Annotated in this window: 35 protein-coding genes and 2 pseudogenes; 32 read left to right on the forward strand and 5 right to left on the reverse strand. The window is 31.9% G+C overall.

The features are described from left to right. Window positions 1-11: 11 nt before the first annotated feature. On the reverse strand, window positions 12-368 hold the full coding sequence (locus tag EWM59_RS20530; protein WP_130023127.1) for an ISAon1 family transposase N-terminal region protein: 357 nt from the start codon (window positions 366-368) through the stop codon (window positions 12-14). A 349-nt stretch (window positions 369-717) separates the two neighbouring features. Here EWM59_RS20530 and EWM59_RS20535 point away from each other — a divergent pair, with 349 nt between their 5' ends. The 4 genes from EWM59_RS20535 (at window position 718) to EWM59_RS20550 (ending at window position 9,312) form a co-directional block, all read left to right on the forward strand. Beyond that, complete coding sequence (locus EWM59_RS20535; RefSeq protein ID WP_130023128.1) at window positions 718-2,070, forward strand: site-specific integrase; 1,353 nt, start codon at window positions 718-720, stop codon at window positions 2,068-2,070. Between the two features lie 2,270 nt (window positions 2,071-4,340). Then, window positions 4,341-5,948, forward strand: a complete 1,608-nt coding sequence (locus EWM59_RS20540) for a tail fiber domain-containing protein (RefSeq protein ID WP_130023129.1) — start codon at window positions 4,341-4,343, stop codon at window positions 5,946-5,948. A 63-nt stretch (window positions 5,949-6,011) separates the two neighbouring features. Further along, window positions 6,012-7,010 carry a hypothetical protein gene (locus tag EWM59_RS20545; protein ID WP_130023130.1) on the forward strand — a complete coding sequence of 333 codons (999 nt, stop codon included), beginning with the start codon at window positions 6,012-6,014 and terminating at the stop codon, window positions 7,008-7,010. A gap of 1 nt (window position 7,011) precedes the next feature. Beyond that, a complete protein-coding gene (locus EWM59_RS20550) occupies window positions 7,012-9,312 on the forward strand; it encodes a YfhO family protein (RefSeq protein ID WP_130023131.1) in 2,301 nt (766 codons plus the stop codon). Window positions 9,313-9,734: 422 nt separating this feature from the next. Here EWM59_RS20550 and EWM59_RS20555 read toward each other — a convergent pair whose 3' ends face one another. Continuing rightward, entirely contained in the window at window positions 9,735-10,004 is a 270-nt protein-coding gene (locus EWM59_RS20555) for a hypothetical protein (protein WP_130023132.1), read from the reverse strand. Between the two features lie 731 nt (window positions 10,005-10,735). Between EWM59_RS20555 and EWM59_RS20560 the strand changes: the two genes are divergently transcribed. Beyond that, complete coding sequence (locus tag EWM59_RS20560; RefSeq protein ID WP_130023133.1) at window positions 10,736-11,245, forward strand: cupin domain-containing protein; 510 nt, start codon at window positions 10,736-10,738, stop codon at window positions 11,243-11,245. An 84-nt stretch (window positions 11,246-11,329) separates the two neighbouring features. Here the strand turns inward: EWM59_RS20560 and EWM59_RS20565 are convergent, their stop codons facing one another. Then, window positions 11,330-11,884, reverse strand: a complete 555-nt coding sequence (locus tag EWM59_RS20565) for a hypothetical protein (protein WP_207220040.1) — start codon at window positions 11,882-11,884, stop codon at window positions 11,330-11,332. Window positions 11,885-12,248: 364 nt separating this feature from the next. Here EWM59_RS20565 and EWM59_RS20570 point away from each other — a divergent pair, with 364 nt between their 5' ends. The 26 genes and pseudogenes from EWM59_RS20570 to EWM59_RS20690 all read left to right on the forward strand — a co-directional run bounded on the left by EWM59_RS20570 (window position 12,249) and on the right by EWM59_RS20690 (window position 41,248). Further along, window positions 12,249-13,316: a mannose-1-phosphate guanylyltransferase gene (locus EWM59_RS20570; RefSeq protein WP_130023135.1), complete on the forward strand. Its 1,068-nt coding sequence runs from the start codon at window positions 12,249-12,251 to the stop codon at window positions 13,314-13,316. A 1,158-nt stretch (window positions 13,317-14,474) separates the two neighbouring features. Beyond that, a complete protein-coding gene (locus tag EWM59_RS20575) occupies window positions 14,475-16,838 on the forward strand; it encodes a GumC family protein (RefSeq protein WP_130023136.1) in 2,364 nt (787 codons plus the stop codon). A gap of 75 nt (window positions 16,839-16,913) precedes the next feature. After that, window positions 16,914-18,449, forward strand: coding sequence for an MATE family efflux transporter (locus EWM59_RS20580; protein WP_130023137.1), 1,536 nt, complete (start codon window positions 16,914-16,916; stop codon window positions 18,447-18,449). Beyond that, window positions 18,446-19,429, forward strand: coding sequence for an O-fucosyltransferase family protein (locus EWM59_RS20585; protein WP_130023138.1), 984 nt, complete (start codon window positions 18,446-18,448; stop codon window positions 19,427-19,429). The genes EWM59_RS20580 and EWM59_RS20585 overlap by 4 nt, the downstream gene beginning before the upstream one ends. 68 nt (window positions 19,430-19,497) lie before the next feature. Continuing rightward, window positions 19,498-20,466 carry a hypothetical protein gene (locus EWM59_RS20590; RefSeq protein WP_130023139.1) on the forward strand — a complete coding sequence of 323 codons (969 nt, stop codon included), beginning with the start codon at window positions 19,498-19,500 and terminating at the stop codon, window positions 20,464-20,466. A gap of 10 nt (window positions 20,467-20,476) precedes the next feature. Next, window positions 20,477-21,685 carry a glycosyltransferase family 4 protein gene (locus tag EWM59_RS20595; protein WP_130023140.1) on the forward strand — a complete coding sequence of 403 codons (1,209 nt, stop codon included), beginning with the start codon at window positions 20,477-20,479 and terminating at the stop codon, window positions 21,683-21,685. Continuing rightward, window positions 21,676-22,305: an acyltransferase gene (locus EWM59_RS20600; protein ID WP_130023141.1), complete on the forward strand. Its 630-nt coding sequence runs from the start codon at window positions 21,676-21,678 to the stop codon at window positions 22,303-22,305. The genes EWM59_RS20595 and EWM59_RS20600 overlap by 10 nt, the downstream gene beginning before the upstream one ends. Further along, window positions 22,302-23,600 (forward strand): hypothetical protein, encoded by a 1,299-nt coding sequence (locus EWM59_RS20605; RefSeq protein WP_130023142.1) that lies wholly within the window; start codon window positions 22,302-22,304, stop codon window positions 23,598-23,600. The genes EWM59_RS20600 and EWM59_RS20605 overlap by 4 nt, the downstream gene beginning before the upstream one ends. Before the next feature lie 10 nt (window positions 23,601-23,610). After that, a complete protein-coding gene (locus EWM59_RS20610; RefSeq protein WP_130023143.1) occupies window positions 23,611-24,429 on the forward strand; it encodes a glycosyltransferase family 2 protein in 819 nt (272 codons plus the stop codon). Beyond that, a complete protein-coding gene (locus EWM59_RS20615; RefSeq protein ID WP_130023144.1) occupies window positions 24,420-25,325 on the forward strand; it encodes a hypothetical protein in 906 nt (301 codons plus the stop codon). The genes EWM59_RS20610 and EWM59_RS20615 overlap by 10 nt, the downstream gene beginning before the upstream one ends. Beyond that, window positions 25,309-26,184 (forward strand): hypothetical protein, encoded by an 876-nt coding sequence (locus tag EWM59_RS20620; protein ID WP_130023145.1) that lies wholly within the window; start codon window positions 25,309-25,311, stop codon window positions 26,182-26,184. The genes EWM59_RS20615 and EWM59_RS20620 overlap by 17 nt, the downstream gene beginning before the upstream one ends. A gap of 96 nt (window positions 26,185-26,280) precedes the next feature. Continuing rightward, window positions 26,281-27,207, forward strand: a complete 927-nt coding sequence (locus EWM59_RS20625) for a glycosyltransferase (RefSeq protein ID WP_130023146.1) — start codon at window positions 26,281-26,283, stop codon at window positions 27,205-27,207. Window positions 27,208-27,226: 19 nt separating this feature from the next. After that, window positions 27,227-27,517, forward strand: a pseudogene (locus tag EWM59_RS28810) (hypothetical protein); the annotation flags it as partial. Window positions 27,518-27,652: 135 nt separating this feature from the next. Then, window positions 27,653-27,808 (forward strand): annotated as a pseudogene (locus EWM59_RS28815) (acyltransferase); the annotation flags it as partial. A gap of 9 nt (window positions 27,809-27,817) precedes the next feature. Continuing rightward, entirely contained in the window at window positions 27,818-28,372 is a 555-nt protein-coding gene (locus tag EWM59_RS28695; RefSeq protein WP_130023148.1) for an acyltransferase, read from the forward strand. A gap of 55 nt (window positions 28,373-28,427) precedes the next feature. Beyond that, complete coding sequence (locus tag EWM59_RS20640; RefSeq protein WP_130023149.1) at window positions 28,428-29,348, forward strand: NAD-dependent epimerase/dehydratase family protein; 921 nt, start codon at window positions 28,428-28,430, stop codon at window positions 29,346-29,348. Then, a complete protein-coding gene (locus EWM59_RS20645; protein ID WP_165372246.1) occupies window positions 29,345-30,508 on the forward strand; it encodes a glycosyltransferase family 4 protein in 1,164 nt (387 codons plus the stop codon). The genes EWM59_RS20640 and EWM59_RS20645 overlap by 4 nt, the downstream gene beginning before the upstream one ends. A 118-nt stretch (window positions 30,509-30,626) precedes the next feature. Then, window positions 30,627-31,379: a WecB/TagA/CpsF family glycosyltransferase gene (locus tag EWM59_RS20650; protein ID WP_130023151.1), complete on the forward strand. Its 753-nt coding sequence runs from the start codon at window positions 30,627-30,629 to the stop codon at window positions 31,377-31,379. 17 nt (window positions 31,380-31,396) lie between these two features. Further along, window positions 31,397-32,341 (forward strand): GDP-L-fucose synthase, encoded by a 945-nt coding sequence (gene fcl / locus EWM59_RS20655; RefSeq protein ID WP_130023152.1) that lies wholly within the window; start codon window positions 31,397-31,399, stop codon window positions 32,339-32,341. A 108-nt stretch (window positions 32,342-32,449) separates the two neighbouring features. Next, on the forward strand, window positions 32,450-33,514 hold the full coding sequence (gene gmd, locus EWM59_RS20660) for a GDP-mannose 4,6-dehydratase (RefSeq protein WP_130023153.1): 1,065 nt from the start codon (window positions 32,450-32,452) through the stop codon (window positions 33,512-33,514). A 530-nt stretch (window positions 33,515-34,044) separates the two neighbouring features. Beyond that, on the forward strand, window positions 34,045-35,103 hold the full coding sequence (locus EWM59_RS20665; protein ID WP_165372247.1) for a hypothetical protein: 1,059 nt from the start codon (window positions 34,045-34,047) through the stop codon (window positions 35,101-35,103). Then, on the forward strand, window positions 35,084-36,040 hold the full coding sequence (locus tag EWM59_RS20670; protein WP_130023155.1) for a YjbH domain-containing protein: 957 nt from the start codon (window positions 35,084-35,086) through the stop codon (window positions 36,038-36,040). The genes EWM59_RS20665 and EWM59_RS20670 overlap by 20 nt, the downstream gene beginning before the upstream one ends. Before the next feature lie 19 nt (window positions 36,041-36,059). Next, on the forward strand, window positions 36,060-37,142 hold the full coding sequence (locus EWM59_RS20675) for a YjbH domain-containing protein (protein WP_165372248.1): 1,083 nt from the start codon (window positions 36,060-36,062) through the stop codon (window positions 37,140-37,142). A 182-nt stretch (window positions 37,143-37,324) separates the two neighbouring features. After that, complete coding sequence (locus EWM59_RS20680) at window positions 37,325-38,029, forward strand: hypothetical protein (protein WP_130023157.1); 705 nt, start codon at window positions 37,325-37,327, stop codon at window positions 38,027-38,029. A 34-nt stretch (window positions 38,030-38,063) separates the two neighbouring features. Beyond that, a complete protein-coding gene (locus EWM59_RS20685; protein WP_130023158.1) occupies window positions 38,064-39,755 on the forward strand; it encodes a hypothetical protein in 1,692 nt (563 codons plus the stop codon). A gap of 104 nt (window positions 39,756-39,859) precedes the next feature. Continuing rightward, window positions 39,860-41,248, forward strand: a complete 1,389-nt coding sequence (locus tag EWM59_RS20690; protein WP_130023159.1) for an undecaprenyl-phosphate glucose phosphotransferase — start codon at window positions 39,860-39,862, stop codon at window positions 41,246-41,248. 8 nt (window positions 41,249-41,256) lie between these two features. Here the strand turns inward: EWM59_RS20690 and EWM59_RS20695 are convergent, their stop codons facing one another. Both EWM59_RS20695 and EWM59_RS20700 read right to left on the reverse strand, forming a co-directional pair. Next, window positions 41,257-41,994 carry a tyrosine-protein phosphatase gene (locus EWM59_RS20695; RefSeq protein ID WP_130023160.1) on the reverse strand — a complete coding sequence of 246 codons (738 nt, stop codon included), beginning with the start codon at window positions 41,992-41,994 and terminating at the stop codon, window positions 41,257-41,259. 297 nt (window positions 41,995-42,291) lie between these two features. Beyond that, window positions 42,292-43,119, reverse strand: coding sequence for a polysaccharide biosynthesis/export family protein (locus EWM59_RS20700; protein ID WP_130023162.1), 828 nt, complete (start codon window positions 43,117-43,119; stop codon window positions 42,292-42,294). A 716-nt stretch (window positions 43,120-43,835) separates the two neighbouring features. Between EWM59_RS20700 and EWM59_RS20705 the strand changes: the two genes are divergently transcribed. Then, window positions 43,836-44,520: transposase (locus tag EWM59_RS20705; protein WP_130023161.1), on the forward strand; the 685-nt coding region annotated here is incomplete at its 3' end.

Here is a 44,520-nt window from a genome sequence, read left to right on the forward strand (position 1 = left end):
TAGCATCTGCATTAGAATCGATTGATAGCTTTTAAAAAAGCGGCAAACTCTTGTGTCATTCGAGTGCCGTCCGCTACTAATTCCCAGTTCCGATATACTACTTTGCCAAGCGTATGACTAAACCACCTACGGCGCTTAATGTGTAGAAAAACTTTATGCCCTCTGATTGGAAAATCCTGAACTGTAATCTCATCAAAGAAACCTTTGGATTCCAACTTCTGAGATTCAAATTCTTTGGGTATATGATTAAATTCCTGTAGATATAAATGCTTCACCTCCTCTGTAGTCTTATTAGAAGTAAGTTCAAAATTTTCAATAATGATAGCTGGTAGCAATAACTTTAATAATTCTTCGTAATTTCCTTGCATCTGTTCTTTTAGTAAAATGCAAAGGTCGAAATTATTTTACCTCCCCACAACTTTTGGGACTGATCCACTTTTGATTTAAAGTTGAAAAATGGGAATAAAAAAAGCCTCATAACTTGCTTGTTATAAGGCTTTTAATCCTGTCGGGGTGGCCAGATTCGAACTGACGACCTTCTGCTCCCAAAGCAGAAGAGTTGAATTTTTACTACTTGTCGTAGTTTATTTTTCACACTAATTTGGTGCTTTTTTACTTGTTTTTGATGATTTATTTAGTGTTTTTTGTTGCTGTTTATAATTGATAATATATCTTTGTATTGCAAATGTATTGCAATTTTGTTTTTAACTTAAATCTATGGCAACAACAATTAATTTATTCTTAGATACTCGCTCTCGCCAAGACTCACTTGGAACTATAAAACTTCTTGTCACTCATCAACGTAAGCAAAGATTATATACAACTGGTATAAAAATCTCTAATGCTGACTGGACAAAACTGAAACGAAATGTTGACGGTTGGAATTTATCTTCAAAATTACGAGATCCTAAATTCGTAAAGTTGCATGAGGAATTATATGGCGAAGACAGTCTATTAAAAAAGGGATTACTTATAATCGAAAAATTAGGTGATAAATTTACTTTCGATGATTTTAAATTTTTGCTCAATGAAGATTCTATTCAAAAAGATATTCTGACTAAAAATACTAATAAAGATATATTGGTAGCTCTTACAAAAAAAGCGGATTTTTTGAGAAAAAGTGGAAGTATCAAAAATAGCAAATTATATGATTGTGTATATGCTTCATTAAAACGCTTTTTAAGCGATAGTAGTAAAGAGTTTCTAAGTTCTGTTGGTTTATCTATTAAAAGTGTGAATGAGTTAAAGTATGAAAACATAACGCCATTTTTCTTAGAGAAATATGAAGCATGGATGTTAACCTACGGTAAGGTTGCTCAGAAGAAAGGAGAAAAACCAAGCCCAGCAAGTTATACTACCATTAGTATTTATTTACGAATAGTAAGAGCTATGTTCAATAGTGCTATAGCAGATGAGCTAATTTCAATTAAAATATATCCTTTTGGAAAAAAAGGTTACCAGATTCCTTCTATAAGAGGTAAAAAAAGAGCATTGCCAAAATCGGATGTTTTAAGATTAATGTCTTATGAGGCAGAGCCTTATAGTTTTGAAGAAAGAAGTCGTGACTTATGGATTTTTTCATACCTCTGTAACGGGATGAATTTTTCAGACATTTGTCGATTAAGGTGGATTGATGTAGACGGGGATAAAATTTCTTTTATAAGGAAAAAAACAGCTAAGACAAAAAAAGCCAAACTTGAAAAAATAGATATTCTATTAGTTGATCAATCAAAAGCGATCATTGATAAATGGGGGAATTCTACTCGAAAAGGTTATTTATTTCCGTTTTTAGATGAGACAATGGATGAAGAAAAGAAAATTTCAGTTATAAGTCAAGTAATACATATTACAAACGATTATCTGAAAAAGATTGCTAAGAAATTGGACATTGATGAAAATATTACTACCTACTATGCGCGTCACTCATTTGCTACCATATTGCTCCTTAGTGGCGCTCCTATGCCTTTTATAGGTAATTCTATGGGGCATGGTTCAGTTAAATCTACCGAAAATTATTTTGGGAGTTTTCCTGAAGAACTGATGAAGAAGTATTTAAGTGCTTTGATATAAACATCCTATTTCGATATAATCCGAGAACTTAAAAACAAAGATGCCCCTAAACTTAGGGGCTTTTTTGCCGTGCTTACAATATGTTACTAAGACCAATTAGTACACTATACGTAAGATAAATATCATGCCAAATATATACTTTCTTTTACTTTTATTTTGCAATCAACAGACGAATGAGGAGTTTTTAAACAGCAAAAAGGCTATTTGTTCTGCAGCTAAAATAGAGGGAAAATAAAAAGCTTTTTTAGCAGTTAAGGCCTAAGATTTCAGACAGCAAGAAAAGTAATTAATGAGAAGTTTTTATAAAGGAATAAACCATAGTTGGCTATTATTGAGACAGTTCTTCGTACTGATTAATTTTTACAATCAATAGTAGGTTTGACGTAACCGTAGAATCACTGAGTAGGGTTAATTTATTAGCTTATTTAAGCAAAAAACCCGATTTTGTCGGGCTTGTTTGCAAAAATTATAGTCTAAAAACATAAACTACAATTCCTCTTATAAATTCAATGTAATATATTTTTCGGTTCAGTGCTCAATTTGAAATCCATATCGACCCTTTTTATAGTTATTGGTTTCTGCCTGAAACTCATGATTGTAGGTTCAAGGAATTTTATAACCTTACTAATAATTAAAGGCAAAAGGATTGGAGAAATAATGATTAGCGTGAGCGCTAATAGAATATAAAAAATAGTTCCAAGTATTAGACGAGCAATTCTCTCTAGTTTCATAAGTCGTGGAAAGAACTTTAAAATTGTAGTTAATAATGTAAGAAGGCAAGTATAAGTACTCATTTTTAAAGAGATAATTATACCCTGAATAGATGTATAAATATAGTTACTTCATTGTATTTATTTTTACTATTATTATTGAAAACTTTTCTAACGGTAGCATTAGGCCGTTTCATAAATGTTTTCTGAAATTTATCAAAAGGGAGTGTCAAAGTTTACTTTACAGTCTTCTTTTTTCATGACTGTCATGACTTCTTAGAAATAATTTGCTTTTAATAATAATCGTTTATTTTTTTGTAATTCGATTATTATTAGTTATACTTTGAAAGATAGAATTATCTAACACGTTACTATAAAATTAGCATATCAAGATAATCTTGTTAAATATTTATTTGAATGGAATTAATTTTTGCAACTATTTATTTCTCAATTGGGTTACTTTTATCTCTTGTTTTTACGGGAATTTATCTGCTTGACCCACCTAATATGGTGAATTATACAATTCAGAGAAGCGTTTTCCTTACTGTTTTTTTGATGGTAATAGGGTTATTGTTTTTCTGGCCTATCCTCTTTCCAATCGTTTATAAAGGGAAAGCCAAATTTTGAAGGAGTTTAGGTAAATTATGAGAAATCCGCTTAAATAATAGTGTTTATATCGAATAATGTTTTAAGAGATAGCTGTTAAAAAGGTACTTCATAAATTGTTATTCGATATAAATTCTAATAGATTCAAAGAAACTAGCAATATTGTAACTGATAATCAAGGTGCAAAACTTGTATTTTCTAACTGTTCAATTGACTGATGAGGGTAAGCAACTTATGTAAGTAAAAAATGGAATTAATTTCTGCTGATATAATATCAAAACGATCGCAACTGCTTAAGGCTATCATTCACAGAGCATATTAAAAGTCTTTAATACGTAACATTCACATAATTATCTTTATTATCCAATTGCTCCTAATTGAAAAAAATTAGAATAGTCAGAACTGATTATTTAATATATGTAATAGTCAGAAATATATAAATGTCTGGTATCTTCTCACTTTATAGCGTTTAAAAAGTATCTAAAGAGTTGCCTATTACTTCAATATCAATACTATTTTATTACAAAAGACAAAAGTAATCTATCAGCTTGCCAAGAAAGTTCATTTTTAAAGATTGGAGGCTTTCTATTGCCTGCTATGAGATTTAATCCAATTCATCATACTTATTAAAAAATGATTTTATAGTTATTGGATAGTCGAAAAATTTAAAAATATGATTAATAGAAAATTTGCGTTGAAATAAGCTATTTAGATACATAAAATGAAATGAATCCAATTTTTCTCTTAGAAATTCAGAGGCAATATTTCATAGAAAATAGACAATAACGCTAAATATTTTTTTATTGTGGTCAAGGATGCCGGGTAATAAAATTTATTTGGTTTTAGAGTAAATCCTAATTAATTTGTGGCTAACCTTTTCTTATTCGTACTATGCTAAACAAAACTTAGCCCCAATAGTCTCGAGAGGATGCTAACCCTTTAATTGATTCTTATATGAAAAAACCATTCCTTTTCTTTTTTTTTCTTGTTAATTATGAAGTACAGGCTCAACTATCAGTTGAAAATAACAATGACGGAGGCATTGTTATCTCTCCAAAAGGTATTATTGGTAAAACTAATACTAGTGGGAACCCTTTAAATATTTCTTATGGAGCGGGTACACTGGCAAGTAATACCTCAGGTATTAATAATACAGCTATTGGCTATTGGGCTCTGCGGTTAAATTCTACTGGAAGTCATAATACAGCAGTAGGTTTGTCAGCTCTTAGCAGTAATACTACTGGAAATGGGAACATTGCACTCGGGGTAAATGCTTTATTCTCTAATGAAAACGGGGAAAATAATACTGCTGTAGGTTCACAAGCATTGTATACAAATCTGGCCTCTTCAAATACTGCTATAGGTAGTCTTTCACTTAATAGAAATCTGCATGGTTCACATAACGTAGCCATAGGTGCTTCTGCTTTAGAAAATAATATAAGTGGTTATGAAAATACAGCTATTGGTTTTTATTCACTTTATTTGAGTACAGAGAGCAGTGCTACTACAGCCGTAGGGGCATATTCGCTTTATTCCAATACAACCGGTTCTGGAAATACTGCTAATGGTTATTATTCACTTCGTTCCAATACTACTGGTTATGATAATACAGCAGTTGGTTATTATTCTCTTCCTATAAATATAGAGGGTTATGAAAATACCGCACTCGGCGCAAATGCGCTTTATTCTAATAGTAGTGGCAATGGGAATATAGCTATTGGTAAAGGAGCTTTATATTTTAATGAAACGGGTTATGATAATACAGCTATTGGTACACAAGCAATGTATGGGAACTCAAGTGGTAATGTGAATACAGCTATTGGGAGGTATGCATTAGGGGCAAATGAATACGGATGGATGAATACAGCCGTTGGAACATCGGCACTTAGCAGTACCAAAAATGATCATAACACTGGTATAGGTTATACTGCTTTAGCTAATAACATAATTGGTCAGGGAAACACTGCCATTGGCAAGAGCGCTGGACATGGAATTACTTCTGGAGATAACAATACGTTTCTGGGGCGTGAGGCTGATGCAAATGGTAACTATACTAACGCAACTGCTATTGGCTATAAAGCTTCTGTAACAGCCAGTAATAAAGTAAGAATTGGTAATAGTGCGGTTACAGTTATTGAAGGCCAGGTTGCTTACAGTTACCCATCAGATCGCCGCTTAAAAGAAAATATTATTTATAATAAAAAATTAGGATTAGATTTTATTACCAGGCTTCAACCGGTATCATATAATTACATTTCAGACCAAACCAAGATAAGACACGATGGTTTTATTGCGCAAGATGTTGAAAAGGTCATGAACGAGTTAGGAATACCTTTTAGTGGATTAAAAAAGTCGGCAGATGGTACCTATTCACTGGCCTATTCTGATTTTGTCATGCCTTTAGTCAATGCCGTGAAAGAGCAACAAATACTCATAGCTACACAGCAATCAGAAATTGATAACCTTAAAAACCAGAATCAGTTGCTCTCATCAAGTGTAGAAGAGATAAAAGCTGAACTACTTAAATTAAAGAATGGAGCTACCCCAGTTAGCAGTAAATAATTAGGATTTTAAGTCAATATCCCTGAATTCTTACATTACCAAATCTCAAAAAAAATACTTTTTATGAAACAATTATTTTTACTGAGTGTATTAGTTTTTATGGCTCAGTTAAGCTTCAGCCAGAAAGACCTTGATGCCCAGCCAGGCAAAATCAAAATATATAATGCCTTAGGAAGTTCTGAGGTCCCTTCCTATCCGGCTGTAGAATATAATAATATAGAAACACTCATTTCTTGTTTCCCTATGTACTATTCATACAGTGTGTTAAAAGGCGCAAAAATCACTGCAACATCCAATTTTTTAGCCTCTATTGGTATACATGGTATCGCTACGTCAAACAATAGCTATAATTTTATGACCTATGACCTTGCCGGAGCTACAGGTATTTATGGAGAGGCCACTTCCACGAGTTATGCATACGGAATTAAAGGGAAAGCGCAAGGCGTAAATACATACGGGCGGTATTATGGAGTTTATGGTATTGCGGCAGGTAGTGATACAAATGCCTATAATTATGGAATATATGGTACTACTCCTAATATTGGTTCAAACTCTTATGCAGGGTATTTTTACGGAAAAGTCCATGTCAATGGAACGCTTTCAAAATCAAGCGGGTCTTTCAAAATAGATCATCCATTGGATCCCCAGAATAAATATCTTTCACACAGCTTTGTAGAAAGCCCGGATATGATGAACGTCTACAACGGAAATACTAAGACTGACCAGCACGGTAGAGCTACGGTACAATTGCCCCAATATTTTGAAGCTTTAAACGTAGATTTCAGGTATCAACTAACAGTAATTGGCAGTTTTGCGCAAGCTATTGTGCTGGAAGAAATTCAAAATAATCAATTTGTCATTGCTACCGACAAGCCCCATATTAAAGTCAGCTGGCAAGTGACAGGTATAAGAAATGATGCCTATGCCAAAAAGAACAGAATAATACCTGAAGAAGATAAACAGGGAAAGGAAAAAGGGAAATTCCTGAATGCCGAAGCTTTTGGCTTACCTGCAACAGCATCTATTCACATGATACAAGAGCGAGAATCTGAGAAAAAATAGGATGGTAAACCAACCAATTAGCCAAAGCACATATTTAAAGTATACGGGAGCATATGTAGTACTTTCTTTTATATGTTTGTTATGCCTGTTCTGGAAATTTTTATTTTCAGACAGTTACTTGCTTTTTAAAGATATTGGAAACGATTCCTATTATCAAGCATATGCCTATTTGAAAGCCATTAACGCTCTGCCGCTGAAAAATAAATTTCTCAGTTGGTCTTTTTCTTTTGGTACAGGACAGTTGGTTTCGGGTATTTATACTGGCAATATTTTTAACTGGCCTCTGTTTTTTATAGATAGCGCCTCTATTGCTAAAGGTATGTTATTTATGGAATGTCTGAAGTTATTCCTGACGGGTTTTATTTATTTCAGGTATCTGATAAACAAAGCATACCATCCGCTGATAAGTGTTTTCGGGGGCTGTCTGGTCATGCTGTCTTCCTTTATGGTAATCAATGCTGGATGGTTCACCTATTTTAGCTATTTTGGCTTTTTGTGGGTACTCTGGTTATTCTCTTTGGAACAGCTGTTAAAAGGCAGGTTATACTGGTTGATAGTAGCTGTTTTACTAACCGCTATAGACCAGAGTTACAATTTATATATATTCGGATTATTCAGTTTAGCCTATTTTTTACTTCATAATTATAGTTTTAAAACCTGGAAACAAATATTATTAAGACTAAGCATTACTTATTTATATGGTATTGGTATAGGAGCAGTTTTATTGGGGGCTAACTTATTTATCATCAGTCATAGTCCCCGATTCGACCCACAATACAGTTACTTTAAGGAGTTGATACAAGTCCCTATGTTTGAACTGATTTCTTTAGAAGAATTAAAGACTGCTTTTTTTAGATTATTTAGTAATAACATTGAAGGTATCGGGGATAATTTTACTGGTTGGAACAATTATATAGAAGCACCTTTATTTTTTATAAGTAGTTTGGGGTTACTTTTGCTAACTCAGTATTTACATAAAAGAGGGACAAAACTATATGTGAAGCATATCCTGATCTGCGTTGCCATTCTTTTTCTACTATTGTTCCCATTTTTTAGAGCTTCTATATGGCTATTTTCAGCGAATTATTATAGAATTCTCTCTTTTTGTATAGGCCTATTGCTATTTGAAGCGGGTTTAAATATTCTTGACTATACATTTTTTCAAAAATTTCAGCTTCATACAAAACTTCTGTTCTACAACTTCTCGGCTATTTTGGTTCTGTTTTTTTTCTTTACAGCATTAGAAAGTCTTTTTTACTATAAAGCCCTTTTGTTGATCATCTTATTCTTCATTTTGCTCTTGTATTCGACCAGAAAACAGAACAAAACTTTTCTCCTAAGTATGTTTGGATTGGCATTGGTGGACAGTATTGTTGAATCCTATGCCTCAATTAATTTAAGGCCTATCGTGACTACGGCTGATCTGAAAGGAAAAAAAGGATTCAATGATTTTTCGCAAGATGCTGTCAACTGGATTCATTCCATTGATAGAGGATTTTACCGGATGGAAAAAGACTTTTCTTCTGGAGATGCCAAAGTATTTAGTACCAATGATGCTATGATTCAGGGATTCAAAGGTACTAAAGTATATACCTCTTTTAATCACCTGTCTTATATCAATTATCTGAAGGGTATGGAGGAAATTAAATTTGAGTCGGAATATACTACCAGATGGCTTACAGGTAACCTAGATAAGTTTGAAATGCTTGATAACTTGGCTGTAAAATACATGATAAGCAATGGGATTTTTGACTGGACGCAAGTAGGCTACCAGCTAGTTAAAACATTCAACAAGGTCAAGGTATACCGAAATCCCGGGTATAAGCCTATGGGAACGGTATTCAATAATATCATTTCAGAAGCAGATTATGGCAACTTGCCTCTGGAAAAAAAACGCACTTTGATCAAAGAATATGTGGTAATACCTGATAAAATGGTTGACAAAATAGCGGAAGTTGCTTCTAATACTCCAACGCTTACATCTGTAGATAGAACTGATGCACACTTAGATATTCTCACTTATGATCATAATCATATTTTAGGAAAAGTGCGTAACAAAGACTTAGCAGTAGTATACTTTTCTATCCCTTTTGACGAGGGATGGCATATTGAAATAGATGGAAAAGAAACGGAGAAATTTATAGCCAATTATGGAATGACAGGAATACTCTTGGCGCCAGGTAAACATAGCATACAATTATACTATAAATTGCCTTATTTAGAGATTTTGATAGTTATAAGTGTGTCATCAGTCGTTAGTTTGTTTTTTTTAAGAAAGCACTTATTTTCAGTTTTAGTCTAATACAAAATAGAATAGAAGTGCACCACAGACATCTATTGGACGAAGCATATAAGGAGACTGTAAATGAAACTGTGTCAATTAAATCAATAGTTTCTCCTGTTATAGGTTTAATTCAATATTAGCTTCTTATAGAAAGAAATATACCGTTTAATAATTTATTTTGGCAGTTCAAGGTATCATCCCTATTTTTGCTTTTAAATTTAAATACACATTAGGTTGGAAAGTCGCAGGATATTATTTTGTGACTTTTTTATTTTAGTTATTAGTTAGAAGAGAAATTTCATAATATGATTGCTTTAGTAGGATAAAGTTAAATAGCAGGGTAGCAATATTTCCCTGCTTATTTTGTATAAAGGCTTGGACTACTTTTACTGCCTTTACCATTCTATCAAAAATCTTTAGGAGTTAATCAGAGAACTAAATTAATTTAATGGGAGGCAAGGCAAGGTCTTGAGATTTGTATTGTGCGCTATTATTCGCCCTTTTAAATAACAGAACTGGTTCTTTAAGGCTTCATATCCTTTTATATCTTTTCCTTCCTGTCTATGTAAAGTAATCTGCTCATTAATCATCTCTAATCCAGCACTGATGGTCTGTAGATGTTCTGACAAATTAATGCCGTTTTCAATATCTTCAATTGTTTCCCGGTAGATATAATATATAGTTTGAACGATTGTAAGGGAGAGGGGCATACAAAATCCTGAATCGATTGATTAATTGCTAAATAAAATCTTTATTTTTTAATAGCAAGAATGATGCTATTTCTTCATAAAAAAGTTAATTAGCAATAATGGAATTCATCGTTTCTAAGAAGGCGATATTGCTTGCCGAGAGCAAGAATAAAAATATAAAAAGAAATAAATTAACTATTTAAAGAACTATTCAAAATGAATAGCCGTATAATAAATTTTTTAGTTTATATGATGGATTTGTTATATTTTTAGTGAGGGAATTTAATAATTTTTTCTTTTAGTTACTATTAAAATATTCCTGAATTTCTATTTTGGAAGTAAGGTAGTATTATGTTCAGTAAATGAAATTTTTAGAAACTTTCATGAATCAGATAAACAGGACAGCTTATCGTCCTGTTTATTTTTTGAGCCGAATAATAAAATTTTGTTTTAATTTTCAAAGATTCTTTACAGTTTTATGCTCATGCTTAAACCGGGTTAGTTTAACGCAGTTAATGAGTAATAAAAACGCAGAATCATGTCCTGCGTTTTTTATTTTTAGGCTCATAGATACTATTTTATTCATTCATACCTATTCAACTATTAAGGCCTTTTTTAGTTATAGCAAAAGTTGTTCCCTAATAGGAGCTACTCTTTGGGTAGCTCATTATTTTTAAATATAAAGTATTAGTACTTGAGTTAAATCCATTTAAAAGTCAGAATTATAAATTACTCTAACATATAAACACTCTATGCTCAATTTAAAAGAAACCGATAAAGCGGAAGTTTTTAGCCAGGTAAGATTATTTATCCAAAATAAAGGATTTATCATCGTTAATGAAGATGCTTCTCGTCCTTGGGGAGGATTTCTCGTGATAGATGAAACTCAGGCTTCTCAATTTATTGAAACTTTCTTCCCACAATTTTCAGTAAATGATTTTGCAGGATTCGGGAAATTAAGTCCTAAAATTTTATTGGTTGCCCCACAATCACGCCTTTCCTGGCAATACCACTTTCGTCGCTCTGAAATCTGGACAGTAATAGGTGGAAATGCAGCTATTGTAAGAAGTGATACGGATGCACAAACACCGCAAGAAAGTCTGCCTTTAGGTAGTACAGTAAACCTGAAGCAGGGAGAGCGACATCGATTAATTGGAGTAGATGAATGGGGTATCATTGCCGAAATATGGCAACACACTGATGCTCATAATCCTTCAGATGAAGAGGATATTGTAAGGGTGCAAGATGATTTTGGCCGCTAACTAAGAAAAGGCGTTTTGCTTATTTGTCAGGATAAAAGTACTGACTTAGGTAATTTCAGATATTCAGATAATAGTTTAATAGTGCTACTTACTTGGGAAACGCAATTTTCTTATTGCCTGATATAGGATAACTTTTGTCTGAAGGCTATGATAAGCAAATATGGACCATTTAAAATGACTGATTAAAAAATATATATCTTTACTTTTTATGGAAATAAGTTTATTGTTCAATATATTTATGTTTTCAGTACTTTCTTCGAAGAGCCGAATTTGTTCTTTTAAGTTTTTAATTGTATTTAGTACTTGGTCAGTTTCTGAGATTTTCCTTTCTGATAAGGACTCTTCTAAAAAATATAAAGCCTGGTCATGACTTAATCCTATTTCGCCAGCTATATTTTTTATCGTATCCCAGGTTCTTGATTTTTTTGATTCAAAATGAGCATTGAGTTCTTTAAAGTATTTTTTTGAGAGAAATACTCTTTCTCCTCTATTCAATAGGAGCGCTATTCTATTCCATAATTCATTGGCTTCAATAACAACAATGGTGCCTTCCTGCTTTGCAGAAAAGATAAGTTTTTTTGTTCTTTTTGTATAGTTTTGACTTAAATGATCTTGGTCAATAATCATAAAAAAGTCCATCTGAGGAATAGTCAATGCCAATAATTTGGGTAGTCTGAGGTAGGTCTCGAAATCAATAAACCAGTTTTTATTTTTGGTTTCAAGCGATCTTATTTTGGACATCCAATTGATTTTAATAAATGTAATAAATTGAAAATTTTGTTAAAGCTTCGAGTGTATACGTTTTGCATGGAACTATGCTATTAATATGCTTATTCAGCTTATTTTATCCTGATTAAAATACTACCTGACAAAAATTATTGTCCCTATCTCATAAATATAAACAAGGCTAATATATTTAGCGAGATTTTATAGAATAAATTTTAAATCAAAATTGATTTTTGCTAATCTACCCAAAAATTATTTTAACATTCCAAAGATTATTATGAAGAACAATTATGTAGTTATTATGGCAGGAGGTGTCGGAACCCGGTTCTGGCCTTTTAGCCGCAGTACCAATCCCAAGCAATTCCATGATGTTTTAGGAGTAGGCAGAACCATGATTCAACAAACTGTTGAGCGTTTTGAAGGAATCTGCCTACAAGAAAATATCTATATTGTTACCAGCGAAGAGTATTATGACTTATGCAAGCAACAATTACCCTACCTATCAGATGACCAGATATTATTAGAGCCAAGTCGTAGAAATACAGCTCCTTGCATTGGCTATGCTTGTTATAAAATTGCTTCTAAAAATCCTGATGCCAATATAGTAGTAGCACCAGCCGATCATATTATTTTGAAAGAAGAAGATTTCCGGAAGCGAATCAGCATGGCGCTTCAGTATTCTGAAACAAACGAGGTATTAATTACCTTAGGTATTCAACCTACTCGTCCGGATACTGGCTATGGCTATATTCAGTTCACAGAATCAGGAGAGGATATTAAGCGAGTAAAGACTTTTACAGAGAAGCCCAATTTAGAATGGGCTATTAAGTTTGTGAAAAGTGGTGAGTTTGTCTGGAATGCCGGAATTTTCATCTGGAATGTACAGACCATTAAGAAAGCCTTTGAACTGTTTTTGCCCGAAATGGCTGAAGCCTTTGATGGAATCAACGATGAGTTTTATTCAGGCAAAGAAGCTGATGCTTTGAAAAAGGCATATCCACAATGCAAAAATATCTCAATTGATAATGGCGTAATGGAAAAAGCCGAGAATGTATTTGTAGTACTTTCAGATATTGGCTGGTCTGATTTGGGTACCTGGAAGTCGCTTTATGATATTTCAGCCAAAGATGAAGATCAGAATGTCATAGATGGCCGGGCCTTATTATATGATACAAAGAATTGTATTATCAAAACGCCTCATGAGCGATTAGTAATAATCAATGGCTTAGATGGATATATTGTAGCCGAATACGACAATGCATTAATGATTTGCAAAAAAGAAGATGAACAGAAAGTAAAAGAATTTGTAGCAGTAGCCGGTACAAAGGGAAAGGAATTTGTATAGGATTGAAATAAGTCCAACATGGATATTTTCTATCAATAAATGATGAAAAGAGAAAAAGAAACCTTAATGCTTTTTTAAGGTTTCTTTTTAGGGTTAACCAGCTATGGGCAGGTTTCAGGTATAGGATATATTCAACGCCTCTTGTGCCTAAGACACGACCTGAATGATAAACTTTTTATCATTTTTCAAGAAGGTAAGCCATTACTGAATATTGTTAGCATTATTGGCTAAGTCGCATATGCCTAACTCTCACAATAAAGTCAAATAGCAACTCCCGATTTCTGTAAATAAAAAGATGGCGTCTTTTATACTATTATTAGACTTACTTAAAAGAAACTTAAACCTTCTAAGAAGGTAAATAGAGAAAAAATGCTCAAACTTTATACTCCAAATTGAGTAAGAACGAATATAAATTAGTTAAAAATATCTAAGTACTTAAATTGAATTATTTTGTGAAAAAACATCCATATATATAGGCTTGAAATGCGTTCTGTTTTAGTAAGATTCTAAGATGATTTTTAAATATATAGAATATTGAATTTATGAATACTATACATATATATTTTGGGAGATAATTTTGAATAATAGTTTAAAAAGACAAACATCAAATAGGCATTAATATATTTAGTTTTAAATAATTTTGATTTTAACTGATTTTAAAATATAAAAATATTCTATAAATCATAGTGTGTACATTATACCAAAAGAAGTAATGATTGTACAATTCAAAGAAAATCGACCAAATAATAAATTTATCTTGATTTTGTGTTTTTTTATTCTTTATATTTGACTTAAAGATAGATGTGGCTATAATAAAGCAGTAAATGTGGCTAAGAAAGAGGTCTTCGGAAATTATATTAATTTACTCACTATATGTAAATTAAACCCTACTCAACTTTCTTAATAAATAATATTATTCGATTAAATATAGTATGACTTAAAGCTTCTCATATTTGGGGATGCTTGATGCTATATTATAGTATTATTATATAAGAATAAAATGCATTAAAATAATTTTTTATTTAAAATTTATAAAACTATGCTGATTGATATAGCTGTCTTGATTTTTATATTAATCGCAGTATTATTTATTAATGCTGAGCGTCGTAATAAATCGGTTGAAGATTAATCTTATAAACAACAAAACCTTTGAAGTGAATGAATAATGAATTAAACCTTTGGGAAGAAAAAGAAGATAACTTTGATATAAGGGTATTTTTTATGAAATATCTACGTTATTGGTATTGGTTTGTTATTTCATTGGGCATTACAGGTATAGTCGCATTTTTATATCTTCGCTATACAACACCGATATATCAAGTAAGCACTTTGTTATTAATAAAAGATGAGAAAAAAGGAGGAATGGGAGGTAACGATGTTTTGAAGGATCTGGAACTTTTTTCTGGTAATAAAATTGTTGAAAATGAAGTAGAAGTATTAAAATCCCGTACACTAATTGAAAAAGTTGTAAATGAGTTGAATCTGACAGTATCTTATTTTCAGGAGGGAGCCATTAGAGACTATGATGAAATTGCTTATGGTATTTCACCTATCTGGGTGCAGCACGGAAATTTAAATAGTATTGCTTATGAAGAACCACTTTTTGTAAAAGTTTTAAATAAGCAAAAATATGAATTATTAAACGAATATGGACAATCCAAAGGTGTCTTTGCATATAGCCAGAATATTAAAAGTGAGTTTGGACTGTTTCGTATATTCCTTCATGATTCTTTGTATCGTACAGATAATGATCTGATTAAAGTGACGTTTGCGCCTAAAGAAGGAGTAATTCAACAGTATCAAGGGAGGCTAAATGTAGAATTATTAAATCAGAAAAGCTCAGTATTAAAATTATCCTTAGAGACTTCTGTGCCTTCTAAAGGGAAAACATTTCTCTCTAATTTATTAGAAGCGTATACCTTCTCAGCATTAAGTGATAAAAACAGAGAAGCATCAAATACTATACAATTTATAGATGAAAGATTGAAATTGATTACTAATGAATTGGGTGATGTAGAAAAAGATGTAGAGGTCTACAAAAGTAGTCAAGGAATTACAGATTTAAGTGCAGAGGCTAATTTGTTTTTGGAAAAGGTTAAAGAGAATGATTCAAAAATGAATGAAGTAGACATTCAGTTAAAAGTTTTAGACGGTGTAGAAGCGTACTTGAAAAGTAGCCAAACAGGAGTTGCACCTGCAACGCTGATGGTTAGTGACCCCGTTTTGACAGGTTTATTAGGAAAATTAAATGATTTAGATATTCAAAAAGAAAAGTACGCGAGAACTACACAGGCAGGTAACCCATTATTAGAAACCGTTAACACACAAATTGCTAACGTTAAGGGTGCTATTAGAGAAAATATCGCTAATCAAAAACAAGGTTTAGTTGTTACACGCACAAGTTTGAAAAATTTAAATAATAGATTTGAATCTTCTATTAGAACTATTCCAAAGAAGGAAAGAGAATTTGTAAATATTAAACGTCAACAGGGGATAAAAGAGAGTTTGTATTTATTGTTGTTGCAAAAACGTGAAGAAACGGCCATTTCTTATGCCTCTACTGTGACAGATAGCCGTGTAGTAGACGATCCTTATAGTACTCCAGGTCCTATAAAACCTAGCAAGAATACTATTTATCTTATTGCCTTATTATTAGGGATAGCTTTGCCAGTAAGTATTATTAATGGGAAAGACATGCTATATAATAAAGTTCAATCCCGCAAAGAAATTGAAGAAATAAGTGGTATCAGTATTTTTGGAGAAATCAGCAAAAAACCAAAGGATTTACAGGATAATCTATTAGACCTAAAAAGTAAAAGCTTTATAGCTGAACAATTTAGAATTTTACGTACGAATCTACAGTATATTGGCTCTGCTGTTGAAAGAAGCAAAACAATTTTATTAACATCTTCAATCAGTGGAGAGGGGAAAAGTTTTGTAAGTATTAATTTAGCTGCCAGTATTGCTCTTTTAGATAAGAAAGTAGTTATTATTGAATTAGACTTACGTAAACCTAAAATCTCTAAATATTTAGGTATTCCTGAAGATAGAGGTGTTTCCAATTATATGATTGGCCAAGTAAACGAAGTAGATATTATTAAACCTACTAAGGTAAATGAAAATCTTTTTGTTATTCCTTGTGGACCTATACCTCCTAATCCTGCCGAATTGCTCTCTAATGGAAAAGTTGAGGAGCTGATTAAAGTACTCAGACATACATTTGACTATATCATTCTGGATACACCTCCGGTTGGGTTGGTAACGGATGCTACAATTTTAAGCTCCTACGCCGATGTTTGCTTTTATCTGGTAAGGCATGAATATACCCCTAAGAACTATCTTAATATGTTAGCAGATCTTAAAAGATCGAATAAATTTAAATCTTTAAACATAATATTCAATGGGGTAGATTATAGTAATAGTGGATATGGGTATGGATATGGATATGGATATGGGTATGGGTATGGATACGCTTATGGAGAAGAAAAAAAGAAAAGTTGGTTTAATTTTAAAAAGGCCTGATTCACCTTTAAATGTTAGACAAATTTTTCTTGAGATCAAAAAGTGATTCTAAATCACTTTTACAATTAGAATAGAATGAGCACGGCTAAACGAGTTATTAAAAATACAGGTTTTTTGTATGCCAAAATGGGGATAACGATGTTTATATCGTTATATACCACTCGCTTGGTATTAAACGCTCTTGGTGCCGCTGACTTTGGTATTTTTAACATTGTAGGTGGAGCTATTGCCATGTTAGGTTTTTTAAATGCAGCTATGGCTAGTGCTACGCAGCGGTTCATGAGCTACTCTGAAGGTGAGGGCAATAAGGAAAAGCAGAAAAAGATATTCAATATAAGCATAGTGCTACATTTTTTTATTGCAATTATACTTGGTGTGGTATTGCTGATAGCAGGGTATTTCTTTTTTAATGGCGTGTTGAATATTGAGATTGGTCGTGTAGATGCAGCCAAAGTAGTGTATGGGAGCCTTATTATCAGCACTATGTTTATAGTAATGACCGTTCCCTATGATGCAGTGTTGAATGCTCGTGAAAATATGCGGTATTATGCCATAATTGGCCTTATAGAATCTCTATTGAAATTGGGAGCTGCCTTGGTTGTGGTGTATATAGGAGAAGATAAATTGATTATTTATGGTATTTTAATGGCGTGTATACCATTGGTTACTCTTTCAATCATGAGGGTTTATTGCCATAAGAAATACGACGAATGTGTAATTAATCCCCGAAAATACCATGATAGAAGTTTGGCGAAAGAAATGACAAAATTTGCAGGATGGAATTTGATGGGAGCTTCAAGCGGAATGGTTTCCCAATATGGTTTGGGTATTATACTCAATATTTTTTTTGGAACTATTTTAAACGCCGCTCAGGGGATAGCTAATCAAATATCAGGTCAATTGATGGTTTTTTCTAATACTATGATGAAGGCTGTCAATCCTGTGATTGCTAAAAGTGAGGGAAGTGGCAACCGAAACTTAATGTTGAGAGCATCATTATCAGGTTCTAGGTTTTCTTTTTTACTACTGGCATTGTTTTCGATTCCTTTTTTAATAGAAACACCTTTGATTCTTAAAATATGGCTTAAAAATACTCCGGCCTGGACATTAGTATTTGTCAGGTTGCAATTATGTAGGTCTTTAATCGAACAGTTTACAGTTATGTTAGGAAGTGCTATATCTGCACAGGGTGATATTAAATCATACACTGCTATTAAAAGTTTCCTAAACATTTCTCCAATATTTTTTACTTTTTTGTTTTTCTACTTTGGATTTCCTCCCTATTATTTGTACGTCATATGGATTATCGTCGGAGGAATTTTAAGTGGAGGTGTATCTTTATATTTTGCAAATAGGAACTGTGGCTTGGATTATAAAGATTTTTTTAAGATAGTTTTCGTGCCTTCTTTTGGAGTGTCTTTTTTGATGCTCGTATTAGGATTTATCCCTCATTTGTTTATAAGTAGTACGTTGTTGAGATTAGTGATAGTAATTATTATTACAACACTCTCTTTCTTTTTTTCATTTTATTATATTTTTTCTTCACAGCAAGAGAGAGCACTGTTTTCAGGGATATTCAATACACTAAAAAATAAATTGAGGTTCGCATGAAATATACTGTAGAAAAGATCCGGAGAAGATTATGGAATGAAATTGTTTCCAGAACGCGAAAATCAAGTTTTTATCCATTTATATACAAATCTTACTGGCATAGTCTACTTTTTCCTCAGAAGGAAGAAGGGAATAATATTATCTCCTATCTATCAGCCATCCCTAATCCTGGAGCAGGGATAGGACATCAAATAGCTAATTGGATTGCTGGATATTGGTTTGCGAAAAAGTTTCAATTGCGATTTGCTCATATTCCTTTTTCAAATCTGGAGTGGGAGGATTTTTTAGGATTTAAAGATAAAGAAGTTACGGTTAAAGATTTAGTTCAAAAACAAGATTACAAAAAAGTATTATTGCCTTTGTTTGATGAAAGTAGTATTAATGAAGTTGAGTTAATAAAGAAGATCATTGGCTCATATCGGACAAAAAAAGTTGTATTTATTGCTGAACAAGATCAATTTTATAAAGACCAATTTCGAGTAATAGATAATTTAAAGCAAAAATTTTATCAAACAAAAACTAGAGAAAATAATAATTTAATTTATTCAAATGATTTTTTTAATATAGCTATTCACATAAGAAGAGGGGATATAGTTGCTGGACAAAAAAATAAAGATTCTAATTTATTATCGCGTTGGCAAGATAATAATTATTTTGAAAAAGTACTTTCAAATGCATTGGGGTATATAAAACCTATTAAACCAGTAGCTATTTATCTTTTTTCACAAGGTGATTCTAGGGATTTTAAGGAATTTCATAAATTCAATAATTTACATCTTTGTTTAGATATGAATACCCAAAGTTCCTTTCTACATATGGTATATTCTGATTTGTTAATTACTAGTAAGAGCTCTTTTTCATATAAGCCTGCATTACTAAACAACGGGATAAAAATATGTCCGAAAGATTTCTGGCATGGTTATCCAAAATCAAAGGATTGGATATTAGTAGATGAAATAGGGAATTTGTTAATTAATTAAATTTCTTTTTAAATTATCATAGAGAATATCAAAACTATTACTTAAGATTTGATAAGTATTTAAGAAAGATGAATAATGTATCAATTAAAATTCTAAAAGCCACAAAAAGAATATATTTACAATACTTGGCTAAGTCATCAACTATGCCAATTATTTCAAGAGAAGAAAATCCTGATATAGCCTCTGAGTATATTTATAGAGCACTTATGGATGATCAACCAAGAATGATTGCAAGATTTGGTTCTACAGAGATGCTTTGCGTTTTGAATTATTTAGGAGTGAAAAATCCAAAAAAGGATATAATTGCTTTTATAAAAGGCAAAGCCAGACCTTGGTGGTGGGAAGATAAAACGATTAATCAAATGTATCAATGGAGTGGTTTTTTTCCACCTACAATTGATAAAATTGAACAATTTTGCGAGTTGATGCTTCGTGAAATTTCTAATGTAGATATTTTAGGTTCATGGCTAACAGATGAAAACTCTTTCGAGCAGGAGCTGCGAAATAGTTATAAAGTTAACTTGGAATTGTTAAATCCATATTTTTCCAAGATTCCATGGACAAAAGCGCTTGAGGGAAAAAATGTTCTAGTTGTACATCCTTTTGCTGAAACAATTGAAACGCAATATCAATTAAGAGAAAAATTATTTGATTCAAACTTATTGCCAGCTTTTAACTTAAAAACAATAAAAGCGGTTCAGAGTATTGCTGGAGAAAAATCATCTTATTCTAGTTGGTTTGAAGCATTAGATTATATGAAAACTGAAATTAATAAACACAACTATGACATTTGTCTCATTGGTTGTGGAGCGTATGGTTTTCCATTGGCAGCTCATGTTAAGCTTATGGGAAAGAAAGGTTTTCATCTAGGTGGTAGTTTACAACTTTTATTTGGTATCAGAGGTAAACGTTGGGAAAACGAAAATTATAATTCAATTTTTAATTATGCTAAACTTATGAATCAATATTGGGTAAGACCAAGCATATTAGACAAACCGGAAAATGCAATTATTGTAGAAGGAGCATGTTATTGGTAATATTAAAAAAATGAAAATAGCTATCTTAGGGCCGACACATAAATCCTTTATAGGATCTTTCTTACCTAATTATAATCAAGATCAGTTGCCTGATGGTTATTTTGGGGCTCCATTTATGGGTACTATTATCAGTGAACTCTTAAATAGGAATTATGAAGTAATTGCAATTACGACTACTGTTGAATTAGGAGGAAATTATACTATTAAAGAATTTTCTTATAAAAACTTCAAATGGATAGTTGTCCCGAGTAGGAAGCATTCATTTCGATTTAATGGAAGTAAACTGGGTAAAATAGTCGATTTTTATTCTTTTGAACGTAAAATGTTAAAAAAGACAATATTTGAAACTAATCCTGACTTTTTACATGCTTTTTGGTCTTATGAATTTGCGAGTGCAGTAGTTAATTTTCCAAAACCACAATTAGTAACTATTGAAGATAATGCTATAGTAGTGCTACTCTTCTTTAAAAATTTTTATCGATTTTGTCGACTTTTAATGTCAGAATGGACATTGAGAAAAGTGAAATTTGCTTCTACTGTCTCCCCTTATATGATTTCTTATGCTAAAAAAAGGTGTGAGAATGTTAAGGTAATTCCAAACCCTACAAAAATAGAATTTAGTCAAGAGCAGATTAAACTTAGTATCGAAAAAAGATTGTCTTCGATTGCTACTCCAAGATTTATTATGATATTTAACGGGTGGGACAAAAGAAAGAATGGTTATGAGGCATTAAAAGCTTTTAAATTATTTAAACAAAATTCTCACAAAGCAACACTTCATTTATATGGTTATGGTACAGAAATGAATGGATTAGCATATAAAGATGCTAAAACTCTATCTTTAAGTGATGTTTATTTTAACGGGCCAGTTTCTCATGACATATTGATAGATGCTATTCAGTCTTCACATTTATTAATTCACCCAGCATTAGAAGAATCATTTGGAGTTGTTTTAATAGAAGCTATGTCTTATGGAGTAATTCCGATAGGTGGAGCAAAGTCAGGTGGAGTGCCTTGGGTAATTAATGATGATAGTTTATTAGTAGATGTATCAGATTACAGAGAAATAAAGTTAAAAATAGATGAATTATTAGTAGAAGATTATTACAAGAAAACTGCCTTTAATGTTTATAAAAATACTATAAGTAGATTTTCTTCAAAATCAGTAATAGATCAGTATGAAGAATATTATAAAGAAATATTAGAAAAATGGAATTGAATTCTTATTCATTTATTTATAGGGCATTAAGAAAAATATTAATTTACTTAAAAAGAAATATTTTAGAATTTAGAGCTTATCTAAGACTTTGGGGCAATGGAGTTCATTTTGATCGAACATTAATTTGTAATGGCCTACCTATTATTGATGTCCATAGAACAGGATTATGCAAAATTGGAAATAATTGTTCAATTAATAGCAATATTAACTTTAACCCTATTGGTAGATATTCTCCTACATTTATAATTGTTAGAGAAAATGCAAAACTTATTATTGGTAATAATGTTGGGATAAGTTCATCGGCAATAGTATGTCATAAAGAAATAATTATTGGTGACAATGTAAAAATGGGTGGAAATGTGACAATTTATGATACTGATTTTCATTCTCTTAATGCGAAAGAGCGTATTAATTCTCCTTTAGACAAAATAAATACTATTTATAAACCTGTAATAATTGAAGATGATGTATTTATTGGAGCACATTCTACAATACTTAAGGGAGTTACAGTTGGAAAAGGAGCAATAATAGGAGCAGGTTCAGTGGTAACCAAAAATATTTTACCAAATGAGATTTGGGCGGGCAATCCCGCACATTTTATTAAAAATAATAATATATGATAAGGATACATAAACTAATTTATTTTATTCCTTTTAGTATAGTATTAGTCACAATCTATTCTATAATACCATATCCTCTTTATAATAACAATCTAATTAAATATCTAAATAATACCATATTTTGGTGGATTATTATATCACTCTTCTTAATATTAGTTTCTTTTTCTAACAAATACTTAACTAGTGGTACTAGTAAACAGTATTTATTAGTTATAAAATTATATATATACTGGAATATCATTGAAATTATTAGAGGTGCATTTATTGCTGAAACTTATTGGGATTGGAAAGGGCTAATAAATAATACCTTTGCCTTGTTACTGCCGATTTTAGCTTATTCTGCTATTAACAAATATATATTACAAACTTTTTTTAGAGTTTATATAAAATATATGCTACCAATGTTTTTAGTTTTTGCTCTTTTTATAACGGCAGATGCTTATGGCTTTTATTTAATTCCTATTAGTTTCCTTATTATGTTTTTACCTATTTTAACTTATCAGTGGAGAATTGTTTTATTAATATTTCTATTTTTTGTCTTAATTGCTGATTTTGGCGCACGAAGCAATATAATTAAATTTATTGTTCCTTTTCTATTATCATTTATCTATTGGATTAAGAATTTAATTTCCGTAAGAATATTTGAAATTTTTCGAAAATCATTATTTATACTTCCTATTCTCTTATTTATATTGGCCTTAGATGGGAGTTTTAATATATTTAAAATTGATGCTTATATTAAAGGAAGCTATATACAGACAAAGAAAGATAAAAATGGAGAAATTATAGAAGATAACCTTCTGGCAGATACACGTACAGCTTTATATAAGGAAGTTTTACAATCAGCCCAAAAGTATAATTCATGGATAATTGGTCGTTCTCCAGCAAGAGGTAATGAAACCGAAATCTTTGCTACACTTTCGGAAATAACAGGTCGTAAAGAACGTTTAACAAATGAAATTGCAATAGCAAATATTTTTAGCTGGACTGGCATAATTGGGGTCTTACTCTACTTTCTTATATTTTATAGAGCCTCTTATTTAGCAATTAATCATTCGAATAATATATTCAGTAAAATATTGGGTATCTACATTTCATTTCGGTGGTTATATGCTTGGGTTGAAGATATCAATAGTTTTACGTTAAATTATTTCCTACTCTGGTTGATGATAGGAATGTGTTTTTCTACTTCTCTTAGAAATATGAATAATAATGAAATGAGGTATTGGGTACTTGGGATATTTTATAAGAGATTTAGAATACTTAAGGCGAGAAAAAGAATATTATCTAATTAATAGAACAGTTATGAAAGAAATAGCAATATTAATGACTTGCTATAATCGTGTCGAAAAAACGATTAATTGTTTGAGGGCTTTGTATAATTGTTATATGCCCAATGGATATTCTATCGAAGTATTTTTAGTAGATGATGGTAGTACTGACGGTACCTCTGCTCAAGTAAAAGAATTATATTCATCTGTAAATATAGTTCAAGGAACTGGCTCTTTATATTGGAATCGAGGAATGTATTTAGCTTGGAAGACTGCTATAGACAAAAAGAATTATGATTATTATTTATGGCTTAATGATGACACTATTTTATTTCCTCATGCTATCAATGAACTTATTTTGTGTACAAATAATGAAAATATATTAACATGCGGTGCTATTTGTTTTCCATCTACAAAAGAATTTACCTATGGCGGAAGAAGTATAAAGGGTGAAAAAATTATCCCAAATGGAGAAATACAAAATTGTTATATGATTAATGGGAATTGTGTTCTTATAAGTAATAAAATAGTCTCTTATGTAGGATTACTTGATCCAATATATCCACATGCGATTGGTGATTTTGAATATGGTTTAAGAGCACTTAAAAGTGGATTTGAGATAATTACCACTCGAACATATGTTGGAGAATGTGAAAATCACTCAACTCTACCTCAATGGTGTTATAGTTATGTTCCATTTCTAAAAAGGTTAAAATCTTTATATTCACCATTAGGTAATAGTCATCCTAAGTATTTTTTTATTTTTGAAAAAAAATATTTTGGATTTTTTACCGCTTTAAAACATTTTATATCGATTCATTTACGTGTTTTGGTACCCTCATTATGGAAATAAAAGAACCTTTTGTTTTTCAGGCCGATGCAGAAATAGTTAAACGTGCTTATAATAATTGTAATAACTACATTATCGAATATGATTTAAGTTTGCCTAAAGAGTATTGTATTATTTATTGTAGTAGTAATGATTTATACTATCCTAATGATGAAACGTCTTTTAATGATAGTATAGTCAAAAAGAATAGATTTGAATGGTATAGAAGTAGAATTAAGTATGGGTATAAGCATATTTTTTTAAGAGATATAAAAAAACAATGGTACATCAATGGAGTAAATAATATCCTAAATACACCTCAAAAACTTATTGAATTTATTAAGCAAGAGTGTAAAGGTTTTAAAATAATAACAGTAGGTAGTTCTGCTGGAGGATTTATTGCAGTTCTGATAGGCCAAATACTTGACGCTGAAAGAATATATACATTTAATGGACAATTTGAAATCATATCCCAACTTAATAAAAAACAGGTACGAACTAAGGATCCAATTCTGTATAGGAATAAATTAAATAATGAAGTACTTCCTTTTTACGATACATGTAATTTCATCGTAAAACCTGAAAAGATATATTATTTTTATTCAAACAAGAGCAAATGGGATATAGCCCAAAATAATCATATATATAATATTAATATTAATAGAATAAGTTTTAAAACATCAAATCATGGAATACCCTTTTTAAAGTCAAATCTTCTTCCTGTTTTAAATCTAAGTTTATCAGAGTTAAATAAGTTATCTGGTAAAACAATACATCCTATAGCGTTTTCATTAAAAATATCTGGATTAAGAGAGACTATTTATGGCCTTAAACCTGTGATAATATTTATATTAAAAAAGATATACATTTATATACTACAAATAGTTAAAAGACTAATAAATAATGAGCATCAACCTTAATAATATTAGCTTAAAGTTGCTAAATATGTCTTCTATATCAGAAAAAAATGCAAGTCAGTTAATTAAATATGAATTAATGGAGGACAAGCCCACTATGATTGCAAGATTTGGCTCGACTGAGATAAAAGCGATTTTATATCCTAGGTTACCCTCTCCAATTCGTTCCATAGTTAGAGAGCGAATATTTAGAAATATGGAAGTATTATCTGGGTTTTTCCCTTCTAATGATAGCAATATTTATCGTTTTTCTGAATTAATGATTGAAGATATGCAAGAATTAGATATACTTGGGTCGTGGCGAGCTGAAGAAAAATTTCTTAAAGATTTTATTAATAAATCTATTAAAGTGGAATTAAAAGCTTTAGAACCATATTTTTCGAATGAACCATGGTCTGCTGTATTAGAAGGAAAAAAAGTATTAGTAATTAATCCATTTAGTGAAACTATCAAAAAACAGTATAATGAGAAAAGAAAACTATTATTCTCTAATAAGTTTGTTCTCCCTGAATTTCATTTAGATACTATTCAAGCTGTACAGACAATTGCTAGAAATGGTTCTGATTTTAAAGATTGGTTTGAAGCTTTAAATTATATGAAATCCGCTATAAATGAAAAAGACTTTGATATAGCGATTATTGGCTGTGGTGCTTATGGGTTTCCGCTAGCGGCCCATATTAAAAGACTTGGGAAAAAAGCTATTCATTTAGGAGGACCAACACAGATATTATTTGGTGTAAAAGGGAAGCGTTGGGAAGAAAACAATAGTTTTCTGAATATAATTAACGAACATTTTATTTCTCCATCAATTTACGAAACTCCTAAAGATATAAACAAGGTAGAGCAAGGTTGTTATTGGTAAATTATTATGAGATTTTCTTTTTGATTCTAATCTTTTAAGTATTTAATTATATGTTTTTAAGCATTTATTTTTTTATTCTAAGTGTGATAAACTCTTATGCAAAACTTAGCACCTATCATCCTATTTGTATATAATCGTCCCAATCATACTAAGAGAACCGTCGAGGCCTTATTATTAAACAATTTAGCTAATGAAAGTGAGCTTTTTATTTTTTCGGATGCTTCAAAAGATGAACAAGCAAAATTTAATGTAGACTTAGTAAGAACATATATAACTGGAATAAAAGGGTTTAAAAGTGTTAAAATTATTAACAGAGATACAAATTATGGTTTGGCTAAGTCAATAGTTGAAGGAGTGTCTGAAATCATTAAAATATATGGTAGAGTAATTGTTTTAGAAGATGATTTAGTTACTCACCCTCAATTTCTTGAATTTATTAATAAAGCACTTGATTTATATAAAGAAAGTAAGGAGGTTTTTTCAATAACTGGTTATTCTCATTTAAATCATTCTAAAGTCAAATCTATAAATAAAGCCTATTTTATAAAATTAACTAGCACTTGGTCCTGGGCAACTTGGGCTGATAGGTGGGATTTTTTTAATGAAGATATCAAAGAAAGTATTATTTTAGACAAAGACATAAAGTTAAGAAAGTCTTTTAACTATGATAATTCATATGATTTTTATAAAATGCTAAAGAATAGAACTGGTGGGAAAGTTAAATCTTGGGGTATAGTATGGTATTGGAATGTATTTATAAAGAACGGTTTAACTCTTTATCCTTCTGAAACACTAGTAGATCATATTGGGCTAGATGGTTCGGGGCAAAATAGCAAGAATTATTTAATAGAAATGAGAAAAATAAAACTAAATCAATATGATTTTACTTATCCCATAGATATTTTCGAGATAGAAAAAGACAGAATAAAAGTAGCTAATACCTTAAAAAGGAGAAAAATGAACACTATTGTAAAAATTCTAAACTCAAAAATAAAAAATTTATTGAATTTCCGATACACTTAATTTATGAATTAACTTGAGAATGTATACCTTAAAAAAAATAAAAAATTATATCAGAAAACTAATTTTTTACAATAAATATAATAAAGTTAAGACGAATGGAGAAGTAGTTTTCTATAATTCAACACAAATAAAAAATTTTCAACTAAGTAAAGTAAAAATTAGTATTGGAAATAAAACTCATATAAGGGGTGAATTACAAGTTTTCCGATTTGGAGGAATAATTAAAATAGGAGAAAGGTGCTTTGTAGGAGAAAACTCTCGTATATGGTCAAGTTCTAGCGTATCAATTGGAAATGATGTACTTATTTCACACAATGTTCATATTGTTGATACAAACGCTCATGAACTTAATCATCTTGAGCGGGCAGATGGTTTTTTTAAAATTATTACAGTCGGTCATCCAATAGATAAACCTAATATAAATGATGCTCCAATTATTTTAGGTGATTTTGTTTGGATTAATTTTAATAGCATAATTCTAAAAGGAGTTACAGTTGGAGAAGGTGCAATTATAGCAGCAGGAAGTGTTGTAACTAGAGATGTACCGCCTTTTACATTAGTAGGTGGAAATCCAGCTAAAATAATTAAATATCTAAAATGACAATATGTTATGAAAGAGATATTAAGAAAAATTTATTCAATATATATATTAAATAATTATAGAAAGAAATTAGTACTTGGGAAAAACTCAAAACTTGCATTCAATAAATTTAGATTTAAAAATAATTGCTCTATTATAATTGGCAATAATTCTATGATTGAATGTAGTTTTTATTTTGATAGAGAAAATAGTATTGTAAAAATTGGCAATAGAACATTTATAGGAGGCTCCAAAATCATTTGTGCAAATGATATCATTATAGGAGATGACGTCTTAATATCCTGGGGATGTACAATAGTAGATCATAACTCTCACTCCCTTATATTTTCTGAACGAAAAAATGATGTAATAGACGGATTAGTTGGAAAAAAAGATTGGACTAATGTAATAATAAAAAAAGTCAAAATTGACAATAAAGCCTGGATTGGTTTCGATGTCAAAATTTTAAAAGGAGTGACTGTTGGAGAAGGGGCAGTGGTAGCAGCAGGAAGTATTGTAACAAAAGATGTCCCCCCTTATACATTAGTTGCAGGAGTACCTGCGAAGATAATCAGACATTTGTAGATATGGTGTGATAGGTTAAATATATAGTTTATAAAAGAAAGCTAATTCATTTTTTATGAATAGAAGAGTTATAATAACAGGAGGGCTTGGGTTCATAGGTCAAAATATTGCAAGGCAATTTAAGGATAAGAACTATAATGTGATTGCAATTGGGCATAATAAAGTTTCAGAACAGGAATTAAGTAGGATAGGAATAGATGAATGGTATGAAGGAGATATAAATTTAAATATTTTAAATACAATCTCTTTAAAACCTGATCTTATTATACATTGTGCAGGAGGGAGTACTGTTGGAGGATCTTTAAATAATCCATACCTTGATTTTCATAAAACCGTTAACTCAACATTAGATGTATTAGAATATATTAGATTATTCTCTCCTAAAACTTTGTTAATTTATTTATCAAGTGCAGCTGTATATGGTAATAAGAATGACAATATGATTAATGAGGAAGATGATTTAAATCCAGTATCTCCATATGGGTTCCATAAATTAGCAGCTGAAAACCTATGTAAATCTTATGCATCAAATTTTAATGTTAAAGTAGCAATTGTTAGACTTTTCTCAATTTATGGAGAAGGCTTAAAAAAGCAATTATTATGGGAAGCTAGTAAAAAAATAATAGCATCTGAGAATGAAGTAATTTTTTTTGGTACAGGAGAAGAAACAAGGGATTGGTTACATGTCAAAGACGTAGCAAGACTAATAGAACATATAGCCAATATACAATTCCAATTCATAGTTTTAAATGGAGGTTATGGTGAAAGAATTCCTGTAAAGCAAGTCTTATTTACGCTCTTAAATGAATTAGAAAGAAATGACTTAAAGATTATATTTAATAATCAAAATAAACCAGGAGATCCTATGTATTACTATGCTAATATCAATAAAATTAAGGAGTTAGGCTGGGTTCCTGAAATCGATTTATCAATAGGTTTAAGTAATTATGTCAAATGGTTCAAAAACACAATATGATAAAAGTAGCATTTACAATAATTGGAGGTAAATCGTCTTGGATGGGAGGCATTAATTATCTAAAAAATTTATTATTTGCTCTTTCTCAATTAGAAGAACATACACTAAAACCAGTCTTGTTAGTGGGTAAAAAAGTTGATGAAAAATTATTAAAAGAATTTGAAGGATTAGCTGAAATAAAACAATATTCTGTTTTTGATAGGTACAGTGTCAAATGGTTTTTGGATGTAATCTTAAGAGATATATTTAATCTTAATCCTTTTATTAATCAGATAGTCGTAGAGAATAATATTAAAGCTATTAGTCATTCTTATATTTACGGAAGAGACCTAAAGTGTTTAGCAATTAATTGGATACCTGACTTTCAACATAGACGCTTACCCCATATGTTTTCTAAATTAAATTATTATGTAAGAGATTTTAGACTCAAAGCTTTGTCAAAATATAGCGATATTATAATATTTAGCAGTAATGATGCATTAGAAGACTTTAAAAAATTTAAGGCAGAATATATATCGAAAACAAAAGTGATACATTTTGTCTCTCAAACTTCAAACTTCGAAAAAAAGTCATTAAGCTATTTGGAAAAGAAGTACCATTTTTCTGGCCAATTCTTTTTTTTACCCAACCAATTCTGGGTACATAAGAATCACAAAGTCGTTTTTGAGGCTATTAATCTTGCGAAAGAAAAGGACAAAAATATCTTATTAATTTGTAGTGGGCATATGCTTGATGAAAGGAACAAAAAATATATTGAAAATTTGAAAAGTTATATTACCGATAATGCATTAGAAAATAATATAAAATTACTTGGTAAAATCCCATTTGAAGATGTTTTGTTATTGATGTATTATACTAATTCAATTATTAATCCTTCTTTTTTTGAAGGATGGAGTTCAACTGTGGAAGAGTCTAAGAGTATGAACAAAACTATTATATTATCTAATATTGCTGTTCATATAGAACAAGCTCCAGCTAAAGGCATATTTTTTAATCCTAATAACCCAGAAGAATTAGCAAATATTTTACTTAAGCAATTATCCAATTTAAGAGGTGAAATGAGTGCTGAAGAGGAAATAGAAAAAAACTTACAGGGAAAAACTATTGAATTTGCGAGTCAATATGAATCTCTCTTTAAAGCCTATGCTACTAGATTATAAAATAAAAACTATTTTGTATATACTAATATGTAGTTGATTGGTTACCAAGTTATTATTAATAAGATAAAAATAACGTATCTTATAAGTCCTATTTTTAAAGCCAAATTTGATATGTAAAATGACTCATAAGAAACTCATAAGTATAAACATTTCATTGGGTAAATATCAAGAATTTATTGCAAATATTATAGACTTAGGCAAAATACATAAATCCTCTTATGTTTGCGTCACTAATGTCCATGTATGCATAGAGGCATTTAAATCTAAAGATTTTGCAAATGCCATAAACAATGCAGATATCGTTACCCCTGATGGTATGCCACTAGTAAAAGGGCTAAAATTGCTATATGGAATTAATCAAGATAAAGTTTCCGGCCCTGATTTAATGCCTTCATTATTAGAAGAAATGGAAAAACAAAACTTAAAAGCTTTTTTTTATGGATCAACGAATGAAGTATTGTCTGATTTAACTTACTTCTGCAAGAAAAAATATACAAATTTGAACATAGTCGGTACGATTTCTCCTCCATTTCGCACAATGTCTGATACAGAGTTAGAAGAAGATGTAAGAAAAATTAATGAATCAAAGGCCAACATTGTTTTTGTGGCCTTAGGTTGTCCAAAACAAGAACGTTGGATAGCTAGTATGAAAGGTAGGGTAAACGCAGTCATGATTGGTGTCGGAGGAGCTTTCCCAATGTTAGCGGGCAAAGAAAAGAGAGCGCCTACTTGGATGCAAAAAAATATGTTAGAATGGGTATATAGATTAGTACAAGATCCTAAGAGACTATTCAAACGTTATTTAATTACTAATAGTTATTTTATTGTTCTACTAGCTAAAGAAAAACTAAAACTTACTTTTAAAATTTAAATTTTATCATCTAGTAAATGCATAAGAGTTCAAAAATATATGTTGCTGGTCATCGTGGAATGGTTGGCTCAGCGATTCTAAGAAAATTACAAGATGAAGGATATACTAATTTCGTACTTCGTACTTCTCAGGAATTAGACTTACGTAAGCAATCCGAGGTTGAAAACTTCTTTTCAATTGAAAAACCTGAATACGTATTTTTAGCAGCAGCCAAAGTAGGAGGAATTGTTGCAAATAATACGTATAGAGCAGATTTTTTGTATGAAAATCTAGCTATTCAAAATAACATTATTCATAGTGCTTATCTTACTGGTGTTAGAAAACTTTTATTTTTAGGTTCTTCTTGTATTTACCCCAAATTAGCGCCGCAACCTTTAAAAGAAGAATACCTACTCAGTGGTTATCTTGAGCCGACCAACGAGCCTTATGCGATTGCTAAAATTGCAGGTATTAAACTATGTGAGGCTTATCGAAGCCAGTATGGGTGTGATTTTATCTCTGTAATGCCTACTAATCTCTATGGGCCAAATGATAATTATGATTTGCAGAATTCACATGTTTTACCTGCTATGATTCGAAAGTTTCATGAGGCAAAAGTAAATAATGCTCCTAATGTTAATCTATGGGGTACAGGTTCTCCTATGAGGGAGTTTTTACACGCAGACGATATGGCGGCGGCTTGTGTTTATCTGATGGAACACTATAGCGAACCAGAATTAGTTAATGTCGGAACAGGTGCTGATGTAACCATTAAAGAATTAGCTGAAACTGTAAAAAAGATAGTAGGTTTTGAAGGCGAGTTGATATGGGATACTAGCAAACCGGATGGGACGCCTCGTAAATTGATGGATGTTTCAAAATTGCATAGTTATGGATGGAAACATAGAATCGAATTGGAGAAAGGAATAGGAATGGCCTATCAGGATTTTTTGGACCATCATGCTTCTCTTAGAATGGGATGATTTTAGGATAAACTATGCTCAGAGTAAATTAAGCTACGCAACGTATTTGAACATCTACATAGACGAATTAAACTAAAACACTTATTATAAATTCAAAGTAATTATTTCATGAAAAAAGCATTGATTACCGGTATTACCGGGCAGGATGGTGCATACCTGGCCGATTTTTTATTAAAGAAAGGGTATGAAGTCCACGGGATTAAACGTAGAAGTTCATTAATCAATACCCAGCGAGTGGATCATTTGTATGAAGATTTACACGAAAGAGGTGTGAAGTTCATTATGCATTATGGGGATTTATCTGATTCTACAAACATTATTCGTATTGTTCAGGAAGTTCAGCCGGATGAAATTTACAATTTAGGTGCTATGTCTCATGTGAAAGTTTCCTTTGATGAACCGGAATATACAGCACAAGTGGATGGAATTGGTACTTTGCGAGTTTTAGAGGCAGTCAGACTTCTGGGATTAATAGAAAAAACTAAAATATATCAGGCATCAACTTCTGAGCTATATGGATTAGTACAGGCAGTTCCCCAATCTGAAACGACTCCCTTTTATCCACGTTCGCCCTATGCAGTTGCAAAATTATATGGCTATTGGATTACTGTAAATTATCGGGAAGCTTATAATATGTTTGCGGTGAATGGTATTTTATTTAATCACGAATCTCCTTTACGTGGAGAAACATTTGTTACCAGAAAAATTACCCGTGCAGTTGCGCAAATTGCTTTAGGACAACAAGAGGCTTTGTACCTGGGTAATCTTGATGCACAACGAGATTGGGGACATGCAAAAGATTATGTAGAGGCCATGTGGTTAATTCTTCAACAAGAAGAACCTGAAGATTTTGTTATTGCTACAGGCATTACTACCCGAGTAAGAGAGTTTGTTAGAATGGCGTTTGCAGAAGTTGGCATTGAGGTAGAATTTAAAGGAGAAGGTGTAGATGAGGTTGGATACATTACCGCCTGTACACATCCGGACTATCAAATTACCATTGGGAAAGAAGTTGTTTTTGTTGATCCACGCTATTTCAGACCTACGGAAGTAGATTTACTCATTGGTGATCCTACCAAGTCCAAAACAAAATTAGGTTGGGAACCTAAATACGATTTACCTGCATTAGTGAAAGATATGATGCAGGCAGATGTGAAATTATTCAGTAAATAGGTTTAGATAATAGTCTTAAAAGACTTAATAAGGCTACCTAAAATCTGTAAGGCTAAAAAAATATTTTTATTTTATAGGACAAACTTTACAATTTATTGTCTTTAAAAAAGAATATTAAAATATTTGATTGCCGAAGAATAAATATATCAAATATTATTTGGCAATAAGCGTAATTACCCCTATTTTAGAGGTAAATAAATGTTACAAGGCTGTGTTAAAGAAAAGTACAATTATCCCTTGTCTCGTATTAAAATTCAAAATTTAGAGTTTTAACTATAACTAAAATTCGGCGTAATATTTGTATTTTAATATATCTGACGCCATAATAATTAACTACAACAAAACATTAAAAATGCCTTTAGGCAACATTGTAAATTCAATTGATAAAATTGAAAATTTAATGTTGCATGGATGGTTTTTGTTAAAAAATTAATGGACGTTTATTGATTATCGTTAGCAACGAAATTCGGATTTTTTTATTAGTAAATATTATTTTTAAATACAATTATCTCTTACAAATTCAATGTAATATGAAAGCGAAAAGCCCTCTAAAATTTGCCAGCTTAGGTCTAGCATTATTTCTAGCGATGAGCCTATATAATTGCAAGCCAAAAGAAACACCGTTTGAAGTTCCTGATTTTAATTCAGGATATAAAGATGTAAAACTTCCTGATTTAACCCAGACACAACCCGCCGCAGTTACGTCTACTCCTGGTAGTATCACCGCCTCTACAACTGCTACTGCAGCTTCTACAGGTTTAGCATCTGGAACGGTTACTGCCGCAGTTACTTCTACAGCGACAGATATTGAAAAAGTGGTAACTCCTACTGAGGCTGGTAACTTAGCAGCAGCTTTTACCCCTGCAGTTGTGAACACCATGTTAAGTGGGGGAGCGATACCCACGGATTTAAGTGCTCAAATGAAAGTAATAGCTGCTGATCCGGCTTTAGCTGCTTATTTACCCAAGGTAACTAATCCCTCTGTCAATGGGGTAGTAGTTTCTGGGTTTATTAAGGAAACTGTTCTTCCTGGCAAAGATGCTGATTTGCCATTAATCACTATGCCGGATTTTGATGTAACAGATGTTACTGCCACTCCTTGCACTGAAGCTGCGGCCAATGCATTTGCTGCTGCAAAGAAAATATTGGATGATACAAAATCTACCCAGGAAAAAACAGTGAATGATGCATATGCATCCAGAGTAGCAGGGGCCAATAGTGCCACTTGTAAATCCAGTGCTACTACTGCTTTAACTGCAGCGGCTACTGCTGCCAAAACGAAGCTTGACCAGCAGTTAGCAGGCTTAAATACCTTATTAACTAATAAAACTATTTCACAGAATACGTATAATCTCTTAAGCTTCTTTGTTTATTTTGATTTATATAACTCTGTTGTTGCGGCAACTGGTTTTTATGCAGCTACTATTAAGGCGTGTGATGTGACAGCAGATGCAACCATCGCAGCTGCAAAAGCAGCCCAAACTGCAGATTTAGCTAAAATTCAGACAGCTTATACAACTTCATTAACAGGTATACAAACTAAACTGAATGCCGATATGAAGACTTGTCATGACCAAGGTCAAGGTTGATATATCCATAACTCTTAAAAGCGTGATTCTTCTGAAGAAATCTCCTTTTACCCCATCTTTCTCTTCTGTGAAGTTAAGAAGGAGAGATGGGGTTATGTATTTACAACATAAGTTTTCTTTATACATGAAAGTTGTGTGCAGCTTATGCTTTATTTTTATAGGTAGTTTCTCTTACAGTCAGATTAATTTATCCGGTAAACAAGGCTTGCTATATATTCCTGATGCCAGGTTCCTGAATGATGGCTCCTTTACATTCGGCTATAATTATAATCCTATGAAGTATTCCTTAGGCAGCCCTGGTAAGAATGCAGAACAAGTCTTATTTGCCAATATTGTTTTGTCTCCTCGTTTCGATGTTACTGTAAGTTTACTCCAGTTAATTGCTACGGAACAAAATAAGGTAAGTCAGGGAATTGGAGACCGAATTTTAGATTTCCGGTATCTACTTTTAAAAGAGAAAAAAATACAGCCTTCTGTTGCTTTTGTGATGTCATCCCCTTTTACCATTCATGCGTTTCTTTTGACACATGCGGTGGTCGGTACCAAACATATCAAGTTTAACCCTGCTATCAATTTGGGGGTAACACTCGGTTATGGTAGTCCTTATTTTATCTATAGGAATGAAGATAATACAACTAACTCTAATATTTTTTCTAGTTTTAAGTGGCAAAATAAACGTGAGTACCATGGGGGGCGAGTACTTTATTTAGTTGGCCCATTTGGCGGCCTCAATTTGAAGTTTAAAAATATAGCAGGACTCATGGCAGAATGGGATTCACAACACTTGAATGTAGGAGCTTATATCACTCTTTGGAAGAGTTGGACAATTCAGGGAGGACTACTGAATAAAGACAAGGTAATGTTTGGCAGTTCAGTTCAAATCCCATTATTAAAATCTAAGAAACGCATTGCTAAATTGGATAAAAATATCTATTAGTGGAATAATAGGAATATTATTGCTTCAGGTTGGTTATGCCCAGACTGATAAAAAGGATAAAACTCTTCTTCGGTATGACCGAGTGAGACAAGATACTTTAGGTGTTAGCTATGAACAACGTACTTATAGAAACCCTTATAATGGCTTTTTAGAGCTACGGTACGCTTTAACAGATAGCAGTAGTCAGGTATATGTTCCACTGTTTCAGGGGGTACCCATTGCATCTTTTCAAAAGAAACGCAACCATATTGTTGTGACCCCTTTAGAAGAAGAAAATCACCGGATTTTAGGAATACAACAATGGTTTCCTTTCAGGGAGTATAAATTGGATTTTTCTTTATTGCCGCAGTTTACTGCTAAATTTGGTAATTATGATAATCCCGTTGAAGCAAAAATTAATTTACTATTAAACACGCAACTATATTTAGGGAGAGGTCTGGCATTAACCACAGGAATTACTTTTCCGATTATCAATGATTTAGATAAGCAATCCATGAGATTGCGTATGGCTCCAACATTTCTGAATAAATTTCTCGTTTTTAAGCGATCAAATTTTATGAGTATTTCTGCAGGTTTATTTTACAAAGATCAATATGGTATCAACGTACAGTATAGATTTTTTGATGTCAATAAACATTGGTCATTTGGGTTAGAGGGAGCATATACAGGTTACTATAGGATTTCAGGTGAGTATTTTGAATATCAAAAACCGGAGTACGTATTGTTATTGGGGGATATAAGTTATCGGATGTATAAACATGATATTACGCTCAAACTTTCAGGAGGACAGTATTTATATAATGACAGAGGTATCAGGTTCGATTTAATCAGACAGTTTACCAATGTGGAAATTGGATTCTATGCCTTAAAAACAACGAATGGGGCTTCTGTAGGTTTTAATTTCGCTGTTCCGATTCCGCCAGGTTCGATTGTAAAAACGAAACATTTTCATCTAAGGACTGCTGACGAATTCAGGTGGGAATACCTGTATGTGAAAGGTTATAATATAGGCGAACGGTATAGAACCGGCTATCAATTAGATGAAAAGTTAAGAATGTATCATAGTAGTTATTGGAATAATCAATTACGCAGTAACCTTTAGTGCAATGTGAATAATAGCAATTTTAACTTTAGTTGAAGTGCTATTTAAACAAAATAAGGAGTTCGTGGATTTTTCAAGTTTATCACGGCCAAGGATAATTAGACCGTATTCCCAACATAATTTTTCAGCGTGTTTATCTATCCTGAGTTGCTAAGTTTTTAACAAAAAAGAGCTAAGTAGACATGAAGATTTTTCTTATAAATACATACTTATTTTTAATGTGTTTTTTATCTGAAGAAAGCCTGGCGATGACAACAGATACTTCTTTTGCTGGCGCCATTAAAAAAACGGTTATAGGGGTAAACTTATCAACTCAGGGAATTGGTGGAACCATTTCAATGGTCATTCCTTCAAAAGTCGTATTAGTAGGAGAAGTAGGATACAGTTTTTTTAAATATACAAAGGATATTAATTACAGAACACCGGAAGAATCCGACATTTTTTTTCAGCCAGATATCCATCAACACATAGTAACAGGGATGATTAGTTGGTACCCATTTAAGAAAAGGTTGATTTATTTCAAAAGTGGGATTGGGTATGGAATCAGACAGCGGTATTTTGTAAGGGTAACTTCGCCTACCGGACTCCTCCTAGGAGGGGTAGAAATTTCCTCAGAAGATTTTGGACAGGTGGATTTAGCCGTTCAATGGAGCCGTTTAATGCCTTATGTAGGGGTAGGGATTGGGAGACCCAGCCCTAAAAAGAAGTTAGGAGTTAGTTTTAATGTGGGATGTTTTTATATGGGCAGCCCGAAATTACTTGCGCAGTTTGAGGGTTTTCTTGAATCTACGACACTGGATAGCCAGATAGCCGTTATTCAGAAAAATATGAAGAACTACAGTTATTTTCCAGTATTGTCTGTTAGTCTTAGGTATAGAATAAAATAGCATTAGATAAGCTTATGGTTTGCTCTTATCATATTTGAAAAGAGAAATTATTAATCGGTTTGGAAGAAGTGTTTTGAAAGTATTAAATCAATTGGGCTGTTCTATGAAGCTTAAAAAGTCATATAAATTGTTAATTGCAGTAGCTTTGGAATGGATTATTCTTGGTGCCTGCAAAAATCCTCTGGATGGGTTTCAGTTACTCTTCAAAGAACCGATTGAAAAGGCTAAATTAGAGATAAGATTTTCCAGTACAACTGGAAAACTCCCAGACAATATCAAATTGACTATAACTGGGAAAGATGCGGATAAAATAGTGACTAACCTGAATACAAAAAATTTTAAAATTAACAAAGAAGGGATTATTTTCTTAGCAGTAGATCCGGAAATTTTACCGTCAACTCAAGCACCCATTACCTTTACAATCGTAGCGGAAGCAGAGGGCTTTACAAAACTCATTAAGGAATTTACTTTTACTGGTACAGGGAATCAATTTTACAGTCCTCGGTTTTTTAATATAGCTACTCCACCAACAGGGGTATCTGCTAATCAATTTAAATTATCAGCGAATGCAAACGGAGAAATAACAAAATCATATATACTAAAGCCCGAGCAGACAAATAAACAGGAGAATGCGCTTGTCTCAGTTCGGGAGGGAACCACTTTTTTGAATACACAAAAACAAGTAGTGACTGGGGAAATGGATTTTGTTATTCACCATTTTGATAATCGCTCCGGTATATCTTATCTTCCTGAAGGCGGTATAGCCAGAAATCCTGTTGATAAAAATAATATTAATTTACCTGACGCTTTTAACTTTTCACCAGTGGCAAGTTTTGCTGCCATAGAAATAAGTTCAAATAAGCAAGAAGTAGTAAGGTCTTTTTCTAAACCTATAGCAGTTACTTTTGAATTAAATCCGAATACGGTAAACCCTGATACAAAAGCTGCTATAAAAGTTGGAGACAGTGTCCCTTTAATTAGCTATAGTCCCTATACTGGCGTCTGGAAGGTGGAAGGGAATTCTACGATTGTAAAAAATACCAATACAGGAAAACTGGAGTGTACAGCTGAAATTAGCTATCCTGCCTATTGGATCAATGGTTGGCCTCGCTGGCTTTGTAAACAAGGCCCAGCATTTACTATTAAGAGTAATTTCAAAGATGTCGATCTCTCTTATTATTGTGTGTTGGTAAATGCAAAAACCGGAAATACGATTGCAAGCTATTATATCAATTTAAATAACAATGCTGTCTTCAGGCTGAGTAATATGCCTAAAGAAACGGAGGAGACCAGACTAAAATTATTTAATTTCAATAATATCTATGGTGGGGATCGGAATAAGTCAATCTTTGAATCAAGTAGTTTTAATATTTGTGAAAGCAAGAGTTTTAGTATAGATGTTACCGCATTGCCTGTACCACCAGCAATAGAGCTTGAATTTGATATTACCTGCCCTAGGGGCAAAAAATTGGATGAAGCTTCGATCCCTTCTCAGATGAAGACACAGTTCAGTGAGCCTGGTAAAAATCAGTGGATTAATATGCCGACCATTACCAGAAATGCGACAACAGCAAAAACCTATATGCTCAGAATCGGCCAGAAATATGATTTGAGAGCCAGCACTGATGGCGGGGTAAACTGGCCTTATAAACAAAATAATTATTTGATTGATAAAAAGAAGTGGGCCTTTGAAATCTTAGGAGATGAATTAGGTTATTGTAAATAGTGAAATTTCTATCAGTATATCTTATTTACTATGATTTAGTAACCTTTTGATAAGTAGAATTTTGTAAGTACATGTAATAAAGGGAATTCCCTTTACCAAATACCATGGTTTCAAATGTAAAAAAAATATATCATATAAGATTATTGACAGATTCTGTCTGTATCATTCTTTGTTTTGGGGCGGCCCAAATATTAAGTAGCCGGTCGTTTACCAATAGAGACTTTTTTCTGCTGTTTTTTTTGTTAATAGGGTGGTATTTTTCAAGTCGCTATACGGAACTATATGATGAATTCAGGACAGTGAAGTATATAGACGAATTTTTAGTGTTAATTCCTAATATTATTGTTCAAGGCGTAACACTTATGATTTACTTATTTCTGATCAATGATCGAGTATACGCCCGTAAACTGGTTTTTCTAGATATTTTATTAGTTCTGTTATTAATGACTTTGCAAAAATATCTGTTCAAAAAAATAAGCTTATTCATTTATGAAAAAGGTTATAAAATAAAGAATATTCTGATTGTAGGGACAGGGGAAAGTGCTGTGTCTTTCTATAAAATTTTCAGCGAATCTCCTCAGTTTGGGTACAAAGTAGCTGGCTTTATTGATGAACATAAACCAGAATTTCTCAATGGAAAGTATAGTGGTAATTTAGCCAGTCTTGAAGAAATTCTTAAGAAAAAATCCATCCATGAGGTTATTGTTGCTTTACCGACATTTAATAAATCCTATGTTGAAAAAATTATTCATATTACTGAAAAGGAAGGCGTGAAAACACGGATTATTCCTGAATATAGCCAGTATGGATTTAAACAATATAAACTGGAATTATTTGGAGGGAATCCAATCCTTACCTTGAGAAAAAACCCTTTAGAAGAATGGCACTTCCGGTTAATTAAAAGGTTATTCGATATTGTCTTTAGTCTGGTAGTAATTATCTTTATTTTCTCTTGGTTGATACCTGTCATAGCTATTCTCATCAAGTTAGACTCTAAAGGCCCCATTTTTTATTTACAGGAAAGATGGGGAAAAAATAACCAGAAAATTATTTGTTTTAAGTTTCGTTCCATGTACAGTGAAAGCTCTACCCGTAAAAAAGATGGTGGTTTCTGGCAAACTGAAAAAGATGATCCCAGAATAACTAAAGTGGGTAAGTTTTTACGAAGAACCAATTTAGATGAACTACCTCAATTTTTTAACGTATTACTGGGGGATATGTCAGTAGTGGGTCCAAGACCACATGCCGTGCAACATAATATTGAAAGTAAAGAGCAGATTGATAATTACTTATTAAGACACTGGGTAAAGCCAGGTATTACAGGATGGGCACAGGTAAATGGCTATCGTGGGGAAACAAAAGATATTGCCTTAATGAAAAAGCGGGTTGAATTTGATATCTGGTACATTGAACACTGGGACATCTGGCTTGATATAAAAATTATTACTGTAACTGTTTATAATATGATTAAAGGAGAAATGATGGCTTATTAGTATATTCCTTAAAGGGTCTCATTAAGAAAAGTTTTCTGTTTTAACAATTTCATTATTTTTGAGTCTTTTGCTAACTGTGCAAGAGAAGCAAGATGCCGTTCATGATGTAAGTCAGTTCCTACGAAATTTATTAAATCTGCTTCTAACAATTTAATAGCCACTTGCCTTACTTCTTTTCCATAGTAACCAGTAAGAGATAGTAAATTTAACTGTAGCAAACAGCCAGTATCGCTCAAATGAGCTATCTTGTTTAAATGACTCCACCAATAGCCATAACGTTCCGGATGAGCCATAATAGGCATATATCCTTGCGTTTTCAGTATAAAAATGATTTCATTAAGATTGGGTGGAGGAGCAATAAATGATATTTCAATCAACACATATTTTTTCTCACCAAAGCTTAAGATTTCTTTATTCTGGAGAATCTTCTCAAAATCTTCATCTAATAAATATTCTGCAGCCGCTTCTATACTTATAGAAATATTCCGTGATTGTAAAGCTTCCTGTACTTTTTTTAAACCCTGATGAATGATTTGTGGGGTATTAGGATATATACCCGCTTTTACATGAGGAGTAGTAATGAATTTTTTATAGCCCAATTTATTTAATTCCAGCATATATTGGATTGTATTTTCTATGTCTTGTGAACCATCATCAATGCCAGGGATTAAATGAGAATGAATATCTGTTTTTAAAAATGAAAATGCATCTGAAAGTGTTTTTCTCCCACTAAAAAAAGAAAACATGTAGGCTGAATTTTATATAATAAATAGAGTTACTAAAGTGACCAAGTGAACAAATAGTTGAGGGTATTTATTTTTCAACTAAAAATTGCCAATTATTTTAACAAATATACGATAATCTCTCTTTAAATAGTTCGTTTTTTATAAAAGAGTATCCTTCTGTCTTGTGCACATCAGCGTATGGTTATTCATCAAAAATATTTTTCAAAAGCGCATAAATTAAAACGAGTTACTAACAATTGTCAGTAACTCGTTAAAAAATGGTTGCCTCATTCAGGTTTTGATTTTGTTCAGGCTTGTTTATTTAAAAATCAAAGTAATGATTAATGCCGCCGTCGTAATAATACCTGTATAAATAGGTATTAATTGCAGATTCTGAACTCTTTGATCTGTGTAGGTAACTTTACCCTTATTGATATCGATATAAATAACATCGTTGTTTCGGATGTAATAATACGGAGAGTTGAAAAAATCTCTCTTAGTTAAATCAATTTTAACTACCTCACGTTTATCGCCAGTTGTACGAATTAATGTCACATTCTTCCGTAAACCATAGATAGTTAAATCGCCTGCCATGCCGATTGCCTCCGGCAAAGTAGTATGGTCATCCAATAAATTAAAAACTGATGGACGATTGACTTCTCCAATAATAGTAAATTTATGATTTAGAAATCGTACATTGACTGTTGGTTCTTTTAGAAAATTTAAAAGTTTGACTTTAATACTGTCTGCTGCTTGTTCCAAAGTCATCCCTTTTATTGAGATAGCTCCCACTAAAGGCATATCAATATTTCCCTTAGGACTTACTAAATAGCCCAAAGGTTGATTGCGCCCCATTCCACCACCTGTACCCCCCGGGAAACTGGTAGTTGTCAGAGGGTTAATATTGGGAAAGTTAAAAATAACATTTGATTCCTCACTTAAACTACTCACTGTAATAGCCAAAATATCATCTGGTTGAATAAACGTAACCTGTGGAGTAATTGAAGGGAGAGTTTGATAGGATAGTGAATCACCACTTTGAAAATAAGTAATATCTTTAGTCGTTACCCGAACGCAAGATGAGACGAAGAAAAAAGCACTACTTAAAAAAAGTAAAGTAACTAATACCCGCTTGAAAGACGACAGCCTATTATACAACATAAAATAAGAGATAAAGAATTAGTGAAAAGTTAATATTAGTATATAGATAATTAAGGTGTAAAGCCGTTAATTTTTTCTTATTGCGGATGATTACAAATTTAAAAGAAAGTTTCATAATTTTAGCAGTATGGGATACAATTTAACGAAGTATTTTTCTCTGTTCCATTTGATTTTTACAAGGTAGAGGGTAATAAAAGGGTAGATTTTATATCTTCTTAAGCTTTGCAAAAATCAGATATGTATGAAATAAGAAAAACAGTAAAACACACAGCATTTTTGTAGATTAAAAAGATAGTGATTGTTACATTTAACTGTGGCTTAATACTATCTTTGCTTAAAAATTGGCGAAGTTTTACTTTTATATTTTTTAAAATTCCTGCAATAGAATAGGAAATCGGTACCGAATGAATTCCATACCGATTTACAGAGTAAAACCTGCCATCTCTACTTATTCTAATATTTTAATAGAGCAAAATTTTGAGTAAATAATGGTTGTTGTCAAATGAAGGATTATTTACTATTACACTCATCAAATATAATAAAGAATCTCTGTTCATTGATTTGAGTAAATAGGCTCTCCTTTAATAGGGTAACGATTTGATTAGCAATATTTTAGCAAATAAATAAACCCCGAATATGCACGAACTTGACATATTTCGGGGTTTTTCGTATTTTTCTTCTGCTAAGAATTAAAAATACAGATGCAAGGTACATTATTTGATTTGGATTCTCCAAATTTTTCCAGATTGCACATTTTCAAGAATAAGACAGAATTAGGTGCGATTTATCAAACCATAGATTGGGTAGCTTTAGACAATCTTCTTCCAAAAAAGAAAACCAAAGTTGGTTCTCCTTCCATTTTACCACCACGAGGATATTTTGGTTTAATGTTTCTGAAGCATTATCTGAAACTGAGTGATGAAAAGCTATTAGAGCGATTAAATACTGACTGGGCTATACAAATGTTTTGTGGCATTCAATTGTGTGATAATCAAATGGTTCGGGATAATGCTTTTGTCTCTAATGCACGAACTTACCTGGCAAAGCATATTGATTTAGGCGTTTTACAACAAACCCTTATTGCAAATTGGAAGCAGGAAATACCTGATAAACAAGTAGTACTAATGGATGCTACCTGTTATGAGTCTTATATTCGCTTCCCTACAGATGTGAAATTACTTTGGGAATCTTGTCAATGGTTATGGGAAAAACAGATTCCCACCCTGTGTCAAACTTATCGAATCAAATTACCTCGCTCAAAGTTTAAAGACCAAAAGACTAAATATATCTCTTACAGCAAACTGCGAAAGAAAAGTTATAGAAAAACCAGAAGCAGGCAAAATGCTTTACTAAAATTGTTGGATAAAGGAATAGAAGCCTATCAAT

The organism is Emticicia agri (genome assembly GCF_004168285.1).
GTDB lineage: Bacteria > Bacteroidota > Bacteroidia > Cytophagales > Spirosomataceae > Emticicia > Emticicia agri.

Coding starts and splice junctions, on each gene's coding strand:
- EWM59_RS20530 (WP_130023127.1), bottom strand. CDS start 368: ATGCAAGGAAATTACGAAGAATTATTAAAGTTATTGCTACCAGCTATC.
- EWM59_RS20535 (WP_130023128.1), top strand. CDS start 718: ATGGCAACAACAATTAATTTATTCTTAGATACTCGCTCTCGCCAAGAC.
- EWM59_RS20540 (WP_130023129.1), top strand. CDS start 4,341: ATGAAAAAACCATTCCTTTTCTTTTTTTTTCTTGTTAATTATGAAGTA.
- EWM59_RS20545 (WP_130023130.1), top strand. CDS start 6,012: ATGAAACAATTATTTTTACTGAGTGTATTAGTTTTTATGGCTCAGTTA.
- EWM59_RS20550 (WP_130023131.1), top strand. CDS start 7,012: ATGGTAAACCAACCAATTAGCCAAAGCACATATTTAAAGTATACGGGA.
- EWM59_RS20555 (WP_130023132.1), bottom strand. CDS start 10,004: ATGCCCCTCTCCCTTACAATCGTTCAAACTATATATTATATCTACCGG.
- EWM59_RS20560 (WP_130023133.1), top strand. CDS start 10,736: ATGCTCAATTTAAAAGAAACCGATAAAGCGGAAGTTTTTAGCCAGGTA.
- EWM59_RS20565 (WP_207220040.1), bottom strand. CDS start 11,884: ATGGACTTTTTTATGATTATTGACCAAGATCATTTAAGTCAAAACTAT.
- EWM59_RS20570 (WP_130023135.1), top strand. CDS start 12,249: ATGAAGAACAATTATGTAGTTATTATGGCAGGAGGTGTCGGAACCCGG.
- EWM59_RS20575 (WP_130023136.1), top strand. CDS start 14,475: ATGAATAATGAATTAAACCTTTGGGAAGAAAAAGAAGATAACTTTGAT.
- EWM59_RS20580 (WP_130023137.1), top strand. CDS start 16,914: ATGAGCACGGCTAAACGAGTTATTAAAAATACAGGTTTTTTGTATGCC.
- EWM59_RS20585 (WP_130023138.1), top strand. CDS start 18,446: ATGAAATATACTGTAGAAAAGATCCGGAGAAGATTATGGAATGAAATT.
- EWM59_RS20590 (WP_130023139.1), top strand. CDS start 19,498: ATGAATAATGTATCAATTAAAATTCTAAAAGCCACAAAAAGAATATAT.
- EWM59_RS20595 (WP_130023140.1), top strand. CDS start 20,477: ATGAAAATAGCTATCTTAGGGCCGACACATAAATCCTTTATAGGATCT.
- EWM59_RS20600 (WP_130023141.1), top strand. CDS start 21,676: ATGGAATTGAATTCTTATTCATTTATTTATAGGGCATTAAGAAAAATA.
- EWM59_RS20605 (WP_130023142.1), top strand. CDS start 22,302: ATGATAAGGATACATAAACTAATTTATTTTATTCCTTTTAGTATAGTA.
- EWM59_RS20610 (WP_130023143.1), top strand. CDS start 23,611: ATGAAAGAAATAGCAATATTAATGACTTGCTATAATCGTGTCGAAAAA.
- EWM59_RS20615 (WP_130023144.1), top strand. CDS start 24,420: ATGGAAATAAAAGAACCTTTTGTTTTTCAGGCCGATGCAGAAATAGTT.
- EWM59_RS20620 (WP_130023145.1), top strand. CDS start 25,309: ATGAGCATCAACCTTAATAATATTAGCTTAAAGTTGCTAAATATGTCT.
- EWM59_RS20625 (WP_130023146.1), top strand. CDS start 26,281: ATGCAAAACTTAGCACCTATCATCCTATTTGTATATAATCGTCCCAAT.
- EWM59_RS28695 (WP_130023148.1), top strand. CDS start 27,818: ATGAAAGAGATATTAAGAAAAATTTATTCAATATATATATTAAATAAT.
- EWM59_RS20640 (WP_130023149.1), top strand. CDS start 28,428: ATGAATAGAAGAGTTATAATAACAGGAGGGCTTGGGTTCATAGGTCAA.
- EWM59_RS20645 (WP_165372246.1), top strand. CDS start 29,345: ATGATAAAAGTAGCATTTACAATAATTGGAGGTAAATCGTCTTGGATG.
- EWM59_RS20650 (WP_130023151.1), top strand. CDS start 30,627: ATGACTCATAAGAAACTCATAAGTATAAACATTTCATTGGGTAAATAT.
- fcl (WP_130023152.1), top strand. CDS start 31,397: ATGCATAAGAGTTCAAAAATATATGTTGCTGGTCATCGTGGAATGGTT.
- gmd (WP_130023153.1), top strand. CDS start 32,450: ATGAAAAAAGCATTGATTACCGGTATTACCGGGCAGGATGGTGCATAC.
- EWM59_RS20665 (WP_165372247.1), top strand. CDS start 34,045: ATGAAAGCGAAAAGCCCTCTAAAATTTGCCAGCTTAGGTCTAGCATTA.
- EWM59_RS20670 (WP_130023155.1), top strand. CDS start 35,084: ATGACCAAGGTCAAGGTTGATATATCCATAACTCTTAAAAGCGTGATT.
- EWM59_RS20680 (WP_130023157.1), top strand. CDS start 37,325: ATGAAGATTTTTCTTATAAATACATACTTATTTTTAATGTGTTTTTTA.
- EWM59_RS20690 (WP_130023159.1), top strand. CDS start 39,860: ATGGTTTCAAATGTAAAAAAAATATATCATATAAGATTATTGACAGAT.
- EWM59_RS20695 (WP_130023160.1), bottom strand. CDS start 41,994: ATGTTTTCTTTTTTTAGTGGGAGAAAAACACTTTCAGATGCATTTTCA.